Below are 57,005 nucleotides of genomic sequence, written 5' to 3'. Positions count from 1 at the left end.
CCAGGGGCGCAGGCAACGCCACGGGACTGCTGCAGATTACCCCCTCGGCTGCGCAACGGGTCGGCGTCGACAATATTCACAACGTCGATGGCAATGTGTTGGCCGGTGCGAAGTACCTGGCGATGATCAAACGCAAGTATTTCTCCAGCTCCAAGGTCAATGAGCGCGAACGCATGGCCTTTGTCATGGCCGCCTACAACTTGGGGCCTGAGCGTGTCGAGGCGATGCGCGTTGAGGCCAAGCGTCGTGGATTGAACCCGAATCAGTGGTTTTTTCAGGTTGAGCGCATTGCTATGGAGCAGGTGGGGATGGGGGTTGTGAGCTACGTTAACAGTGTGAACAAGTATTATTTGGCGTTTGATCGCGAGCGCGGGTCGTTGGAAGGGTCTCATTCCAAACCGCTGCAGCAAAAGATCGCCTTTCGAAGTAATCGATAATACTGATCGTTATGCCGCATATTGCGGGATTTTAATACCGATTAAACTGATTAATATAGCGGCCATCTCAACCCCCTCATACAAAGGAATGCACGCGATGAACACTCTGATGAACACAGTATTTTCGACACGTGCCGGCTACGGCGTGACAGTCTTGCGGATACTCGTCGGTATCATCTTCGTTGCTCACGGCGGGCAAAAGCTCTTCGGCCTGTTTGGCGGCTATGGCCTTTCCGGAACGGCTCAATACATGGAGAGCCTGGGTTTAACGCCGGGTTATCTCATGGCATCGCTGTCGGGAGGTGCTGAATTCTTCGGCGGCCTAGCGTTGATCATTGGGCTGTTGGCGCGCCCGGCGGCGGTCGCCTTATCGTTCATGACGATCGTTGCGATTCTTTCGGTGCACATTCACAACGGCCTGTTCATGGCCAACAACGGGTTTGAGTTCGCGTTGGCGTTGTTGGGGGCCTTGATCGCGATCCTGATCGAAGGTGCCGGCAGAGTGTCGCTGGACCGAGCCATTACTGGCTGAACATCGGCATCACCCACCTGGCCCGCTCAATGCGGGCCTTGTTGTTTTAGCCTAAGCGCTTATTGACAGTGGCTACGCCGCTTCTCTAGGATGCTGCCCATGCGCCGATTTAAACAGCTACTTGCGGGGCGCCAGGCAAGGATCGAATCCTCGTCTATCTGAAGTCTGAACCGACTTCTAAATACCGCTAAAGCGCTGGTTCGGTGTTGCCTCTCACCCGTGCCCAGCGGGATTTTTGAGGCTGAGACAAAACATCATGAGCTGTCCGCGTCCCCTTATTCGCTTATCGCCGTTCACATCACCGCTGACGCGCCGCAACCCCAGGATTTTGCTGGGTGGCTCGCATCAACCGACACTGCTGCGTTACCTCGAAGGCTGGCCCAAACGCAACGGCAAACCCGCTGCGTTCCTGATCCAGTTCATCGACCAGAACGAATCCCTCTCCGATTTTCCCAATGACCGTTTCGACATCGCGGTGGTGCAAGCACCCAGCGCTGACCAGGCTGAAGTCTTTATCAAGCACTTGGTGCGTGTTGCGCGGCAGGGGTTGATAACTCGGGGTTAGAGGCGGTAGACATAAGCGAGCAATCGATTGAGCACACAGATCATTACAAAGGAAGGTCATGAGGCCCTGAAGCAGGAGCTTGATTATCTTTGGCGAGTAAAACGCCCGGACACGACGCAAAAAGTCACGTGGGCAGCGTCGTTGGGTGATCGCAGTGAAAACGCCGATTACCAGTACAACAAGAAATTGCTGCGGGAAATCGACCGTCGTGTGCGTTATTTGCGCAAGCGGCTGGAAGACATGCGGGTGGTCGAGTATTCCCCCGAGCAGGAAGGCCGGGTCTATTTTGGCGCTTGGGTTGAAATCGAAAACGAAAGCGGTGAAACCAAACGCTTTCGTGTGGTGGGTTACGACGAAATCTATGGGCGGATGGATTACATCTCTATTGATTCACCCATGGCCCGCGCGCTGCTTAAAAAAGAAGTCGGCGACGATGTGATCGTGCCGACTCCGGGGGGTGACATGAGCTGGTGGATAAACGTTATCGAATACCCGAAATAGGTGGAACGCTCCGGTTACTCATCAGCCGTCTCGCAATACAGTCAACGGGCTGACGTTCAATGCGCGGCGGGTGCCGAACACACCGGCTCCGCCCACCAGTGCCGCCCCCATCACCGGTAACAGCAGCAGCCACGCATGCGGGTGCCATTGCAGGTTGAAAGCGTAACGGTACAGCGCAAAGCTCACCAGTTCGCACCCCAACGCGGCCAACACACCGCTTGCCGCACCCAACAAACCGAACTCGATGCGTCGCGCCTTGATCAGCAAGGCGCGTTCGGCACCCAGTGCGCGAAGCAGAGCACCTTGGCGAATGCGTTCGTCGAGGGTTGCTTGTAAGCCTGAGAACAGCACCGCAAGCCCGGCCGCGAGAACGAACAACAGCACGTATTCCACGGCTATCGTCACTTGGGCGAGGATGCTGCGCAGTTGCTCAAGCAGCGCTTCGACCTGAAGGATAGTGATCGCCGGGAAGGTCCGTGAAAGCTCGACAATTTGCTGGTCGTTACCCGGTGCTAAATAAAAGCTGGTGAGGTAGGTGGTGGGCAAATCCTGGAGCGTACCGGGTTGGAAAATCATGAAAAAGTTCGGCTGGAAGTTATCCCAACTGACGTCGCGCAGGCTGGTGACCTGAGCTTCGCGGGTCATGCCACCCACTACAAAATTCATGTGATCGCCGAGCTTGAGTTTGAGACTTTCGGCGAGTTTGGATTCCACTGACACACCGGGGATTTTGTCGGCCGCGACGTTGCCCTTGGTGTCCCACCAAGTGCCGGCACTTAAGCGATTTCCTTGGGGCAGGTCTGCGGCCCAGGTCAGGCTGAGGTCGCGTTCGGTGGCGTTTTCGCCTCGGGAATCTTTGCTGACGATGTTGCGCACCGGCTCGTCGTTGATGCTGATCAAGCGCCCAGGGATGATGGGGTACAGCGGCGACGCATGGGTGGAAAGGCCGGCCATGCGCTCGGTGAAGTGGTCTTTGTCCCCCGGCAGAATGTTGAGCACGAAGTAATTGGGTGCGTCTTTGGGTAACTGATTTTGCCAAGTGTCGAGCAGCTCTCCTCGCAGCAGGGCGATCAACGCCATGGACAGCAGAATCAGTCCGAACGCCAGGGTTTGCCCCGCGGCGGCCAACGGATGACGTAGCAGTTGCCCCAACCCCAAACGCCACGGCAGTGATGCACCGGCCAACAGGCGGCGCAAACTTTGCAGTGCCAACAGCAATAAACCGCCCAACACCACGGCGGCGATGATGCCGCCGCCGAGCAGGGCAAAGGTCAATACCAGGTCCAGGCTCAGGCGCCACATGATCAGGCCCAGCGCCAGCAGTGCGGCGCCGTACACCAGCCAAGAGCTGGCGGGGATGGGTAGCATGTCTCGACGCAATACCCGCAGCGGCGGCACCCGCCCCAGCGCGGCCAATGGCGGTAACGCGAAGCCGGCAAGGGCGACGAGGCCGGTGCCGATCCCGGCAATCGCGGGTAGCAAACCACCGGGTGGAACGTCGGCTGGCAGCAGGTCATGCAGCAGCGCGAACAGGCCCAATTGCGCCAACCAGCCTAATAAAGCGCCGGTGAGACTGGCCAGAAGACCGAGTATGGCTAGCTGAAGACTGAACAGTACCAAGGCTTCATTACGCGACAAACCCAGGCAACGCAGCAGCGCGCTGGCATCGAAACGTCGAGCGGCAAAACGCGCGGCGGAGAGTGCAACGGCGACGCCCGACAACAGCACCGCAACCAGACTGGCCATGTTCAGATAACGTTCAGCCTTGCCCAGTGCCCCACCAATCTGGCGATTGCCGTCGCGGGCATCCTGCAGCCGTTGATTGGCAGCCAGCCCTGAAGTGACCTGTTGACGGTAGGCTTCTAACGACGCATGGCTGCCACGCCATAATTCCTTGTAACTGACCCGACTGCCGGGCTGGACGACGCCGGTGGCGGCCAGGTCTGCCAGATTGATCATGACCCTAGGGGTCAGGCTGTAAAAATTCCCGGCGCGGTCGGGCTCATAGGTCAGCACCCGGCTCAGGCGCAAGGTTTTAGAGCCGACGTCAATGTTGTCGCCGACTTTTAGATTCAACGCGGCAAACATCCGTGACTCGGCCCAAGCTTCACCCGGTTGGGGTCTACCGCCCGGTTCTTCTGCTTGATAGGGCGCTGCGGCGCTTTTCAGTTCGCCGCGCAACGGGTAGCCAGCGTCGACGGCTTTCACGCTCGCCAACTGAATACCGGTGTCGGTGGCAATCACGCTGGAAAACTCGATGACCTGAGCGTGGTCCAGTTTCAGCGTGTTGCCGGCTTCGATCTGAGCGGGCAGCGCGGGGCTGGTGCCTTCGAGAATCAAATCGGCGCCGAGGAACTCGGTGGCGCGCAACAGCATGGCACCGTTCAGACGGGCACCGAAATAACCGATGGCAGTGCTGGCTGCCACGGCAACCAAGAGCGCGAAGAACAATACCCGCAATTCTCCGGCACGTGCGTCACGCAGCAGTTGTCGGGTCGCAAGGCTCAGCAAACGTTGAAACGGCAAGCGTGCCATCAAGGCTCCAGAGGGGCGACCAATCGGCCACCTTCGAGACGGATCAGGCGCCGGCAGCGGTGGGCCAGACGTTCGTCATGGGTGACCAACACCAGGGTCGTGCGCCGCTCCTTGTTCAGTTCGAACAACAGATCGCTGATCCGTTCACCGGTGTGGCTGTCGAGATTGCCGGTGGGCTCATCGGCAAACAACACGTCGGGGTCAGCGGCAAACGCGCGGGCGATGGCCACGCGTTGCTGCTCGCCGCCTGAGAGCTGACGGGGTGAGTGGGTCAGGCGTTGGCCCAGGCCGACGCGCTCCAGCAGCAGTCGCGCCTGTGCCCGTGCGTCTTTGCGGCCTTCCAGTTCCATAGGCAGCATGACGTTTTCCAGCGCATTAAGGCTGTCCAGCAACTGAAACGACTGGAACACAAAACCTACGTGTTCAGCACGGATCCGGGCGCGCTGGTCTTCATCCAGTTCGCCGAGGTTGCGTCCCGCCAGCGTGACCGTTCCTGCGCTGGGCAGGTCGAGACCGGCGAGCAAGCCGAGGAGGGTAGATTTGCCCGAACCCGAGGCGCCGACGATGGCCAGGCTGTCGCCCCTGTTCAGTTCCAGGGAGAGTTCGTGCAGGATAGTCAGGTCACCTTCCGTGCTGGGGACCACTTTGCTGAGGTTCCAGGCACTAAGAATACTTTCGCTCATGGAGAATCCGATGCGTGCGTGGCTTTTAAGTGCAGGCCTGGGCTTAATGCTGATCTCTCAAGGAGCGGCGGCGGGCACGGTGCTGATCGTTGGGGATAGTATCAGCGCGGCTTTCGGGCTGGATACCCGCCTGGGGTGGGTATCGCTGCTGGGGCAGCGTCTGCAAAAAGAAGGGATTGCCGACAAAGTGGTCAATGCGTCTATCAGCGGCGATACCAGTGCGGGAGGGCAAGCGCGGCTGCCTGCGCTGCTTGCAGAGTATAAACCGCAGTTGGTGATCCTCGAATTGGGTGGCAACGATGGCTTGCGCGGACAGCAGCCAGCTAATTTGCAACAAAATCTTGCGTCGATGATCGACAGCGCTCGGGCTGCGGGTGCCAAGGTCCTGCTGCTGGGGATGCGCATACCGCCTAATTACGGCGCGCGTTACACCGAGGCCTTCGCTGCGGTGTATGGCAATTTAGCAGAACAGAAAAAAGTTGCGCTGGTGCCGTTTTTTCTTGAAGGCGTGGGCGGTATCCCGGAGCTGATGCAGGCCGATGGTCTACACCCGGCCGTCGCGGCTCAAGGCAAGTTGCTGGACAATGTCTGGCCGACGCTAAAACCGCTGCTTTGACGCTGTTCTAACCGCAGGCTTTGGGCTAAGGTGTCGCCCCGATTTGGAGCCCCCGATGCCGCGTCCCGCCTGGTCTTTATTTGCATACCAACTCATCGAACCTGATGACCAGCTTGACCTGTTCGCCTGTCAGGAGGTGCGAGTGCACCTGGTCGCGCGACAGCTGGAATTAGGCGGCACTATCGACCGAACGTTGTGCGGCACCTTGCTGCCTGCTCAGCCGCGATGGTTGGGGGTTAATCGAGTGAGGTTGCGTGACGAGCGCTTGTGTTCTCTGTGTCGAGCGATTCTTGAAGCACAGAAACGTGGCACCCGGCCGATTTGGCCGGAGCTGCGTTTCAGCCAGTAAATCGGTCATCCCGAGTAAATCGTTAGGCAACTCCCGATTCCAAGGGCAGCGGTGTACAATTGCGCTACTTTTCCCGTCGCATACACCAAGGATTTTCCGGATGTTGTCGCGCATTCCCGTGGTCGCCCGCTGTTTTTCGCTTGCTGCGCTTTGTGCGGCGGGTCCTGTTGCCGCACTAGAATTCCCGCTGCCAACAGCTGGCGAAGACATCGTGGGTCAAGTACAAACCATCACCGCCAAATACGAAGACACGTTTGCCGACCTTGGAACTCAATACGATTTGGGTTATCTGGAAATGATCGCGGCCAACCCTGGCGTTGATCCATGGTTGCCCGGTGCGGGCACGCAGATCGTGTTGCCGACCCGCTTCGTTCTGCCACCCGGTCCTCGGGAAGGGATCGTGATCAACTTGGCGGAGTACCGGCTTTATTACTACCCGAAAGGCAAAAACGTCGTTGATACCTACCCGCTTGGTATCGGCCGCGAGGGCTGGGGTTCGCCGGTGGCGATCACCAAGATCACCGCTAAAACACCGAACCCGACATGGACCCCGCCGGCTTCAGTAAAAGCTGAACATTTGGCTGACGATGACCCGCTGCCTAACGTGGTACCGGCTGGTCCGGACAACCCATTAGGGCCGTTCAAGTTCGGCCTTGGTTTGCCCGGTTATCTGATCCACGGGTCGAACAAGAAATTTGGTATTGGCATGCGCACCAGCCACGGCTGCTTCCGCATGTACAACAACAACGTGTTGGAACTAGCCGGTATCGTGCCGATCGGGACGCCTGTGCGGATCATGAGCGAGCCCTACAAATTCGGTGTCAGCGCTGGCAAGGTGTACCTTGAGGCGCACGCTCCGCTCGACGGAAACGGCAATCCTTCAGCAGATGACAAACACACCGCAGTGATCAACGCGTTACTTAAGCGTGAAGACCTTGCGGCCAACCTGCAGATGAATTGGGATGTGGTTCGGGACGTGGTCGCTGCTGAAAACGGCATGCCTGTTCAAATTGCGGTGCCAGGAGGCGGCGCAACAATCTCAAGCGCCCCCACCACCGCGCAATAACGGACCCATTAAAAGCCTGCCCGCACGGCCTTGAATCTCAAGGTCGAGCGGGCGGGCTTTTTAGTGTCCGGCTTAAAGTCCAGGCATTAAAAAGCCGATCCAAAACTGGATCGGCTTATTAATAATCTCAGCGGAGATTATTACTTGCGGCTAGCCTTGTCCAACATACGCAGAGCGCGTTCGTTGGCTTCGTCAGCAGTTTGCTGAGCTTTTTGAGCAGCAGCCATAGCTTCGTCAGCCTTGCGATAGGCTTCATCAGCACGTGCTTGCGAACGAGCTGCTGCGTCTTCAGTAGCAGTCAGACGAGCTTCGGTTTCTTTGGATACGCTGCTGCAACCGGTGGCCAATACTGCTGCCAGAGCCAGAGCAGAGAATTTCAGAACGTTGTTCATCGTGTTCCCCTTAAGGACTTTCTAAAAATAGTCATCTCTCGAAAGTGAGAAAATGACCGGCGTACATACTACCCATTGTTTGTAGTAAGTAAACTGAGGAAGCGCAAGAAGCGGACAATTTTCTCAGGATTGAAACTATCGTCTAACTTCTCGCGTTTCTTGTGCGAAAATTATTCGCGCTCATCACGACAACTTTCGGCCCCTGTTCTTGCGCGGACCGAGGCTCAAACACGGCCTCTGTCGACGATTAAAAAGGATAGCTGGCTAATTGTCGAGTCTATTGAGACTAACGATTGTTGATTGTCTCGAGTCCGTCATACGTCTGCCTATTTGCGCACAATAAGAGGTGACTTTTTCAGGGCGGACTCGTCTCAAACTCAGCATCCGGCAATGGGCCGAAGGAGTGTCAGCATCGCCCGGTGTGATTGTGACAATTGCAGTGTGGATCCGGTCTTTTTGTCGGCCTTTTTGCAAGCTGCTTGAGCAAACACAGGAATGACGCCTACTATTTGGAGGTGCTCGTGTTGGTCAACAGCCAGTCTGATTTCGGTGTCCAAATTGGCACGGGTGGCGTAGAGGTTCCTTCGCCGGAAAAACATCGGTAAGGTAGAGGTCTAATTTCAAGACCCGCGAGGAGTAGTGATGAGCGAGGCGTTGTCCATCCACCATGACCAGGCCGGTCATCAATTCGAGACCAACGTGGACGGTCATCGTGCGTACCTGACCTACATGGACTTGGGTAAGCAGACCCTCGATATCTATCGAACCTTCGTGCCCAATGCGCTTAGAGGTCGGGGTATCGCTGCTGCGTTAACCGAGCAAGCGCTCGCGTACGCAGACAGCATGGGTTATACGGTGATTCCGTCGTGTTCCTATGTCGAGCGCTACATGGAACGCCATCAGCGCCACATGGCTAAGATCTGATCGGCTGTCGAGGCAAGTACTGACGCTACAACGAAAAACGCCGAGCATATGCTCGGCGTTCTTGTGTGGGCGGTCAGTACACGCGCAGGGATCAGCCGCGTTGACGCTTGGGCAGCACGTCCTTGAGTTTCGCGTGCATGCTGCGCAGGGTTTTCTCGGTGCTTTGCCAGTCAATGCAGGCATCGGTAATCGACACGCCGTATTGCAGTTCTGCCAGGTCCTTGGGGATCGACTGAGCGCCCCAATTGATGTGGCTCTCAACCATCAAGCCGATGATTGACTGATTGCCTTCGAGGATCTGGTTGGCGACGTTCTCAATGACCAGCGGTTGCAGCGCCGGGTCTTTGTTGGAGTTGGCGTGGCTGGCGTCGACCATGATGTTTGGACGAATACCCGCTTTGTTCAGCGCCTGCTCGCACAGCGCGACACTGACCGAGTCGTAATTCGGTTTGCCGTTGCCACCGCGCAACACCACGTGACCGTAGGCATTGCCTTTGGTGGTGACGATGGACACGCCACCTTCCTGGTTGATGCCGAGGAAACGATGGGGGCTGGAAACTGACTGCAAGGCGTTGATCGCAACGGTCAAGCCACCGTCAGTGCCGTTTTTGAAGCCAACAGCGGAAGACAGGCCGGAAGCCATTTCGCGGTGGGTTTGCGATTCAGTGGTGCGCGCACCAATGGCCGACCAACTGATCAGGTCCTGCAAATACTGGGGAGAGATCGGGTCGAGGGCTTCGGTGGCGGTTGGCAGGCCCATCTCCGCCAGATCAAGCAATAGCTGACGGCCGATGTGCAAGCCATCTTCGATCTTGAACGAGTCATCAAGGTAAGGGTCGTTGATCAAGCCTTTCCAGCCAACAGTCGTGCGCGGCTTCTCAAAGTACACACGCATCACCAGGTACAAGGTGTCGGAGACTTCGGCAGCCAAGGCTTTAAGGCGATTGGCGTAATCGTGAGCGGCTTTGATGTCATGGATCGAGCAGGGACCGATCACCACGAACAAGCGGTGATCCTTGCCGTCAAGGATGTTGCGGATCACTTCGCGGCCTTTGGTCACTGTGTGCAGGGCTGCGGCAGTGAACGGGATTTCGCGCTTGAGCTGATCCGGCGTGATCAGAGTCTCGTTGGAGGAAACGTTGAGGTCGTCAATCGGTAAATCAGCCATCGTGTTACTCATCAGGTCACGGGTGCTGGCCCCCAACGATTCCCGTGCGGCGGAGCCAAGCATGATTGAGTGCGACGGGGGAGGAACCTTAGCGCGTTACCCGGTTGTTCGACAATGGGTAAACGCGGGTTTTATGCCGTGTGCAGGCGGCCTTTCACCTGTAGGCGGCAACTTGTTGGCGAAGCTTTCTCAGCGGGGTGCCAGGTAAACCGCTTCGCCAACAAGACGGTATCTACAGAACTCGGGCAAGATTTTACAAATGAGGCAACGAAGACGGATAGTGTGCAACCCAACTTCAGGACCCGCTGTGTGAGCCCATTGGAACTGACAGATTTCGACATAGACCATCGTTTGCTTGAGCTGCCAGGCGTTTCGCTGCTGATTTTTACTGGGGCAGGCTGTGCAAGTTGCCGTTGGGCGCGGCGTGAGTTGCCGGCCTTCGAGCTGCCCGTAGACCGTTTATGCTGGATCGATGCAGGCGACAACGGTGGCGCGGTGCAGCGTTATCAGGTGTCTGGTTTGCCAGCGATGTTTGTGGTCCGTGACGGCGAATTTTATGGCGCGCTGCATTCACGACTCACCGTGACCGAGCTGAGCGCGGGTATTAAGCAGGCATTGAGCCTGAATTCCGATGAATTGCCCTAACAGGAGTGCGCATGACGACTGAAACGAAAAAACCCAGGATTGGCATCATTGGCACCGGAGCCATTGGTGGTTTCTACGGCGTGATGCTGGCTCGCGCCGGTTTTGATGTGCATTTTCTCCTACGCAGTGAGTTTGCCGTGGTGTCGGAAAAGGGTCTGACGATCAACAGCGCCGAGTACGGTGTTATGACGCTGAACCCGGTCCAGGCGTATTCGTCGGCTGCGGATATGCCACCTTGCGATTGGCTGCTGGTGAGCACTAAAACCACCGACAATGCCGGTCTAGCTCCTCTCATCGCCCAGGCAGCGGCGCCTGGGGCCAAGGTGTTACTGCTGCAAAATGGTCTGGATGTCGAGGACAGCTTGCGTGCGCTGCTGCCTGAGTCGCTGCATTTGCTTGGCGGCTTGTGTTTCATCTGCGTTCATCGCACGGCCCCAGGGGTTGTCACGCATCAGGCGTTCGGTGCGGTCACGTTGGGTTATCACAGCGGTTCGGCTTCGGATACGGCTGCCGGGCAAGCGATCGCCGAGGAGGGCGCCGAACTGTTTCGCCAGGCTGGGTTGGAATCACGGACGATGGCCAACGTGCATCAGGCGCGCTGGCAAAAGCTGGTCTGGAATATTCCGTATAACGGCTTGTCGGTGTTACTCAAGGCCAGTACCGCACCGCTGATGGACGACACAAACAGCCGCGATCTGGTTCAAGCATTGATGAAAGAGGTTATGCAAGGCGCTTCGGCGTGCGGGCACGTTATGCCTGAAGGTTATGCCGAGCAATTGTTCGCCGCGACTGAGAAAATGCCCGATTACTGGCCGAGCATGTACTTCGATTATCAGGAAAAACGACCACTGGAGCTGGCGTCAATTTACGCGAAGCCACTTCAGGCGGCGCTGACCGCTGGACACGATATGCCAAAAATTCGGGCGCTGTATCAGGCGCTGGCTTTTATTGACGCGCATAACGGCTGAATCAGCCAGGGGGCGACATGACGACCGGGCTAAGCAATAAATTGGTATTGGCCATTTCTTCACGGGCATTGTTTGACCTGCGCGAGAGCCATGCGGTGTATGTGGCCGACGGGGTGGAAGCCTATCGGCAATACCAGATCGAACACGAAGAAGAGATCCTTGAACAGGGTGACGCTTACCTGTTGGTGGAAAAACTGTTGAGCCTCAATGCGCAGTTGGATAAAGCCCGGGTCGAGGTGATCCTTGTATCGCGCAACAGCGCTGATACCGGCTTGCGGGTATTCAACTCGATTCAATATTACGGGCTGGATATCACCCGGGCAGCCTTCGTTGGCGGACGTAGCCCTTATCCCTATTTGGCCGCGTTCGGCTGTCACCTGTTCCTCTCGACCCACCCCGATGATGTGCGCAGCGCGCTGGAAGCGGGTTTTGCCGCCGCGACCATTTTGTCCGGGGGTTCAGGGCGTGCCGCGAGTGCTGAGTTGCGTATCGCATTTGACGGCGATGCCGTGTTGTTTTCCGACGAGTCTGAGCGGGTGTATCAATCAGGCGGACTGGAGGCGTTCCAGGCGAGCGAGCGTGAGTCCGCACGTGAGCCGCTAGGCGGTGGGCCATTCAAACCTTTCCTGGCGGCACTCAATCTGTTGCAGCGCGAATTCCCTGAGGACGCATGCCCCATCCGCACAGCGCTGGTGACAGCGCGCTCGGCGCCGGCCCATGAGCGGGTGATTCGCACCTTGCGCGAGTGGGACATTCGGCTGGATGAGTCGTTGTTCCTCGGTGGCCTGGAGAAGTCGGCGTTTCTGGAGGCATTCGCGGCGGACGTTTTTTTCGATGATCAACCAGGGCATTGTGAAAAAGCGCGGGAGGTTGTGGCGACCGGCCATGTACCCCACGGGATCAGTAACGAACTAAAAATTTGAACCTCGGCCGCCTCGTGTGGTGCCAGCCGTCGCAGTCGCCAACACGCTGCTAAGCTGAGTCAATCTCCGCCATATTGGCAGTCGAGGAGGTCATATGATTCGCTCCATGCTCTATGCCACTGACCTCGGTCTTTATGCCCCCTATGTGTTGCAGCATGCCCTGGCGCTGGCTAGAACATTTAACGCTGAGTTGTATGTTATTCACGTCGTCGAACCCATGGGATTGTTCGCGGAGTCGGTGTTGCAGAGCTATCTTGATGAAGCGGCCTTGAAGGAATTGCACAGCCAGGGCTTGAACACCGTGATGGAGGGTATCGAGCAGCGTGTGCTGGATGGTTTTCGGGACGAGTTGGGGGAGGGGCATCAGGATTTGGCGTTGATTCGTACGGTTCAGGTCATTCAGGGGGACCCATCGAACGTGATACTCGAACAGGCGCAGAAGCTGGCAGTGGATCTGTTGATTGTCGGCAGTCACAGTCACGGCACAGCAGGCGATACCCCTTTGGGGCGTACGGCCGCGAAGGTTCTGCAACTGTCAGAGGTGCCGGTGTACATGGTCCCCATGCTGCAGCACCGTTTACGTTGACCGCTAATCCTCTAGATGTGCTGTTTAAAAATGATGAAAAAGTTCTAGCTTTATTCCTCCGACCATTAATATAGTTATATACCGTCGCTGATGATCGTGGCGTCTACTGCTTTGAGGGATACATATGAAGCTTCAACAATTGCGCTACATCTGGGAAGTGGCGCACCACGACCTCAACGTTTCCGCCACGGCTCAGAGCTTGTACACCTCTCAGCCTGGCATCAGTAAACAGATCCGCCTCCTCGAAGACGAACTGGGTGTTGAGGTCTTTGCCCGCAGCGGCAAACATCTGACGCGGGTGACCCCGGCCGGCGAACGAATCATCACCACCGCAGGCGAGATACTGCGCAAGGTCGAGAGCATCAAGCAGATCGCTCAAGAATTTTCCAATGAGAAAAAAGGCACGTTGTCGATTGCCACCACCCACACCCAGGCGCGTTATGCCTTGCCCCCGGTGATCAGCAATTTCATTAAGCAATACCCTGACGTCGCATTACACATGCACCAAGGTTCGCCGATGCAGATTGCTGAAATGGCGGCTGACGGTACTGTGGATTTTGCGATTGCCACCGAGGCGCTGGAACTCTTCGGCGACCTGGTGATGATGCCGTGCTACCGCTGGAACCGGTGTGTCGTAGTGCCTCACGGCCACCCGCTGACCAAGGTTGCAAAGCTCACTCTGGAAATTCTCGCCGAATACCCGATCGTCACTTACGTGTTCGGCTTTACCGGCCGATCGAAACTGGACGAAGCGTTCAGCCATCGCGGTTTGACCCCAAAAGTGGTGTTTACGGCGGCCGATGCTGACGTGATTAAAACTTATGTGCGGTTGGGCCTTGGTGTAGGCATCGTGGCGAAAATGGCGGTAGACGCCAAACTCGACAGCGATCTGGTGGTGCTGGATGCCAGCGATCTGTTCGAGGCCAGCGTGACCAAGATTGGCTTCCGGCGCGGCACTTTCTTGCGCGGTTTCATGTGCGACTTCATCGAGAAATTCGCACCGCACCTGACTCGGGAAGTGATGGCAAAAGCGATCCAGTGCCATAACAAGCAAGAGCTCGAAGAGCTGTTCGCCGGGGTTGAATTACCGGTGCATTGATCAGGTCAGTGTGAGCCCTTCATAAACTTGTGGGAGTCGGCTTGCCGACGAAGGCGGTGGATCAGGCTCAACCGAGTCAAGCCCTTCGCAGGCAAGCCTGCTCCCACAGGTTATGCGTGTTACACCTTCGCGATCAAGTTCCCGGAATGCAGGCCGCATTCTTTTTGCGTAGCTTCTTCCCACCACCAGCGGCCTTCGCGCTCATGCTGGTTCGGTAGTACCGGGCGGGTGCAGGGTTCGCAGCCGATGCTGATAAAGCCGCGTTCATGCAGGGTGTTGTACGGCAGCTCCAGCATGCGGATGTAACCCCAAATCTCTTCACTGGTCATTTGCGCCAGCGGGTTGAATTTATACAGCGGGCGCTCCGGCGTCGAAAACGCACTGTCGATTTCCATGACCGCTACTTCACTGCGAGTGCTCGGGCTCTGATCCCGACGTTGGCCGGTGGCCCAGGCACTGACCCCGGACAGCTTGCGACGCAGCGGTTCGATCTTGCGGATACCGCAGCATTCGCCATGGCCATCTTTATAGAAGCTGAACAAGCCTTTCTCTTTGACAAATGGTTCCAGAACAGTCCGCTCCGGGGTCATCAGCTCGATGTCGATCTTGTAGTGCTCGCGGGTCTGCTCGATAAAACGGTAGGTTTCCGGGTGCAGGCGACCGGTGTCGAGGCTAAAAACTTTGACGTTCTTGTTCAGCTTCCAAGCCATGTCCACCAGCACCACATCTTCGGCACCGCTGAATGAGATCCAGACGTCGTCACCGAAATGCTCGAAGGCCAGTTTTAAAATATCCTGCGCGGACTTTTTAGCGTAAGTCGCGGCAAGGGCAGCGACGTCGAAGGGTTGGCTCATCAGGCGGCTTCCTGTAGTGGTGGCGCTTGGCGCGCTCGTATGGGCGCGATAGTAACAAAAACCTTCCACCAGTTCCCGGTTTGACGGGCTGGCGTCGCCGTGAATGAGCCGTTAGAGTGCCGCTAGTTTTGAAGTCGCCCCATTGAGGCGGCCTAATTGAAGTGCTAGGAGTGATCTGTGGAAATTGCCTGTCTCGACCTTGAAGGTGTATTGGTCCCGGAAATCTGGATCGCGTTCGCCGAAAAAACCGGTATCGAATCGCTGAGAGCCACCACGCGGGACATTCCCGATTACGACGTGCTGATGAAACAGCGTCTACGCATTCTGGATGAACACGGTTTGAAGCTTTCCGATATCCAAGCCGTGATTGCAACCTTGAAACCATTGGACGGCGCCATTGAGTTCGTCAACTGGCTGCGTGAGCGGTTTCAGGTAGTGATTCTGTCGGACACCTTCTACGAATTTTCGCAGCCGTTGATGCGTCAATTGGGTTTCCCGACCCTGCTGTGTCATCGCCTGATCACCGACGAGACGGATCGAGTGGTGAGCTACCAGCTGCGTCAGAAGGATCCGAAGCGCCAATCAGTACTGGCCTTCAAGAGCTTGTATTACCGGGTAGTAGCCGCAGGTGATTCGTACAACGACACCACGATGCTGGGCGAAGCGGACGCCGGGATTTTGTTCCATGCCCCGCAGAACGTGATTCGCGAATTCCCGCAATTTCCGGCGGTGCATACCTTTGAAGACCTGAAGCAGGAATTCATCAAGGCCTCGAATCGCGAGTTGAGCCTGTAAAACGCCTTCGCGAATGAATTCGGTCCCACAGGGGGTGTGTGATCCCGATGGGAGCGAATTCATTCGCGAAAGAACTAGCGAAATCACCCCGCATTCAAAGCCCCTGCAACGTCTCCAACAAGATCCGCACTTTGGTGATCGATTCCTGATATTCCGCCTCACAGTCTGAATCAGCAACAATCCCGCCACCGCCCCAGCAAGACACTTTCCCGTCTTTGGCCAGCAAGCTGCGAATGGCGATGGAGCTGTCCATCTCGCCGCGCACGTCCAGGTACAGCAACGACCCGCAATACAACCCACGGCGTGTGGGTTCCAGCTCGTCGATGATTTGCATCGCCCGGATTTTTGGTGCCCCGGTGATCGAGCCCCCAGGAAAGCTACCCGCGATCAGGTCCAAGGCGTCTTTGCCCTCCGCCAGTTCGCCGGTAACGCTGCTGACCAAGTGGTGTACGTTTGGATAGGTTTCCAGACTGAACAATTCCGGTACTTTTACCGAGCCAATGCGGCAGGTACGGCCCAAGTCGTTGCGTAACAGATCGACGATCATCAGATTTTCCGCCCGATCTTTATCGCTGACCAATAACTCAGCGGCAAATGCTGCGTCCTCAGCCGGATCGTTGCCGCGCGGGCGGGTCCCTTTAATCGGGCGTGTTTCAACGTGCTGGCCGGTGACGCGGGCGAATCGTTCTGGCGAGAGGCTGAGCACTGCGTTGTTGTCGGGTAGCGCCTGGAAACCGGCAAAGGGCGTGGGGCAGGCGCTGCGTAGCGCGCAATACGCCGCCCACGGATCGCCCTCATAGGCTGCTTGAAAGCGCTGGGCGAAATTCACCTGATAGCAATCACCGGCCTGAATATACGACTGAATGCGCGCAAACGCGCTGCGATAATCACTGGCGCTCAGGTTGGCCTCAAACGCGGTGGTCAGTGAGAAGGCTGGAGCTTCAACGGCGGACTTCTCGGCAAACAGCAGGCGTAAACGCTGACGTTCGCTGGCAGCCAGTGCGGGATGGAACACCAGTTGGCTGGTGCAGTGCAGGTGATCGCTGATCATGGCCCAAGCATAAACACCCAACCGCGCATCCGGCAGTTGCAGGTCATCATGGGCATGAACCGGTAAAGGTTCGAGGCGCCGGCCAAAGTCATAGGCGAGATAACCGATAATGCCGCCCGCGAATGGCAGTGGCGATGAGTGGGGTAACTCGGCGTGACCCAGTGTGGCGAGGCCGTCGCGCAGGCGCTGGAGAAAGGCGTCGCCGGTTTCATTGGGTCGCGCGAGCAATTCAATGGAAGGCCAGGCGCTGAGCAGATCGAAGCGTCCCCGATCGGCAGTTGGCCGTCCGCTGTCGAGCAGCACGGCACCGGGCGCATGACGCACCCGCGAGAAATACGCGGCCGGGTCAGGGCAGTAGGGCAGTGGATGTACGGCGCAAATGGGCATTCGAAGAGGATCAGCGGTGGGGGGCGGCGATTGTAATCCTCCCGAGGGCTGACTCCTAGAGGGCAGCGCTCGGCACATGGCCGAACAGTTCCTGCACAAAACGTACGCGCTCTTGGGCTGAATCCTGTTCGTCATTCAGTGCCAGTTGGGCAAGACGCTCTTCAACGGCGTGGGCGCGATGGGTCAAGCCACAGTCGTTGGCGATCTGAATGTTCAAGCCGGGGCGGGCGTTGATTTCGAGGATCAGCGGGCCTTTGTCTTGATCCAGCACCATGTCGACGCCGATGTAGCCGAGACCGCACAGTTCATAGCAGCCGGCGGCGAGCTTCATGAACCCATCCCAATTCGGCAACTGCACACCGTCCACGGCATTGGTGGTGTCGGGGTGCTTGTGGATGATGCTGTTGAGCCAGGTACCGTGTAGCGTTAAACCCGTCGCCAAATCGACACCCACCCCAATGGCGCCTTGATGCAAGTTGGCTTTGCCGTTGGACTGACGCGTCGGCAACCTCAGCATCGCCATGATGGGGTAACCCATCAGGACGATAACCCGAATATCGGGTACGCCTTCGAAGCTGATGCTCCTGAAAATCTGGTCCGGCTTGACCCGGTATTCGATCAGTGCGCGATCCCGATGGCCGCCCAAGGAATATAGGCCGGTAAGGATGCTGGAAATCTGATGCTCGATTTCTTCATGGCTGATTATCTTGCCGGAGACCGTGCGGAAACGCTCTTCGAAGCGGTCGGCGATTACCAGAATCCCATCGCCGCCTGCGCCTTTGGCCGGCTTGATCACAAAGTCGTCGCGCCCGCCGATGATCTCATCGAGGCGGGAGATTTCCTTTTCCGTGGAAATTACCCCGTACATCTCGGGTACGTGAATGCCGGCCTGAATGGCGCGTTCTTTGGTGACGATCTTGTCGTCGACAATGGGGTACAGGCTGCGTTTGTTGTACTTGAGCACGTAATCCGCATTGCGCCGGTTGATGCCCATGATCCCTCGGGCTTCAAGTGCCTTCCAGGTTTTCCAGAGGCCGATCATTTAACCTGTTCCTTCTCGTCCTTGAGCTCTTTATCGAGAAAGGCTTTGAAACGGATCAGCTCAGTCAGGCGATAGCCGCGGTAGCGACCCATGGCCAGCATGAAGCCCACCAGAATAAACAGCACGGCGGGGAAGGTGAAGACGAAGTAAATCAGCTCCGGCACGCTCATGATGATATGTGCCAGGGAGGCGGCAAACAGCGTGCCGATGGCGACTTTCATCGCATGGCCGCTGCCGCGCTCTTCCCAGGTGATCGACAGGCGTTCGATGGTCATGGTCAAAATCACCATGGGGAACAACGCCACTGATAAACCGCGCTCCAGGCCAAGTTTGTGGCTGAACAAACTGATGGCGGCGATCAGCACCACCACAAACGTCAGCACCACCGACAGTCGCGGCAGCATCTGCAACTTCAAGTGCTCAAGGTATGAGCGCAGCGACAGACCCAGCGCGGTGATGATCGTGAACAAGACGATGCCGAAACCCAGCTGCGTCTCTCGAAACGCCAGCGCGATCAGCACCGGGGTAAAGGTGCCGAGGGTTTCAAGGCCGACCAGATTGCGCAGGATCAGAATCACCAGCACGCCAATCGGGATCATCACCATGATCATGAACGTTTGCTGGGTTTGCAGCGGCAACCCGTACAGCGAATAACCCAGGAAATCTCCGTCGGTATTGGCGTCCGTGAGCTTGGCCAGGCGGATCGCGTTCATTTCGCTGTTGTTCAGCGTGAAGTTGACCGTGACTTTTTTGCCGCCCTCGACGCTGATCAGGTTTTCATCGCCAACCCACCACAGCAGGCGGTCGGTCGGCATGCCCTGTTCACCGGTGTCCGGGTTGAAATAAAGCCAGGCTTTGCCGTTAAAGCTGCGCAACCACAGTTCCGGGGTTTGCGGCTGATCGGCGACCAAACGCAAGGTGTGGACCTTTTCGATGGGCACGTGGGCAATCGACAGCAGCAATTCTGTGATTCGCGCTTTGTTTGAGGTGGCCGTGTCGCCGGCCAGCAGCAACTTCACGTTATCGTCGCTGAGGTTGTTGACCCGTTTGATGGCTTCGGTGATAAAGGTTTCGGTGTCCGCCGAGTGCTGGCGAATTGGTGCGAGCAGGGCTTCAGCGGCGATTTTTTCCGGGCCTTCGATGGCGATGCTGTCGCGAAACGTCGGGCCTTTGATCTTGGGTTTGTCGCCGCTGTAACGTTTAGTCAGTACCAGTCGGTAATACAGCGTCTGGTTACCGGTCGCACGCCGGGCCGACCACGTGACTTTGCGATTGCCGTCGACGCGGTTGACGCTGACCCCATAATTGTTGGAGATGAAGCTTTCATTCAGGCTGACGAAGTCGTGGCTCAGTGGCGGCACGAACATCTGGATCTTGACCGGGTCTTTGGGGTTAGCGACGAACTCGACCTTGGCGTCGATGTTCCACAAGTCGTCGGTCTCATCCTCGGTCACCGGAATGCCGAGCACAAGGATCTGATACGCCGTGACCGCGATCCCCAGTGTCACCAGGACAGCGATCAAGATTTTCAGATGGAGGGTGATGGAACGCATGGGTATTACTCTGCGGTATGAGCGTCGGTAGCGCAGGCAGGTTTGCCGGCTGCGTATTTAAGACTGGGATCGACCAGCGCATCAAAATTCATCAGTGCTTCTGAACCAATCAAAAGCGGGTATTGGAATGCGCTTCTGTCAGTCAAGTTCACTTCGATGTTTCTTAAAGTCTTTCCCATGCACACATCGAGACTGATGACCGGGCGCGCCGTGTATTTCTTGTCGTCGTCAGGGTCGTAATCACTGGCGCGCCGCTTGATTTTACTGACCCGCGCCAACGGCCGTTCAATCGGGTGGGCATGGGCGTCATCAATGGCCAGGTAGAAACGCACCCAGCGCTCGCCATTACGTTTGAAACGTTTGATGTCCCGAGCGCTCAAGGACGCAGTTTTGGCGCCGGTGTCGAGTTTCGCTGCCACTTCCAGGTCAATGTCGGACAGGGTCGCGTATTCGTTCAGGCCGTACACGGTCTTGTCAGCGCCGGCACTTAAGCCGGGCAAGGCCAATAAACAGAGGAAGGTAAGAAAGGGTTTGAGTCTCATAGGTCCTGGCGCAATAGATGATGAAACGGTGCAGCAGCGGGGCGCGGCATTCTAGCATGAAGGATTTAGCCTGCTCCCTAAGTAAAGGATCGCCAGAGTTTGTAGGAATATTCCCTGATTCTAAGGATCCACACATCCGATGAACCTGTAGGAGCCAACGTGTTGGCGAAGGTCCGGCGCGGTGTCTCAGGTCCAACGCTTCGCCAACAAGTTGGCTCCTGCAGGGGGTTCGCGATATTAGACGATTGTCGACAGTTTCTACATATTGGTTGACGAATTAGGGCTTATTGGCTAATTTTAGCGCCAGTCGCTACCAAGGTGTTGACAATATGTTGGATGCAGTCGAAATAGCAGGCACGACACAGGATGATTCCGAAACGTTGTCCGAGAACGTCTTTCGGCGCATCCAGGCGGCTATTGTTAAAGGTGATATCGCGCCGGGCAGCAAAATCTCTGAGCCTGAACTGGCGCGCACCTACGGCATCAGCCGCGGCCCCTTGCGTGAGGCGATCCATCGTCTTGAAGGTCAGCGGCTGCTGGTGCGCATTCCTCACGTTGGCGCTCGGGTGGTTTCCCTGAGCCATGCAGAACTGATCGAACTCTACGAAATACGTGAGTCGCTGGAAGGCATGGCCTGCCGCCTTGCCGCTGAGCGCATGACCACCGAAGAAATCGATGAGTTGCGCCGCGTGCTCGACACCCACGAACGTGACGCAGCGTTTCAAGCCGGTGTTGGTTACTACCAGCAAGAAGGCGATTTCGACTTTCACTACCGGATCATCCAGGGCAGCGGCAACCAGACTCTCGCCCAGATGCTCTGTGGTGACATGTACCAACTGGTTCGCATGTACCGCATCCAATTTTCTGCAACACCCAATCGTCCGCGCCAGGCGTTTGCCGAACACCACCGAATTCTTGATGCCATCGCCGAGCGTGACGGTGAACTGGCTGAACTGTTGATGCGCCGTCATATCGGCGCTTCGAAACGTAATATTGAGCGCCATTATCAGGCCGCTCCCCCATCGACCGCCCGAGGTGATAAATGAGCAATAAGACTACTCCCGGCCAGCGTTTCCGTGATGCTGTTATCAGTGAACATCCACTGCAAATCGTTGGCGCAATCAATGCCAACCATGCGCTGTTGGCCAAGCGCGCCGGTTTCAAAGCTATTTATCTGTCGGGTGGCGGTGTGGCAGCGGGTTCGCTGGGCTTGCCAGACTTGGGTATTACCGGTCTGGACGATGTGCTGACTGACGTGCGCCGCATCACTGACGTCTGCGACCTGCCGTTGCTGGTCGATGTCGACACGGGGTTTGGCTCTTCAGCGTTTAACGTGGCACGCACCGTTCGCTCGATGATCAAGTTCGGCGCTGCGGCGATTCATATCGAAGACCAGGTCGGCGCCAAGCGCTGCGGCCATCGTCCGGGTAAAGAAATCGTTTCACTGCAAGAAATGGTCGACCGCATCAAAGCGGCGGTTGATGCCCGTACCGATGACAGCTTTGTGATCATGGCGCGGACCGATGCACTGGCTGTTGAAGGCCTGGAATCGGCATTGGATCGGGCTGCGGCCTGTATCGAAGCCGGTGCTGACATGGTATTCCCGGAAGCGATCACCGAGCTGGACATGTACAAGCTGTTCGCCGCTCGGGTAAAGGCGCCAATTCTAGCCAACATCACTGAATTCGGCGCGACGCCGCTGTTCACTGTCGACGAATTACGCTCTGCCGATGTTTCGCTGGTTCTGTACCCGCTGTCTGCATTCCGCGCCATGAACAAAGCGGCTGAAAACGTTTACGGCGCAATCCGCCGTGATGGCAGCCAAAAGAACGTGGTGGACACCATGCAAACCCGCATGGAGTTGTATGACGCCATCGATTACCACACCTTCGAGCAAAAGCTCGATGCGTTGTTTGCCAACAAAAAGTGATCCTGATGTCGATCCAGACCTAACCTTGTCTGGACGGCAATTGCCATGCAGTTCGATGGTGCTCCCCAATAATTTCAAGAGTGGAGAAAGCAATGGCTGAAGCAAAAGTATTGAGCGGCGCTGGCCTGCGTGGTCAGGTTGCCGGCCAAACGGCCTTGTCGACGGTGGGCCAGGAAGGCGCTGGGCTGACGTATCGCGGCTATGACGTGCGTGAGTTGGCCGCCGAGGCGCGTTTCGAAGAAGTGGCTTATCTGCTGCTTTACGGCGAATTGCCGACCCAAGCCGAATTGGCTGCTTATATGAAGAAGCTGCAAGGCCTGCGTGATTTGCCGCAAGCCTTGAAAGAAGTGCTGGAACGCATTCCTGCCGACACCCACCCGATGGACGTCATGCGCACCGGCGCGTCAATGCTCGGTACGTTGGAGCCTGAAACCAGCTTCGACCAGCAGCTCGACAGCACCGACCGCTTGCTCGCCACCTTTCCGGCGATCATGTGCTACTGGTACCGCTTCAGCCACGACGGCGTGCGCCTCAATTGCGTAACGGATGAAGCCTCCATTGGCGGTCATTTCCTGCACCTGCTGCTGGATAAGAAACCCAGTGAACTGCACTGCAAAGTCATGGATGTATCACTGATTCTTTACGCCGAACATGAATTCAACGCCTCAACCTTTACCGCGCGGGTCTGCGCATCAACCCTGTCGGACCTGTTTTCCTGTGTGACTGCGGCCATTGGCACCTTGCGTGGTCCATTGCACGGCGGTGCCAACGAAGCAGCCATGGAAATGATCGAGCGCTTCAGCTCGGCTGACGACGCCGTGAAAGGCACGCTGGCCATGCTGGAACGCAAGGACAAGATCATGGGCTTTGGTCACGCGATCTATAAAGAGTCAGATCCGCGCAATGAGGTGATCAAGGGCTGGGCGAAGAAGCTCGCTGATGAGGCTGGTGACACCGTGCTGTACCCAGTCTCCGAAGCCATCGACAAGACCATGTGGGAACAGAAAAAGCTGTTTCCGAACGCCGACTTCTACCATGCCTCGGCGTACCACTTCATGGGCATTCCGACCAAGCTGTTCACGCCGATTTTTGTCTGCTCGCGCTTGACTGGCTGGGCAGCGCACGTGTTTGAACAGCGCGGCAATAACCGCATCATCCGTCCGAGCGCCGAGTACATCGGCGTCGAACAGCGCACGTTCGTGCCAATCGAACAACGCTGATCGGGAGCAGGGGAGTGGCTACCGGCTTTACCACTCCCAAGCCCTTTGCCCCCGACCCTTTGAATCGCCCGTGATCGAGTCCCCATCGCCATGAACAGTGAATACCGTAAGTCTCTGCCCGGCACCCGCCTGGATTTTTTCGACACCCGCGCTGCGGTTGAAGCCATCAAGCCTGGGTCCTACGACACGCTGCCGTACACTTCTCGCGTGTTTGCCGAAAACCTGGTGCGCCGTTGCGACCCGGCCACGTTGAACGCGTCGTTGGGTCAGTTGATTGATCGCAAGCGCGATCTCGACTTTCCGTGGTTCCCGGCGCGCGTGGTCTGCCACGACATTCTGGGTCAAACCGCGCTGGTCGACCTCGCCGGTTTGCGTGACGCGATTGCGGCCCAAGGTGGGGACCCGTCGCTGGTCAACCCGGTAGTGCCAACGCAGTTGGTGGTTGACCACTCGCTGGCCGTTGAACACGGTGGTTTCGAAAAAGACGCGTTCGAAAAGAATCGCCAGATCGAAGACCGTCGCAACGAGGACCGGTTTCACTTCATCAACTGGACCAAAAAAGCGTTCAAGAACATCGACGTGATTCCACCGGGCAACGGCATCCTGCACCAGATCAACCTGGAGCGGATGTCGCCGGTGATTCAGGTGCTTAATGGCGTGGCGTTCCCGGACACACTGGTCGGCACCGACAGCCACACACCCATGGTGGATGCCTTGGGCGTGATCGCCATCGGTGTTGGCGGCCTTGAAGCTGAAAGCGTCATGCTCGGCCGCGCCTCATGGATGCGCCTGCCGGACATCATCGGCGTGGAACTCAGCGGCAAGCCGCAAGAAGGCATTACTGCCACCGACATCGTTCTGGCCTTGACTGAATTCTTGCGCAACCAAAAAGTCGTGTCCTCCTACCTAGAATTCTATGGCGCCGGCGCCGCACACCTGACCTTGGGCGACCGTGCGACGATTTCCAACATGACCCCGGAGTTTGGTTCCACGGCGGCCATGTTTTACATCGACAAACAAACCATTGATTACCTGAAACTCACCGGTCGCGATGACGAACAAGTGCGTCTGGTTGAGTTGTACGCCAAAGAAACCGGACTCTGGGCTGACAGCCTGAAGAACGCCGAATACGAACGCGTGATTTCATTCGACCTGTCCAGCGTCGTGCGTAACATCGCCGGTCCGTCGAACCCGCACAACCGCGTGCCTACTTCGGAACTGGCTGCACGGGGTATCAGCGGCATCGTCGAAAATGAACCCGGCCTGATGCCGGATGGCGCCGTGATCATTGCCGCGATCACCAGCTGCACCAACACCAACAACCCGCGCAACATGATTGCTGCCGGGCTGCTGGCGCGTAACGCGAACCGCTTGGGCCTGACCCGTAAGCCGTGGGTGAAAACCTCCCTGGCGCCAGGTTCCAAAACCGTGACGTTGTACCTGCAAGAAGGCGGGTTGCTTTCGGAACTGGAACAGCTGGGCTTCGGTGTCGTGGCCTATGCCTGCACCTCGTGCAACGGCATGTCCGGCGCGTTGGACCCGGTCATTCAACAGGAAGTGGTGGAGCGCAAGCTCTACGCCACCGCCGTGTTGTCCGGTAACCGCAACTTCGACGGGCGGATTCACCCTTACGCGCAGCAGGCATTCCTTGCCTCGCCGCCGTTGGTCGTGGCCTATGCCATTGCCGGCACCATCCGTTTTGACATTGAAAAAGATGTACTGGGCATCGACCCACAGGGCAATCCAGTCACCCTGAAAGACATCTGGCCGGCCGACGAAGAAATCGACGCGGTATTCAAGGCCAGCGTCAAACCTGCGCAGTTCAATCAGGTGTACATCCCGATGTTCGCCATTCAGGAAGACGACGGCATCAAAGTCGGCCCGCTTTACGACTGGCGTCCACAGAGCACCTACATCCGTCGTCCGCCGTATTGGGAAGGCGCACTGGCTGGCGAGCGTACCCTCACAGGCATGCGTCCATTGGCGGTGCTACCAGACAACATCACCACCGATCACCTGTCGCCGTCCAACGCGATCATGCTCGACAGCGCAGCGGGTGAATACCTGGCGAAAATGGGCTTGCCGGAAGTCGATTTCAACTCCTACGCCACTCACCGGGGCGACCATTTGACCGCTCAGCGCGCAACCTTTGCTAACCCGCGCTTGCGTAACGAAATGGCGATGGTCGACGGCAAGCTGAAAGAAGGCTCGCTGACCCGTATCGAACCCGAAGGCCAAGTGACGCGGATGTGGGAAGCCATCGAAACCTACATGGAGCGTAAGCAGCCGCTGATTATTATTGCCGGCGCTGATTACGGTCAGGGCTCGTCCCGCGACTGGGCGGCCAAAGGTGTGCGGCTGGCCGGGGTTGAAGCCATCGCGGCGGAAGGTTTCGAGCGTATTCACCGGACCAACCTGGTGGGCATGGGTGTGTTACCGCTGGAGTTCAAGCCGGGTGTCAATCGCACCACGCTGGGCATCGACGGCAGCGAAACCTTCGACGTGATTGGCGAGCGCATTCCGCGCACCACCTTGACGTTGGTGATCAATCGCAAGAATGGCGAGCGAGTCGAGGTGCCCGTCACCTGCCGCCTCGACACTGCCGAAGAAGTGTCGATCTACGAAGCGGGCGGCGTGCTGCAACGTTTCGCACAAGACTTCTTAGAATCGGCCACGGCTTAAGCCAACAGGACACCACTTCATGGCTCACGCACCGCAAATCAAGATCGCCGCCACCTACATGCGTGGCGGCACCAGCAAGGGCGTGTTTTTCCGCCTGCAAGACCTGCCTGAAGCGGCGCAAACTCCAGGCGCGGCCCGGGATGCACTGCTGTTGCGGGTAATCGGCAGCCCCGATCCGTATGACAAACAAATCGACGGCATGGGCGCGGCGACGTCCAGTACCAGCAAGACGGTGATTTTGTCGAAAAGTATCAAGGCCGACCACGACGTTGATTACCTGTTTGGTCAGGTCTCCATCGACAAGCCGTTCGTGGACTGGAGCGGCAACTGCGGCAACCTGTCTGCGGCGGTGGGTCCGTTTGCCATTAGCAATGGCTTGGTGGACGCCAGCCGGATTCCGCAGAGCGGCGTGGCCATCGTGCGCATCTGGCAAGCCAACATCGGCAAGACGATCATTGCCCACGTGCCAGTGACCAACGGCGCGGTGCAGGAAACGGGTGACTTTGAGCTCGACGGCGTAACTTTTCCCGCCGCTGAGGTTCAGCTCGAATTTATCAACCCGGCGGCCGAGGAAGAAGGCGCGGGCGGTTCGATGTTTCCCACCGGCAACCTGATTGATGAGCTGGAAGTGCCCGGCGTTGGCACGTTGAAAGTAACGATGATCAATGCGGGCATTCCGACGATTTTCGTCAACGCCCAAGCCATTGGTTACACCGGCACTGAATTGCAGGGCGACATCAACGGCGACCCCAAGGCGCTGGCAATGTTCGAAACCATTCGGGCCCACGGCGCACTGCGTATGGGGTTGATCCAGCACCTCGACGAAGCCGCTAAACGCCAGCACACGCCCAAGGTCGCAATTGTCGCGGCGCCTGCCGATTACATCGCGTCCAGTGGCAAACCCGTGGCGGCCGGTGACGTCGATTTGTTGGTGCGAGCGATGTCCATGGGCAAGCTGCACCACGCAATGATGGGCACGGCGGCGGTGGCCATTGGCACAGCGGCGGCGATTTCCGGGACCTTGGTCAATCTCGCGGCGGGCGGCATCAAGCGCAGCGCGGTGCGTTTTGGGCACCCGTCCGGTACCTTGCGCGTCGGAGCCGAAGCCACACAGGAAAACGGCGAATGGAAAGTCACCAAAGCCATCATGAGCCGTAGCGCTCGGGTGTTGATGGAAGGGACGGTTCGAGTGCCACAGGTGTAAGGGGGCAAGCTTCAAGCGGTAAGAGGGCTCGGTGCTTTTGCTTGCCGTTTGTAGCTTGTAACTTAAACTTTGCTACTTCCAACGAAGCGGAGAATTTGCAATGAGCGCCAACGTTGACCTGAACAACCGCCCTGACTACGACAAGGTCCTGCAGGACATTGCCGATTACGTGCTGGATTACACGATCGATTCCATCGAAGCGCTGAACACCGCGCGCAATTGTTTGATGGACACTTTGGGGTGTGGTTTGTTGGCGCTGCGTTTTCCCGAGTGCACCAAACACCTGGGGCCGATCGTTGAGGGCACGGTTGTGCCGTTTGGCGCCCGGGTGCCAGGTACAAGCTTTCGCCTCGACCCGGTCAAGGCTGCGTGGGACATCGGCTGCATCGTGCGTTGGCTCGATTACAACGACACCTGGCTGGCAGCTGAGTGGGGCCATCCATCCGATAATCTCGGGGGAATTCTTGCTGTTGCTGATCACCTGTCGCAGAAGCGTGTCGCCAATGGCGACGCGCCGCTGACGATGCGTGCGGTGCTGGAGGCGATGATCATGGCCCATGAGATTCAGGGTGTGATTGCATTGGAGAACTCATTCAATCGGGTCGGCCTTGACCACGTATTGCTGGTGAAAGTGGCGTCCACGGCGGTGACCGCCAAATTGATGGGCGCTAATCGAGAACAACTGTTGGCCGCGCTGTCCCACGCGTTTGTCGACGGTCAGGCGTTGCGGACGTATCGACATGCGCCGAACGCGGGTTCCCGTAAATCCTGGGCGGCGGGCGACGCGTCGAGTCGAGGGGTCCGTCTGGCCGACATCGCAATGCGCGGCGAGATGGGCATTCCGGGCGTATTGAGCGCGCCGCAGTGGGGTTTTTACGACGTGCTGTTCAGTCACACCAACAAAGACTTGGCGCTCAAGGCCGAGGACAAACGGCAATTTAGCCTGTCCCAGGCCTACGGCAGCTATGTGATGGAGAATGTGCTGTTCAAAATCAGCTTCCCGGCGGAGTTTCACGCGCAAACCGCGTGTGAAGCGGCAGTGACCTTGCACCCGCAGGTAAAAAATCGTCTGCATGAGATCGACAAAATCGTCATCACCACCCATGAGTCGGCGATTCGAATTATTTCAAAACAGGGCAAGTTGGCCAATGCGGCGGACCGTGATCATTGCATTCAGTACATGACCGCTGTGCCCTTGGCGTTCGGTAATTTGGTTGCCGAGCAGTACGAAGATGATTTCCATGTGACCCATCCGATCATCGATGAGCTGCGCGAGAAGATGGTGATTGTCGAAGACCTGCGTTACACCCGTGAATACTTGGAGGCCGACAAGCGCTCCATCGCCAATGCGATTCAGGTGTTCTTCAAGGATGGATCGAGCACCGAGAAGGTGGTGGTGGAGTACCCGATTGGTCATCGCCGTCGCCGGGCGGACGGCATTCCGTTACTGGAGGACAAATTCAAATCCAACTTGGCGACTCGATTTGCCGCTCAGCGCAGCGCTGAAATTGTTGCGCTGTGTAAGGACCAGGCGAAGTTGGAGTCAACCCCGGTGAACACATTTGTAGATATGTGGGTCATTTAATCGGTAGGCGCTAACTTGTTGGCGAGGCGTCAGATCGGGCACGCCGCTTCAAGCCTCTCGCCAACAAGTTGGCACCTACAGACAGAACGTTATTTGAATCTGCGCTCCACGCCTTTTTCAACGAGGATTTTCGCTGAGATTTCTTCTACCGAAAAATGCGTGGAATTTATATGCGGGATATTCTCGCGACGGAACAAGCTTTCCACTTCCCTTACTTCGAACTCGCATTGCGCGTAGCTGGAATAACGGCTGTTGGGTTTGCGTTCGTGGCGAATGGCCGTGAGGCGGTCAGGGTCGATGGTCAGGCCGAACAATTTATTGCGATGCTGTTTGAGCGCGGCAGGCAATTGCAGGCGTTCCATGTCGTCTTCGGTCAGCGGATAATTGGCCGCACGAATGCCGAATTGCATGGCCATGTACAGACAGGTAGGGGTTTTACCGCAGCGTGAGACACCGACCAGGATCAGATCAGCCTTATCGTAATAATGCGTGCGAGCGCCGTCGTCGTTGTCGAGGGCGAAGTTTACGGCCTCGATACGCTCCATGTAGTTGGAGTTGTGACCGATGGAGTGGGATTTTCCCACTGAATAGGAGGAGTGTGAACTAAGCTCTATCTCCAGCGGAGAAAGGAACGTCGAGAAAATATCGATCATGAAGCCATTGGACGTCGCCAGTATTTCGCGAATTTCTTGGTTGACGATGGTGTCGAAAATGATCGGTCGAAGTTCATCTTTATCGGCGGCGGCGTTGATTTGTTGTACCATTGCGCGCGCCTTTTCGACGCTGTCGATGTAGGGGCGCGTGAACTTGCTGAACGTAATGTTTTCGAATTGCGCTAACAGGCTTTGACCGAGGGTCTCAGCGGTAATGCCTGTGCCGTCGGAGATGAAGAAGGCAGATCGTTTCATTTGCGCCGGGGCCTTAAGCTGATGACGATTGTTAGATATGATAGGCCCGCTGGCGGTCCTTGAGAGCCGGCATTTTCACTTATTTTGCAGGTCCAGGCCATACACGCTCGGAACCGCTCTTGTAGTTTCAGCGCCCTGAGCTTTTCCCAACACAGTTAGTGGAGAGATCACCTTGGTAGAGTACGTAGTTTCCCTCGATAAGCTCGGCGTCCATGATGTGGAGCACGTGGGGGGCAAGAACGCATCCCTCGGCGAGATGATAAGCAACCTCGCGGGCGCCGGTGTTTCGGTGCCCGGTGGCTTCGCCACTACGGCTCAAGCGTATCGTGATTTTCTTGAGTTAAGCGGCTTGAATGATCAGATCCATGCGGCCCTTGATGCGCTTGATGTCGATGACGTCAACGCATTGGCCAAGACCGGTGCGCAAATCCGCGCCTGGATCATGGACGCCGAGTTTCCCGAGAAACTCAACGCGGAAATCCGCACTGCTTTCGCTGAATTGTCGGCCGGCAATCCGAACCTCGCAGTCGCCGTGCGATCTTCAGCCACCGCCGAAGATTTGCCGGACGCCTCGTTTGCGGGCCAGCAAGAAACCTTCCTGAACATCCGCGGCGTTGAAAACGTCATCCGTGCGGCCAAGGAAGTGTTCGCGTCGTTGTTCAACGACCGTGCCATTTCTTATCGCGTGCACCAAGGCTTCGATCATAAGTTGGTCGCCTTGTCGGCAGGCGTGCAGCGCATGGTCCGTTCCGAAACCGGTACGGCCGGTGTGATGTTCACCCTGGACACCGAATCCGGTTTCCGTGACGTCGTGTTCATTACCGGTGCTTACGGCCTGGGCGAAACCGTTGTTCAGGGCGCGGTTAACCCGGACGAGTTCTACGTTCACAAAAACACCCTTGCAGCCGGTCGCCCGGCCATCTTGCGCCGTAACCTGGGCAGCAAGGCAATCATGATGATTTATGGCGACGAAGCCAAAGCCGGCAAGTCGGTCAAGGTTATCGATGTCGCGCCTGCCGATCGTGCGCGTTTTTGCTTGAGCGATGCGGAAGTCAGCGAGCTGGCCAAACAAGCGATGATCATCGAAAAGCACTACAAGTGCCCGATGGACATCGAGTGGGCCAAAGACGGTGACGACGGCAAGCTGTACATCGTTCAGGCCCGTCCCGAAACGGTGAAAAGCCGGACCTCGGCCAACGTCATGGAGCGCTATCTGCTCAAGGAAACCGGCACGGTGCTGGTGGAAGGTCGTGCCATTGGCCAGCGCATCGGCGCCGGTAAAGTGCGAATCATCAAAGATGTGTCCGAGATGGACAAGGTTCAGCCGGGTGACGTGCTCGTTTCCGACATGACCGACCCGGATTGGGAACCGGTCATGAAGCGCGCCAGCGCCATCGTGACCAACCGTGGCGGCCGTACGTGCCACGCGGCGATCATTGCGCGCGAGCTGGGCATTCCGGCAGTCGTTGGCTGCGGTAACGCGACTGAGCTGTTGAAAGACGGGCAGGGCGTTACTGTTTCTTGTGCAGAAGGCGACACCGGTTACATCTTCGAAGGTGAGCTGGGCTTTGACATCAAGAAAAACTCGGTTGATGCCATGCCTGACCTGCCGTTCAAAATCATGATGAACGTCGGCAACCCCGACCGTGCCTTCGATTTTGCCCAGCTGCCCAATGCCGGTGTCGGCCTGGCGCGTCTGGAGTTCATCATCAACCGCATGATCGGCGTCCATCCCAAGGCGCTGCTGAACTACGCCGGCTTGCCGCAGGACATCAAAGACAGCGTTGACAAGCGCATTGCTGGCTACGACGATCCGGTCGGTTTTTATGTAGAGAAACTCGTCGAGGGCATTAGCACCCTGGCCGCAGCGTTCACCCCGAAAAAAGTCATCGTGCGTTTGTCGGACTTCAAGTCCAACGAATACGCCAACTTGATCGGCGGCAAGCTGTACGAGCCGGAAGAAGAAAACCCGATGCTGGGTTTCCGTGGCGCATCGCGTTACATCAGCGAAAGCTTCCGCGACTGCTTCGAACTCGAATGCCGCGCCCTCAAGCGCGTGCGCAATGAGATGGGCCTGACCAACGTCGAAATCATGGTGCCGTTCGTGCGGACCTTGGGTGAAGCGAGCCAGGTCATCGACCTGTTGGCCGCCAATGGCCTGACACGGGGTGAAAACGGTCTGCGCATCATTATGATGTGCGAGCTGCCGTCCAACGCGATTCTGGCTGAAGAGTTCCTTGAATTCTTCGACGGTTTCTCGATTGGTTCCAACGACCTGACCCAACTGACGTTGGGCCTGGACCGTGACTCCGGGATCATTGCGCACCTGTTCGACGAGCGTAACCCTGCGGTTAAAAAGCTGCTGTCGAACGCGATTCAGGCGTGCAACAAAGCCGGCAAATACATCGGTATTTGCGGACAAGGGCCTTCCGATCACCCGGACCTGGCTCGTTGGCTTATGGACCAAGGCATTGAAAGCGTGTCGTTGAACCCGGATTCCGTCCTGGAAACCTGGTTCTTCCTGGCCGAAGCGCAAGCCCCGGTCTGATGTAAAACGCTAGAACGCCGACCCACTTCGGTGGGTCGGTCATTTTTCAGCAGGGCGGTTTCGTCGAAGCCGCCTTTTTTGTGCAAGAGCAATATGCAAAGCAGCAGTGACCTCTTTCCTGTGGCCTTGATCAGCGCCGAACGTCGTGGCGATCTGATCGAGGACGTTTACCGTTTAAAACCAGCCAATAGTCCGGACATCAGTGTCGAGCTGGCCGTGACCCGTCTCGGCCGAGCCGACAGCGCTGAGGTGCGCGGCGTGCCGGTCATTTTGTTACATGGCAGTTTTTCCAACAGACGTTTCTGGTATTCGCCCAAGGGCGTCGGTCTGGGGGCGTATTTGGCCCGAACGGGTTTCGACGTCTGGATACCCGAAATGCGCGGTCACGGTCTTTCGTCGCGCAATCAGCGCTACCGACACAATCGTGTGGCGGATTACGCACGCTACGACTTGCCAGCGATCGCGGCTTTTGTGTGCGAGCAAACCGGGCAGGTCCCGCACTGGATCGGCCATTCCCTGGGTGGCACCACGCTCGCCGCTGCGCTGGGTGGTCATTACCTCGAATCAGAACACGTGGCCTCGGTGGCGTTGTTCGGCAGTCAAATCAGTCGCGTTCATTGGCCGCTGAAAGTGCCGTTGGTGGAGTGGGGCGCTCGCTTTGTGCTGAAGCGGTTTGCGCATATTTCGGGTTCGCGCTTCAAGCGTGGACCTGAAGATGAGCCGATAGGCTTGGCGTTGGAAAGCATGCGCTGGTTCGGGTTGTTCAAGCGATTTGGCGATAAAGAGCGTAACTGGTGGTCGGGCTTGAGCGAGGTGCAGGTGCCGGTGCTGGCCGTTGCTGCCGCCGCAGACGAGCAAGATCCGCCGTGGGCCTGTCGCGTGCTGAGCGAACAATTCGGTTCGGTGCAACGACAGTTCGTCTGCCTCGGTCGGGCTCAAGGCTTTAGCGATGATTTTGGCCACGTTGAAATGCTGGTCAGCAAGAGCGCACAAACCCAGGTTTGGCCAATGGTCGTTAGCTGGTTACGCGACCAGACGGTCCTGTTAGCCAATCACGCAGCGCCACAATCGGAAGCCGTCGAGGTCAGCGTCAGCATTTGAGTCGTTTCATCGGCGCGGGGATGCGACTAAGCTATGGCGCATTAGGTTTTCTCAGTCATTTTTGAATCGCGGCCCCACTTATGTTCGTGCCACTTGAGCGCCTGATTAATCTGAATGACGGCTACCGGCAAACGTTTAAGGTTGCCGGGCGTGATCTGCTTTTATTAGTGGTCGGTAATCAGCCGTTGCTGCTTGAGGACAGCTGCCCGCATCAAGGCGCAGCCTTGCGCACCGGCACGCTGGTAGGGACGGTTCTGCGCTGCCAGCGTCATGGCATGGAGTTCCAGTTACCCAGCGGGAAAGCCTTGGGGGCCTTGTGCCCAGGCTTGAAAATGTATGCCCTAACTTACGACGGCGATCGGATCGGCGTCGATGTCTAATTCGTCATTCCATATCCTATGAAATGGTCGTTCTTTCACCGAAAGGAGTTCACCCATGCATTACATCACCCCTGATCTGTGCGATGCCTACCCGGAACTGGTGCACGTTGTAGAGCCGATGTTCAGCAACTTTGGCGGTCGCGATTCGTTTGGTGGCGAAATCGTCACCATCAAGTGCTTCGAGGACAACTCGCTGGTCAAGGACCAGGTTGAGCTCGACGGAAAGGGTAAAGTGTTGGTGGTCGACGGCGGCGGGTCGCTACGTCGGGCGTTGCTGGGTGACATGCTCGCCGAAAAAGCCGCAAAAAACGGCTGGGAAGGTTTGGTCATCTATGGCTGCATCCGCGACGTTGATGTGATTGCGCAAACCGATCTGGGTGTTCAGGCGTTGGCCAGCCACCCGATGAAAACCGACAAGCGGGGTATCGGTGATCTAAATGTAGCAGTGACCTTCGCGGGCGTGACCTTTCGCCCAGGTGAATACGTGTACGCGGACAACAATGGCGTGATTGTTTCGCCGTCTGCGCTAAAAATGCCGGAATAACAGGACAACGAATGTTCGATGAAACAAACGCGCAGTGGGGACTGGTACATGCCCTGGTGCTAGATGGTCAGGGCGGGGCGCGTTTCATTGCTCGAACCGAGTTGGAAGGTCTTCAATTGCAGCCACACGAAAGTGTGTGGCTGCATTGGGATCGCGGGCATCCCCAGACTCAAACCTGGTTGCGTACGGCCAGCGGCCTGAGTGAGTTCAGCTGCGACTTGTTGCTGGAAGAAAATACCCGGCCGCGTCTGGTGCCGTTACCCGACGCGGAATTGCTGCTGTTTTTGCGCGGGGTCAACCTCAATCCTGGCGCCGAGCCTGAAGACATGGTCTCCGTGCGGATCTTTGCGGCGCCGCAGCAGGTTATCTCGCTACGACTGCGTCAGTTGCGGGCCACCGATGAATTAATCGAGTGTCTCACTGCCGGTATTGGCCCAAAAACCGCCTCTGAATTGATTCTCTACCTCGCTCAATACCTCACCGACAAGGTTCAGGCGCTCGTCGGCGAGCTGTCGGAATTGGTCGATGTGGAGGAAGAAAAGATAGATGCTGACGAACGGTATGCCGCTGATCATGGCGACATGCTGCACATCCGTCGTCGCGCCGCTGGATTGCGCCGGTTTCTGGCGCCGCAGCGTGAAGTTTACGCGCAGCTGACCCGTAATAAAGTGCCGTGGTTTGTCGAAGAAGATGCCAATTACTGGAATGAGCTGAATAATAGCTTGACCCGCTACCTGGAAGAGCTTGAATTGACCCGCGAACGTGTGGGGTTGGTCCTGGAAACCGAGGACCGACGTCTCAGTGAGCGCATGAACCGCGTCATGTACCGATTCGGCATCATCACCGGAATTTTTCTGCCCATGAGCTTTCTGACAGGGTTGCTGGGGGTGAATGTCGGTGGAATTCCAGGCTCGACCAATCCATACGGGTTTCTCATCGCCTGTTCGATCATGGGTGCGGTGGGGATTGGGCAGTATTGGCTGTTCCGGCGCTTACGGTGGGTGTAAATGTTCGATTTTTTCGCTACCGAATGACTCATTTGTGACTCGAACAAATGTGGTTGCGTCTTTCAGTGACATTGCGTGAGGTTACCTATGCACGATCCGTTCGAAAAATCACTGCGCGACATGCTCAACGCCTCTTCCTCTACCAGGGATGACGATGCGTGCCTGGGCCGCGTGTTGAAAACCGCTAACCGTCAGGTCGGCGCGGGTGATTTGTTCAAACTGCTCGGTCGCTGGTCGCAAGCGATGATGATTGGCCTTAACAATGGCTCACCGCATGTGTCTCCGGTCTCACGTCGTACCCTTTCTTCTGCTCGCCCTGCTGATAAGGCTGATTGAACATGGAACTCAACCTCTGGACGCAGAGCCTGGTCACCGCAATGACGGTGTTGTGGACCAAAGTCGCTAATTTCATTCCTAACCTGTTTGGCGCCCTGATTTTGGTGCTGCTCGGGTTCGTGGTTGCAAAACTGCTCGACACATTGCTGTCGAAATTGCTCGCCAAGCTGGGCCTTGATCGCCTTATGGGCGGTACTGGCTTGACCAAGGTTATTGCCAGGGCCGGTATCCAAGTGCCGATTTCGACCTTGGTTGGCAAAATAATTTATTGGTTCGTGCTGCTTATATTTCTGGTGTCCGCCGCCGAATCGCTGGGTCTTGAGCAAGTGTCGAGCACATTGACCATGCTGACCCAGTATCTGCCAAAGGTATTTGGTGCTGCGCTGGTCTTGCTGGTTGGTGTGCTTCTGGCGCAGTTGGCCAATGGGCTGGTCCGCGGTGCTGCCGAGGGCGTTGGAATCGATTACGCCGCCGGCCTGGGGCGAATCGCCCAAGGGCTGGTCATTATTATCAGTATTTCGGTCGCAATCAGTCAGTTGGAGGTCAAAACAGACCTGCTCAACCATGTGATTGTGATCGGTTTGATTACCGTTGGTCTGGCAATTGCGCTGGCCATGGGCTTGGGCAGTCGAGAAATTGCCGGGCAAATACTGGCGGGAATATATGTGCGTGAGTTGTATCAGGTGGGGCAACAAGTGCGGGTGGGCGAGGTCGAAGGGCAGATTGAAGAAATTGGCACGGTGAAAACCACGTTGCTGACCGATGAGGGGGAGTTGGTATCTTTGTCCAACCGAATCCTACTCGAACAGCAAGTGTTTAGCCGCTAACCCGGCGAATCCTGCTAATGTATGCCGCCACAAATTGCTGGAAGTACGGCAGTGGCGGACATTGACCTGATTGACCTGACTGTCGGCATGAGTTTTTTTGAATAAGCCCCAATCGCTGTCCATGCGCTACGACCCCCGCGAACTCTCCGATGAGGAGTTGGTGGCGCGGGCGCACGTCGAGCTTTTTCATGTGACTCGCGCATACGAAGAGTTGATGCGTCGCTATCAAAGAACACTTTTTAACGTATGTGCACGTTATTTAGGGAACGATCGCGATGCTGATGATGTCTGTCAGGAAGTGATGCTTAAAGTGTTGTACGGATTGAAGAATTTCGAAGGAAAATCGAAGTTCAAAACCTGGCTCTACAGCATCACTTACAATGAATGTATTACGCAGTACAGGAAGGAACGGCGGAAGCGTCGCTTAATGGACGCGTTGAGTCTGGATCCTCTTGAGGAGGCGACGGAAGAGAAGTCGCCCAAACCTGAAGAGCAGGGCGGACTTGATCGCTGGCTTGTGTATGTAAATCCAATTGATCGAGAAATTCTGGTGCTACGGTTTGTCGCAGAACTAGAATTTCAAGAGATTGCGGACATCATGCACATGGGCCTGAGTGCCACAAAAATGCGCTACAAACGCGCGCTTGATAAATTACGTGAGAAATTTGCAGGCATTACCGAAACTTAACTCGGGGCAAATATCTCTAACGTGCAGGCAAGGTCTGATAGACTTGTCGTCGAGTTGTCCTTCAGTACGAGGGGCCGCTTAACAATCACCAGATGGGGATTTAACGGATGAAACTGAAAAACACCTTGGGCATTGCCATTGGTTCTGTTGTTGCCGTAGCTTCGTTCGGCGTTCTGGCGCAAGGCCAAGGCGCGGTCGAAGGTGAGGCCTTCTACCAGAAGAACTACAACGACAGCGTCAATCACGTAGAAGACGGCCGCACCGCAGGTGCTTCCATCGGCTACTTCTTGACCGACGACGTTGAAGTTATCCTGGGCTATGGCAAAACCAATTACACGCGTTCCAACGACGGTACTGGTAGCCAGAAAATTCATGGCGACACTAGCTCCCTGGCTGGTATGTACCACTTCGGTACCGTTGGTGATGCTATCCGTCCATACGTTTCCGGCGGCTTTGCTCACCAGAGCATGACTGGCGTTGAAGCTGACGGTTACAAGGGTCGTGACTCGTCCACCTTCGCAACCATCGGTGCAGGTGCCAAGTGGTACATCACTGACAACCTGTATGCACGTGCTGGTGTAGACGCTGACTACAAACTGGACAACGGCAAGTGGGACTACGCTCCTACCGTTGGCTTGGGCGTGAACTTCGGTGGCGGCTCCAAGCCAGCACCGGCTCCAGCACCGGCTCCAGAGCCAGTTGCTGAAGCGCCTGTAGAAGCTCCAGTGGAAGCTGCTCCACAAGTCGTACGTGTTCAGTTGGACGTCAAATTTGACTTCAACAAATCGGTCGTTAAGCCTAACAGCTACGCCGACATCAAGAACCTTGCTGACTTCATGAAGCAGTACCCACAAACCAGCACCACTGTTGAAGGTCACACTGACTCCGTCGGTCCTGACGCTTACAACCAAAAACTGTCTGAGCGCCGTGCAAACGCCGTCAAACAAGTTCTGGTTAGCCAGTACGGTGTTGGCGCTGGTCGTGTGAGCTCGGTTGGTTACGGCGAAAGCCGTCCAGTAGCAGACAACAAAACCGAAGCTGGCCGCGCGATCAACCGTCGCGTAGAAGCTGAAGTTGAAGCAAAAGCTGCTCAGTAATCTGTAGCTAAAGCCTCATAGAAAAGCCCGGCTCAGGCCGGGCTTTTCTTTGCGTGCGATTTGATAAATACAAAGGTACTGCGGACTTATCGCAGCCTTCGGCAGCTCCTACAGAATCTGTGCATCGCCATCATCTGTGGGACCGAACTTATTCGGGAAGCGGGTAAAGGGTCTCCAACCAAATTGCAATTTGTGGGCGATATAACAAACACCGCAGCGCTTCAAGCACGCCGTGCTGCTCGCCTCGCCATCAGGTTGGCTATAGAATCGTCTTGCAAGACGTTATGGACGCATCAACCAAACTGAGCCTGTTCGACCACTGCCGCCGCACTCGCCGCGACTTCGCCAATCACTAATATCGCCGGACTTTTGAGTTCGAAGGCGAGGGCGTCGGTTTGCATCTCGGCCAGGGTGCTGCGGCATTCGCGTTGATGGGGCAGAGAGGCGTTTTCGATCATTGCCACCGGAGTGTTCGCCGACAAACCACCCGCCAGTAGGTTGTCGCGAATTTCCGAGAGCTTGGCGACGCCCATGTACACCACCAGCGTGGTCCCGCTTTGCGCCAATGCTTGCCAGTTCAGGCTGCTGCCATCTTGAGTGTGGGCCGTGACCAGTGTCACGCCCCGGCTGACCCCTCTCAGCGTGAGGGAAATACCGCACTGAGTCGCCCCGGCCAGTCCGGCCGTTATACCGTTGACCAGTTCGACTTTAATGCCGTGCGCCCGCAGCCAATCGGCCTCTTCGCCACCACGCCCGAAAATACACGGATCACCACCTTTCAGTCGGACCACGCATTTACCTTGGCGGGCGTAACGCAGCATCAGCCGGTGGATGAACGCTTGCGGTGTCGAACGACAGCCGCCGCGTTTACCGACCGCAATGATTCGGGCCGACGCGCAGTGCTCAAGGACCGCCACGTTGACCAGGTCGTCGATCAGCACCACATCGGCTTCACGCAGTGCGCGCACGGCTTTTAGTGTCAACAACTCCGGGTCGCCGGGACCTGCACCTACCAGCCAGACTTTTGCGCTCATACCGTCACCCTCATTGATGGATCGCGACCGGCAGCGGCATGACCGCCAGCAGTCGTTTGATTTCCGGTACGCAGGAGCCGCATTGGCTACCGCATTTCAATTGTGTTTTCAGTTGAATCAGATCCAAGCCGCGACCGATACCCGCCACCACCGCGCTTTCGCTGACGTTCATGCAGTTGCACAGGATCTTGCTGCTGCGCGGCATGGCGGCGGCATTGCCGGGTGGGGTGCTGATGGGCGCCAATAGCCAGCGGCGTAATTGCTCGTCGGCGCGACCTTCGAGCCACAGGCTTTGCAGCCAATGCCGGGCGATGGTCTCTCCGGCGAGGCGAATCGCAATGATGCGACCGTGCTCGATGCGCACCCGCTTGCCGATGGAACGACGGGGATCGTCGTAAGACAGCACCGGCCCTTCATTCAGGCCGAGCAGTTGATCGATCTGCGTCAGCAAATGGTTGTCAGGCGCTTGGGCACTGGCAGCGCGGATCAGCAGCGCAGGGCGTTCACGGCCAGCCAAGCTGAGGCTGACATAAGCAAACGCCTCACACAGGGGTCTAAGCGCTTCTATCTTGGTTTGTACATCACCTTCCACCAGCGCAAACAGTTGCCACGGCAAACTTACGGCTTCGATGCGCACGCCGGTGTGTTTCAGTTCCGGTTGTTTCGACAGGGGGTCGAAGGCCGGTTGGGTCAGAATGTTCACGCCGCCCTTGAGGAAACGATCACCCCAGTGCATGGGCAAGAAGGCTTGACCGGGGCGGATGCTGTCATCGCTGCTGACGGGCACAATCAGGCTGCCGCGGCGGCTTTTCAGACTGACCAAATCCCCCACCTGCAGGCGATGGCGGCGCAATTCATCCGAGTGCAGGCTCAGCACGGCTTCGCTGACATGACCGAACAATTGCGCGGCGGTGCCAGTGCGGCTCATGCCATGCCATTGATCTCGCAGGCGACCGGTGTTCAGCGTGAGTGGAAAGCGCGCATCACGCAGCTCTTTGGCTGCACGGTAAGGTTCGGTAACGAACGTAGCGCGGCCGGAGTCAGTAGGGAAAACACTGTCCCCATACAATCGCGCGATACCCGTCTCGGCGCCCATTGGGAACGGCCATTGTTGCGGGCCTCGTTGCTCAAGCAGCCCGTAGCTAATGCCCGAGAGGTCCAGATCGCGTTCACGTGTCAGGTGCTTGAATTCATCGAACAGGGCTTGAGGCTCATCGAACGCAAACAAACTCGGTTCCCCCGGACGCAGGCGTTGTTCCAGTCGCTGAGCGAAATCGACCGTAATCGCCCAATCCGAACGGGCTTCACCAGGCGCGGCTATCGCTTTGCGTACGCGAGAAATGCGTCGTTCCGAATTGGTTACCGTGCCTTCTTTTTCACCCCAACTGGCGGCAGGTAATAACAGGTCGGCAAATTTGCAGGTTTCAGTGGTTCGATACGCTTCCTGTAACACCACAAACGGGCAGGTGGTCAGGGCTTCGCGGACTTTTTGCTGATCCGGCAATGATTGAGCGGGGTTGGTGCAGGCAATCCACAACGCTTTGATTTTGCCGCTTTGTAGTTCTTCAAACAGCTCGATGGCCGACAGACCCGGTGTTTCTGGCAAGGTATCGACGCCCCAGTAGGCCGCGACTTCTTCACGGTGCGTGGCGTTGCCCGCTTCGCGGTGGCCCGGCAACAGGTTCGACAGGCTGCCGGTTTCGCGTCCGCCCATGGCGTTGGGCTGGCCGGTCAATGAGAACGGTCCGGCGCCGGGTCGACCAATTTGGCCGGTGGCGAGGTGTAAATTGATCAGCGCGCTATTCTTCGCGCTGCCGGAGGTGGATTGGTTCAACCCCATGCACCACAGCGACAGAAAACTTGGCGCGGTGCCGATCCATTGCGCACAGGCGTGCAGTTGTTCCACCGGGATGCCGCAAATCTCCGAGACCATTTGCGGCGTGTAGTCGCGCACCAGGGTTTTCAGCTCGCCATAGCCTTGGGTGTGGGCATTGATGAAACTCCGATCGACCCAGTCTTCCCACAGCAGCAGGTGCAGGATGCCGTGAAACAGCGCGACGTCGGTGCCGGGTTGAATCGCCAGGTGCAAGTCGGCCAAGTCACAGGTGTCGGTGCGGCGCGGATCAACGACGATGATTTTCATCTCGGGCCGTAGGCTTTTTGCTTCTTCCAGTCGTCGAAACAGCACCGGGTGGGCGTAGGCCATATTGCTGCCGACGATCATCACGCAATCGCTGAGTTCGATGTCTTCGTAATTGCACGGGGGTGAGTCCGCGCCCAGGCTGCGCTTGTAGCCGACCACGGCGGAGGACATGCACAGCCGCGAATTACTGTCGATATTGTTGGTGCCAACCAGAGCCCGGGCCAACTTGTTGAACGCGTAATAGTCTTCGGTCAGGAGTTGCCCTGATACATAGAACGCAACGCTGTCTGGGCCGTGCTCTCGAATGGTCTCGGCGAAGACATTAGCCGCATGTTCCAGTGCGGTGTCCCAATCGGTTGGGCTGCGCGCGAGGGTTTTGCCCAAGCGTAATTCCGGGTACAGCGCTCGGGCAGTCACGTCACCGGTGAGGTGCAGGCTCGCGCCCTTGCTGCATAATTTGCCGAAGTTGGCCGGGTGTTGCGGGTCACCGCTGACACCGAGAATGCGCTCGCCGTCGTGTTCAATCAGCACGCCGCAACCGACCCCGCAGTAGCAGCAGGTCGAGGCCGTGATCTGCGTGGTGGATTCAGTCGCAGCGGGCGGGCGCATCAGGCCGCTTCCTTCAGGGATAGCAGCACCCGGCCATTTTCGACACGGGCCAAGTGCTTGTGCGCGCAGCCGATGTCGGGGGCTTGCGCATCGCCGGTTTCCAGGTCGATTTGCCAGTTATGCAACGGGCAAGACACCCGCTTGCCGTAAATCAAACCTTGGGACAGCGGGCCACCTTTGTGCGGGCAGCGGTCGTCGAGGGCAAACACTTCGTCGTCGCTGGTGCGGAAGATGGCGATGTCGCCCTTGGGCCCTTCAACGATGCGCGAGCCCAGCGGGTTGATGTCTTCTAGGGCGCAGATATCTAGCCAGTTCATGCCAGCACCTCCACGGGAATACGTTCAAATTCTTTCTTCAGCAGCGGCTGAGAAATGCGTTCCTTCCAAGGGTCCTGTTCGAACGACAGCGAGAACTGCAAGCACGCGTTCAGCGCCTGGCGTTTATCGGCGTCTTCCAACACGGCTTTCTTGATGTAGTCCATGCCGACGCGTTGCAGGAAATGCACGGTGCGTTCCAGGTAAAACGCTTCTTCGCGGTACAGCTGCAGGAACGCGCCGTTGTATTCACGGACTTCTTCGGCGGTCTTCAATTTGACAAAAAACTCCGCGACTTCGGTTTTGATCCCGCCGTTGCCGCCGATGTACATCTCCCAGCCAGAATCGACACCGATAATTCCGACGTCTTTGATGCCGGCTTCCGAACAGTTGCGTGGGCAACCGGACACAGCCAGCTTGACCTTGTGCGGCGACCACATGTTGAACAGGTCGTGCTCCAGCTCGATGCCCAGTTGCGTCGAATTTTGCGTACCGAAACGGCAGAACTCGCTGCCGACGCAGGTTTTCACTGTGCGGATCGACTTGCCATACGCATGGCCGGATGGCATGTCGAGGTCTTTCCAGACGCCCGGCAAGTCTTCTTTCTTGATTCCCAACAAGTCGATGCGTTGACCGCCAGTGACCTTGACCATGGGCACGTTGTACTTGTCGGCGACGTCAGCAATTCGCCGCAGTTCGGAGGGATTGGTCACGCCGCCCCACATCCGTGGCACTACCGAGTAGGTGCCGTCTTTCTGGATGTTGGCGTGGGCGCGTTCGTTGATCAGGCGTGACTGCGGATCGTCTTTCGCTTCCCCCGGCCAGGTGGAAATCAAGTAGTAGTTCAGCGCCGGGCGGCAGGTGGCGCAGCCGTTTGGGGTGCGCCAGTTCATGTAGCTCATGGCGCTGGCAATGGTCAGCAAATGCTGGTCGCGAATCGCGGCGCGGATTAGGCCGTGGTTTAGATCGCTGCAACCGCAAATGGCTTTTTCGCTTTTCGGTTTGACGTCCGCAGCGCCGCCGACGGTGTTGATCAGGATCTGTTCCACCAGACCGGCGCAGGAACCGCAGGAGCTGGCAGCTTTGGTGTGTTTTTTCACGTCGTCGACGCTGAACAGCCCGTGTTCCTGAATCGCTTTGACGATGGTGCCTTTGCACACGCCGTTGCAGCCGCAGACTTCAGCGGTATCTGCCATGCCCATGGCTTTGTCTTGGCCTTGGTGGCCAACGTCGCCCAAGGCGTTTTCACCAAACATCAAGTGATCGCGAATTTCATTGATCTGGGCGTTTTCGCGGATTTGCCGGAAATACCAACCGCCGTCTGCGGTGTCGCCGTACAAGCAGGCGCCGACCAGGACGTCATCCTTGATCACCAGCTTTTTATAGACCCGGCCAATGGGGTCAGAGAGGGTGATGGTTTCTGTGCCTTCGCCGCCCATGAAGTCGCCGGCGGAAAACAAGTCGACGCCAGTCACTTTTAATTTGGTTGATGTCACTGAGCCCTGATAACGAGCGAAGCCCAGTTGAGCCAAATGGTTCGCACAGACCTTGGCCTGTTCGAACAGTGGGGCGACCAGCCCGTAAGCGATGCCGCGATGGCTGGCGCATTCGCCAATGGCGTAGACCCGTGGGTCGTAGGTCTGCATCGTGTCACTGACCAGAATTCCTCGATTACACGGGATACCGGACTGTTCAGCGAGTTCGGTGGCGGGGCGGATGCCGGCTGCCATGACCACCAGGTCAGCCGGGATCACGTCGCCGTTCTTGAACTGCACGGACTTCACACGGCCGTTGCCATCATCGAGCAAAGCTTGGGTTGATTCTTTCAGACGGAACGACAAACCGCGTGTTTCCAATTCGGTTTGCAGCATTTGGCCAGAGATTTTGTCCAGCTGGCGCTCCATCAGCCATTCGCCGATGTGCACCACGGTCACGTCCATCCCGCGCAACCTCAGACCGTTGGCCGCTTCAAGCCCCAGCAGCCCGCCGCCGATCACCACTGCGTAGGTGTGGGTTTTGGCGGTGTTGATCATGGTTTGGGTGTCGGCGATGTCGCGGTAACCAATCACGCCCTGCAGGGTGTTGCCCGGAATCGGCAAAATGAACGGTACCGAGCCAGTGGCGATCAGCAGCCGGTCGTAATGCGCTTCGGTACCATCGTCGGCGATTACCAAGCGTTTGGTCCGGTCGATCTTCACGGCTTTGCGGTTGAGCAGCAGGTGGATGTTGTTGTCCAGGTACCAGCTCAGGTCGTTAAGCACGATGTCGTCGAAATTCTGCTCACCGGCCAAGACTGGCGACAGCAGGATACGGTTGTAATTAGGGTGTGGCTCGGCGCCGAATACCGTGATGTCGTACAGATCAGGGCTGAGTTTGATCAGCTCTTCAAGGGTGCGGACACCCGCCATACCGTTACCAATCATCACCAGCTTGAGTCGTTTCATGTGGCCTCCGAGAAACCGCTAAGGGTGAGCTCGACAAAATTCGCGCAAACAAAAAAAGGCGTCCCGCCATTACTGGCGAGGACACCTTTGTCCGGTCCCGTTCTCTCGGGAAGTGCAGCCTTCGACGTTGAAAGCTGCAACGATGTAATTACTTACTGGAACCTATGCAGCGGTTGTGCCAAGTCGGGTTGTCCCGTGTTTATTGGGCGGGGTGAAGGGTTTGTTGTCGGGTTTTGCACCCTTTTAAAGCCCGTTGCGCGTTACTGGTGCGGAGCGGGGGGATTTCTGTATCAAATGCCGCACACCCATTGAATTAGCCGCAATTAGATAGTAGGAGCGGGCTTGCTCGCGATGGAGCGCGAAGCGGTCCCGATGGCCAACCCGGCTCCAACTGAAAAAATAGAATGGCCGGTTTTACGACTGCTGCGCAGCCGATCGCGGGCAAGCGCGCTCCTACAGCCCGGTGTTTGCTGCGCGACAGCGCGGCTGTCGGAGACGTAATGGCCCCTCTTATCAAACAAAAATACCTCCAAAATCAATCAAGCCGACATAGAGGATATCCTCCTCGATATCTAAACTCATTTTCCAGCCTCCAAACCCATGACAAAAAGCGCTAGACAAGGCCAACTTTTATTACCAAAAAAAGCCCAAGCATTACTAATATCAGCGCCCAATTAACCCATAACATAACAATTAGTTTGCGCTTCAAGTCCGCAGGAAAATTCTTCAGATCCTCGGCACTAACGACTCCCTTCCGGAGAGCTATGCCAGGAATGACCATCAGCCCCATTATTAACCCGAAGACATGAAGCCGCCCCCAGAGACCCGTATGTATCAAAAACACGCGCATCATAACCATTTGACTATTCTTCATATGCCCCAGCATCAGGTCCATCTTGGCGTAGGCGAGATACGACGCTATTCCGAGCCAGATGAAAATACCTCCAAAATTTACTAGACCGACACAAAGGAAAATTTTGTCAGCGGTACTCATACTCATTTACTGACCTCGTAAATCACTTCGTTTAGCCGTGCCCACCCAATCACCATGATTTATGTACTTGAAGGCTTCGGACACTGCGGCTAAGTGAGTGGCATAGCCAGTGTTCATGTCGTGTGCACCGCCCCGGCCCCTGTTATCAAACAAAAACACCTCCAAAATCAATCAAGCTGACATAAAGAATAATCTCCTCCTCGATATCTAAACTTATTTTCCAGCCTCAAAATCCATGACAAAAAGCGCTAGACAATACCAATTTTTATTAACACAAAAAGCCCGAATATTACCGATAACAGCCCCCAGCCGACCCACAGCATTACCGCCAGTTTGTGTTTCAAGGGGACAGGGAAATTTTTTAAATCCTCGGTGCTAACAGCTCCTTTTCGGACAAAAACACCAGGCATCACCATAAGTCCCATTATTAACCCAAAGACATGCATCCGCCCCCAAGGACCAGAATGTATCAAAAATGCACGAATCATAACTGCGGAACTGTTTTTAAAGTGCCCTAGCATCAGGTCCATTTTGGTATAGGCGATATACAGCGCTATAGTGATCCAAATTAAAATACCTCCAAAATTTATTAGACCTACACAAAGGAAAATTTTGTCAGCGGTACTCACACTCATTTACTGACCCCCTAAATCACTTCGTTTATCGCTTTGACGTGGCCTCCCACAACGCTAGCCACGACCAAACTTGGCATACGCTCCAAATCCAAACATAACCAATAGCAGCCCCCAACCAGCCCACTGCATAACAATCAGCTGGCGCTTCAGATTGGGGGGGAAATTCTTCAGATCCTCGGCGCTAACCGCCCCCCTCCGAAGAGCCATACCAGGCGTGACCATCATTCCCATTATTAACCCAAAGACATAAAGCCGTCCCCAGAGACCTGTGTGTATCAAAAACACGCGAATCATAACTATTGAACTATTCCTCATATGACCCAGCATCAGGTCCATTTTGGTGTAGGCGAGATACGACGCTATCCCGAGCCAAATAAAAATACCTCCAAAATTTACTAGACCGACACAAAGGATAATTTTCTCCTCAATATTCAAACTCATTTTATAGCCTTGCAAATCGTTTCGCGTGCTATTTCTCCATCTTCCCCCCCAGAAACCCTCCGGCGAAAGATCCTCCCTCTCCCACAAAACCGCACACAAGCATTCCTATCCAGCGCTACAGCGCCACAGATACTAGACAAGGCCAACTTTTATTACCAAAAAAAGCCCAAGCATTACTAACAAAAGCCCGCCATTCGCCCAAAACAACATAGTCAACTTCCGTTTTATATCATCAGGAAAGTTATTTAAATCCTCAGCACTTGCTCCCCCGTCACGAAGAAAAATTTTGGGGGTAACCATCAGCCCCGTTATTACTGCCAGTACATGCATACGCCCCCAAGGACCTGTATTTATCAGAAAAGCGCGGATCTTAATAGCGGGGCAATTACTCAAATGGGCAAGCATCAAATCCATCTTGGTATAGGCCAGACGAAGACCAAAGCCATAACAAACGAAAATACCTGCAAAGTCGACCAGAGTGACACCGAGGAAAATTTTGTCAGCAGTACCCAGGCTCATCCTGACCTCGTAAATAACTTCGCTTATCGCTTAAATGCGGTTGACGAGGGCGAGTAACTACCCATTAAGCTAGCCACGGCCAAACTTGGCGTATATGGCAAGTCCATACATAACCAATAGCAGCCCCCAACCAACCCATTGCATAACAATCAGTTTGCGCCTCAGATCGGCAGGAAAAGTGTTCAGGTCCTCGGTACTAACGATTCCCTTCCGAAGAGCGATACCAGGCATGACCATCAGCCACATTATTAACCCAAAGACATGGAGCCGTCCCCACAGACCCGCGTGTATCAAAAACCTGCGTATCATCACTATGGGACTATTCTTCATGTGATCCAACATCAAATCCATTTTGGTATATGCGAGATACGACGCTATTCCGAGCCATATGAAAAGACCTCCAAAATCGATCAGGCCAACACAGAGGAAGATTTTGTCGGCGACACTCACGCTCATTTACTGACCTCGTAAATCACTTCGCCTATCGCTTCACCAGCCATCCCGCCACCATAACCGGAAGCGAAAGACACTCCTCCCGCTACAACAAGACCACATACAAGTGTTCCCACCCCAACCGTTGGTACCCAGAGAGCAGCGCATATAGCGCCAGCTCCCGCACTGCCTAAAAGCGCGCCGGCGGCAATACCGCCCGCAACCCCTCCTGCGAACCCTCCGGTTTCGGTATATTTCACCTTCTCACACGCCTCAACATCACCCGCCCGGCAAACATCCTGCACTTTCATATAAGAAGCCCCGCCGCTAATAGCAGTGCCCACCCAGCCACCATAATTTATGTACTTGGAGGCTTTGGACAATGCGGCTAAGTGGGTGGCGTATCCAGGGTTCATGTCGTGTGCACCGGCCCGGCCCCAGCGATGCACCAAGCTGCGGCTGGAAATGCCCAAGGCGGTTTTCAGTTTCGGGTGGTCGGGGTAGTCGATGGTATGTTTGGTCAGCGTGGTGAGGTGGGTGTCGAGTTGAGCAAACAGTTGTTTGCGTTCGGCAAAGAACTCGGGGGATCGCAGGTGCCCGTGTTGGTTGAAGGTGCGCTTGTGCAGGTCTTCAATGGCTTTCAGGATTTGTCCTACCGTGTCTATGTTGTCTTTGTAAACCGCCGCGGCCATGCTGGTCCCAATAGAGCCGTACTTGATGAAAGACTCAATTTCATCACGGTGGAGAACCATGAAGTCGGCTTCTTCCGGGCTAAGATCCTCCAATACCTTGTTCACCACGCGTGCCGTTGCCATCAGCCGCGCTTCTTCCTCGGTGCATCGCCCATTATCGGGATCGCTGAGCACAATCATTTGCCCGGCTTTTATCTGATCCAACCCAGGGTTCAGGATCCTGAACTTGGCAATGACCCTGGAACTGGCTGAGGTGAACAATTGCGCTTCCAGTCGTTCAACCGTAGTGCTTCTGGGAACGATGTAGAACCCTGGGTCATGCAGTTCGATGGGTTCCGGCTGCAGCTCTGGAGGAAAAAGCTGGTAACGCTCATATATTGACGTCGGAACCGGCAGGTGGAGGGTGGCCAGGGTCTTTTCATTGGTCACCTTAAGGTGTTGAGCAAAGACATAACGCAGTAAGCGCTCGGGATCAGGTCGCATAGCCGGTTGGGTGAGCCGTGGCACTGGAATGCGTTTGACGCTATTGCTTACGGCACGTTGGCGATCACGCGCCAACGCCTGCGATTGACTCGCAAGGCTGCGGTACTCTTTCAATATGGCGTCGATGCCCTGCGTGGGGGTTTTACGACCGAGTTCAACGTCATCAATAATACGTTTGGCGTAATAGGACACTTCCCGAATAAACAACACGCGCCCATGACCTTGATCAAGGTGTCGGGCGCTGACACTAAGGGCTTGTCCTTGAAGTTGACCTGCTGCTTGGTGGACATCCCAGATATCATCACTGCTGGCGCTCATCGTGGTTCACCCCAAAAGCCATAGCCACTGGTGGCCGCTCTGAGGTTCGTGTAATTAATCTCACGGAAACGAAAAGCGACGTGCTCTCGCATTTCACCGTCAGATTGAAAGATCACATCAGGCATGTCCTGTGTCAGGTCGACAATGAGTCCACCCTTGATCGATATCGAATAAAACTTCTCCTGCGTACCCGAGGGCGTTGTTTGATAAAAATCAAACGTGCAGTCCAACTCTTCTCTTCGGGTCAGTGCTTGCTCTAATAAGGGAGACGATTTATCGATGTATTTGGAGATAATAATGGGGCCGTGGGTCGAGCTATTGTTATTCTCAAAATTGGCCAGGTTTCGAGTATAAGAAAGCATCATTATTTCGTCGGTATGCGCTGACTGGTATTTGTTGCCGATCGACTCTTTACTGGAGCAGCCTGCCGAAATCAATCCTTGAGCCTTGCCGGTAATTGTTACGTATCCAGGGTTAGCCATAACTACCTCTCCTTTTTGATGGAGGGTAGTTTATTGGAAAGTTTCCCCAGTTGGCTGTAGGACGTTTCTGAAAATCGCACGATGAAAAAATAATAAAGAGTCACTTTAATTGTTTGCTCGAACCCTGTTGCGCAACTTTCGTTACTGCGTTGCGCAACTTCTTGCGCAAGTTTAATTCCTCAGGGGATCACCTATGCAACATCATCACAACCACCACCAAATTCACCAACAAAGACACCAACGCCACGGTCCGCCAGACCTTGAGCGGTTCTCGCTCCAGCAGCGGGCGGGGTCGGGTGTTGGCTGGGTTTAGCTCGGCCTTCTCCAGGTTTATTAACCATTCCTCGGCGGTTTCATAGCGCTGGGCGGGGTCAGGTTGCAGCGCTTTGCTCAGGCAGTGTTCCAGCCAGTCGGGCACGTCCGGGCGGTAGCGGCTGGCCGGCACGGCGTTGCCGAAGCGCGGGTGTTGGAACGCTTCGATTTCGCCGTAGGGGTAATGCCCGGTGAGCAAGAAGTACAAGGTCACGCCGACGCTGTACAAATCCTGTTGCGCGCTGGGAGGGGTGCCGGTAAACGCCTCGGGCGCAATAAAGCTCGGCGTGCCCGGCAGGTCGTTGGCAGTGTCCGCCGACAACCCCGGACAAAAAGCCAGGCCAAAATCCAGCACCCGCAGGTCGCCATTGTCATCAAGCAGCAGGTTCTCCAGCTTGATGTCACGGTGAAAGATGTTGCGCCGATGCAGCAAGCCCACGGCACGTAACAGGTGGGTCGCAACGTCTTGCCACTGAGCCAGCGGCAGCGGGCCACTTGCACTGAACAGCTCGGCCAAGGTCTGGCCAGAATATTCACGCATCAGGTAATACAGGTGCTGACGTTCGCTGGCGGGATGAATTTCCGGGAAATACCGCCCCGCGACCCGACGTAAAAACCATTCTTCCAGCAACAGGCTTTGCCCGGCATTGGCCTCGGCGTGACGGCTGGCGGGCAGGGTTTTCAGTAGCCAGGGTTGCTGCTGACGATCACGCACCCGATACAGCAACGACTGGCGCGATTGCGCGAGCAGCGTTTCCACCTGCCAACCTTCGAACGCTTGGCCCGATTTGAGCGCAGGGGGCAGCGGCCATTGTTGCAACTGGACCAAGGTGTCGCCGAGGTTGTCTTCTCCCAACCTATCGACCTGGATCAGCAGCGCGCTGGCGTTGTCCTGACTGCCCGCCAAGTGCGCTGCGGCGACCAAGGTATTGACCGCGTTCTGCGGGTCATCTTGCTCGCGGAGAATCGAGCTAATCGTCGCATCACCCAAGGTCGCCCACACACCGTCGCTCAGCAGCAACCAGCGTTCGCCCTCGCGCAATTCGCCGTCCAGGTAATCCATGACCAAATGCTGGTCGAGCCCCAGCGCGCGCTTGAGCACGTGCCGCATCTCTGGTTGTTCCCAAACGTGGTCTTCGCTGACCCGTTGCAGCTCGCCGGCGTGCCAGCGGTAGGCTCGGCAATCGCCGACGTGGGCGAGGGTGAAGCGGCGTCCGCGCAGTACAAGGGCGCTTAAGGTGGTGAGCAAGCCGTTGGCCTGCAGCCAGCGATTTTGCGCCAGCAGCAAGCGGTCCAGCGACTGCGCAACACCCCAGGTTTCCGGTGTTGCGTAGTAATCCAGCGCCAATGCCTGCAAGGTTGAGCGCGCCGCTAATCCACCGTCGACGCATTGACTGACGCCATCGGCCAGCGCGAACAAGTAGCCCTTGCTCGCGGCCAGCGCTGGCATGGGTGTCACCTGGCGACTCGCGTCTTGATTCTCGGCACGTGGCCCATTGGCGCTGAAATGGGCGAAGCTCAGTTGCAGGCTCATTGAGCGGGTTAAACCCGAGCAGCGGTCACAGCGGCCGAACCCCAAGTGGTTCTCCAGCGACGTTTGACGTTATGCAAGCCGAACCAGGCCAAGACGCCCAGGCTGGCAAACAACCACAAGCCCATTTGGTAGCCGCCGGTATTCTGTTTGATTGCACCCAGGCCGGCTGCCAGTAGAAAACCACCGACGCCGCCGGCCATGCCGATCAGGCCAGTCATGACACCGATCTCTTGACGAAAACGCTGAGGAACCAGTTGGAACACTGCACCGTTACCGGCACCGAGGCCGAGCATGGCGGACACGAACAGTGCCAGTGCTGCCCAGGAACTCGGCAGGTTGAAACCGACAGCGGCGATGCAGATTGCGGCTACGCCGTACATGCCCGATAAGGTCCGAATCCCGCCAAAGCGATCCGCCAGAGCACCACCGAGTGGACGCATCATGCTGCCACCGAACACACAGGCTGCTGTGTAATAACCCGCCGTTACAGGGCTCAGGTGGTATTGGTCGTTGAAGTAGCCGGGCAGGGCGCTGGCCAGGCCGATGAAACCGCCGAACGTCACGGCGTAAAAGAACATAAACCACCAGGTATCACGGTCACCCAAAGCTTTTGAGTAGTCAGCCATGGATTTGGGTTTTGCCCGCTGCGGTGAGTTGCGCGCCATCAAGCTGAAGGCGATCAGCACCAGTACCAGTGGTATCAATGCGAATCCAAACACGTTGGTCCAGCCGAACGCCATGGCCAATGCCGGAGCAATCAATGCGGCGAACACGGTGCCGGAGTTGCCCGCACCGGCGATGCCCATTGCCTTGCCTTGATGCTCTGGCGGATACCATTGCGAGGCCAGCGGCAGGGCGACGGAGAACGAAGCGCCGGCCATGCCGAGGAATACGCCGAGCAACAGCGCTTGCTCATAGCTGTGGATGCCAAGCTGCCAAGCCGTTAGCAAGGCGCCGATCACGATCACTTGACCCACAATCCCGGCGGTCTTTGGCGACAGTTTGTCAGCCAGCAGGCCCATCAATACACGCAGAAAAGCGCCGGCCAGAATCGGCGTTGCAACCATTAAGCCGCGTTGTTGAGTGGTCAAGTGCAGGTCAGCGGAGATTTGCACCGACATTGGGCCGAGCAGGTACCAGACCATGAAGCTCAGGTCGAAATACAGAAAGGCTGCGAACAGTGTCGGTCGGTGACCGGCTTTCCAGAAGCTTGCATTCATAGAACACCTCATCCGCATTTAAAGAATCGTGGCCGGTGGGCCAAAACGCAAAAAACGCCGCAACCCGATTCGCCTGAGCGAGAAGAGTATGCGACGTCTTTGTCGTGAAAGGGGTAACCGCCTTTGGCTACCGGTGCAAGAGTAGTAGCAAGTTGCGAGCCATAAGCTTCAAGCTTGACTCGCTTTGCAACCCTGTAGGAGCGAGCTTGCTCGCGATCGGCTGCGCAGCGGCCGTAAATCATGCAGTACATTTTTCACGATAAACACCGGGTTTCGCATTTTTTCGGACCGCTTCGCGCTTCATCGCGAGCAAGCCAGATCCTACAAAAAATGTACGGATTTCAAAAGGTTAAACAGAACTTACGCCTACCCCAACAACTCACTCATGGCGATGATCTGCTCGGCTACTTGAATCAGCTTTTGCTGGCGGCTCATGGCTTGGCGGCGCATCAGGGTGTAGGCCTCTTCTTCTTTGCAATTTTTCATTTTCATCAGCAGGCCTTTGGCCAATTCGATGCGTTTACGCTCGGCCAGTTGCTGATCGCGTGCCTGTAATTGGGCACGAAGCTCCTGGTCGCTCTCAAAACGGGCCATGGCCACGTCCAGAATCGGTTGCAGGCGCTGAGCGTGAATGCCTTCGACAATGTAGGCGCTGACCCCAGACTTGATCGCTTGGCGCATGACCAACGGGTCGTGCTCGTCGGTGAACATCACGATGGGCCTGGGCTGATCGCGGCTGACCAGCACCACTTGTTCCATTACGTCGCGGCCGGGGGATTCGGTGTCGATCAGAATCACGTCAGGGCGAACCGCTTCGACCCGTGCCGGCAGGTCGATAATCAGCCCGGACTCATCAATGACATCAAAACCGGCTTCTACGAGAGCGGCCTTGAGGCGACCGACCTTCTTGGATGTGTCGTTTATCAGCAGGATACGCAGCATATTCGCAGGTTCCTTCAACGACGAACGCGGGTGAGGGCAGTATCGACCAGAGCATGCAGTTTAAAACTGTGTGCATAGGCCTGCGGGTCGCTACCGTCCCAGATTTTGCCATCGATCAGTTGGCTGCTGCGCATGGCTGACGCAGGCACGGTAACGCCCACCGCTTTGGCGGCCTGGCCATAGAGTTCCAATTGATGCACCTGAGCGGCGATGGCCAGGTAATCCGGGTCGTCACGCAGAAGACCCCAGCGGCGCAATTGCGTCATGAACCACATGCCGTCCGACAAGTAAGGCATGTTCACTTCGCCCGCCCGGTGAAAGCGCACGGCGTGTTGATCGTGCCAATGGTGACCGAGGCCGTCGCCATAGTTGCCCATCAAGCGTGGTTCGATGCATTCCACCGGCGTATCGAGGTAGTCACTGCCGCTGAGCAATTGCGCGGTACTGCGGCGATTTTCGTCGTTTTGCTCAATGAACTTACTGGCTTCGAGCACCGCCATCACCAACGCGCGGGCGGTATTCGGATTTTGTTGGACGAACGCCCGGGTGCAACCGAGGACTTTTTCCGGGTGATCCGGCCAGATGGCCTGAGTGGTCGCCAAGGTAAATCCGACACCCTGATTAACCGCGCTGGCGCCCCACGGCTCACCGACGCAAAAGCCGTCAATACGCCCGGCTTGCAAATGCGCGACCATTTGCGACGGAGGAACGACCACGCTGTCGACGTCGTTCAACGGATGGATGCCCTGACTCGCTAGCCAGTAATACAGCCACATCGCGTGGTTGCCGGTGGGGAAGGTTTGGGCGAAGGTCAGTTTTGAGCGGCTTTGGTGCACGCGGTTGTCCAACGCGTCAGGACTGACCACGTGGGCGTCTTGCAACGCTTTCGACAGGTTGATGCTTTGCCCGTTTTGATTCAGGCCCATCAGTACCGCCATATCGACTTGGCCGGTGCCACTGATTCCGAGCTGCACGGCATAGATCAGTCCATACAGGCTGTGGGCCGCGTCCAGTTCACCGTTGACCAATTTGTCACGCAGATTGGACCACGATGATTGACGTTTAAGGTTCATCGTCAGCCCATAGGGCTGACCGAAACCTTGGGTGGCGGCGACCACCAGCGGGGCACAATCGGTCAAGGCCATGAAGCCTAGATCGATAACATTCTTTTCCGGTGCATCGCTGCCTGCGACCCAATCCAGAGCGTTGTTGGGTGATTTATTCATAGCGCGTCTCTTTATTCATACGCGTCCCATAGCAATGCGTATGCCACACCCGGCGCGAGCGTCTGCAAAGATTACAGCATGTCTCGCCTCCAATGCCGGGTCCGTCTATAATCGCGTCCCTGAATTCAGCCGCTCACGAGCCACGCCCGCCCATGTATAACCTGGCCCGCCAGTTATTGTTCAAACTTTCCCCGGAAACCTCCCATGACCTGTCGCTGGATCTCATCGGCGCGGGCGGGCGTTTGGGGCTCAATGGCTTGTTGAGCAAGGCGCCTGCGCAGTTGCCGGTCACAGTGATGGGCCTTAACTTCCCGAATCCGGTGGGGTTGGCGGCGGGGCTGGACAAAAATGGCGCGGCCATCGACGGCTTTGCGCAGTTGGGTTTCGGCTTTGTTGAAGTCGGTACCGTGACCCCACGTCCACAGCCGGGTAATCCGAAACCACGGATTTTTCGGTTGCCCCAAGCTGAGGCGATCATTAACCGCATGGGCTTTAACAACCTGGGCGTCGATCACCTGATCACTCGCGTCAAGGCGGCTCGGTACAGCGGCATCCTTGGAATCAACATCGGCAAGAACTTCGACACACCGGTTGAGCGCGCCGTGGACGATTACTTGATCTGCCTGGATAAGGTCTACGAGCACGCGAGTTATGTGACGGTTAATGTCAGCTCGCCTAATACCCCCGGTTTGCGCAGCTTGCAGTTCGGGGACTCGCTCAAGCAACTGCTCGAAGCGCTGCGCATGCGTCAAGAATACCTCACTGTGAAATACGGCCGTCGCGTGCCGTTGGCGATTAAGATCGCACCGGACATGACCGACGAAGAAACCGTGTTGGTGGCCGCTGCGTTGATTGACTCGGGCATGGACGCGGTGATCGCCACCAACACCACTCTTAGCCGCGAGGGTGTCCAAGGTTTGCCCCACGCCTACGAGGCCGGTGGTCTGTCGGGCGCGCCGGTTCGCGAAAAAAGTACCCATACGGTCAAGGTGCTGGCGGGAGAACTGGCGGGGCGCTTGCCAATCATTGCGGCGGGCGGAATCACTGAAGGCAGGCACGCGGCGGAAAAAATCGCGGCCGGTGCAAGTCTGGTGCAGATTTATTCGGGCTTCATCTATAAAGGGCCAGCGCTGATCGGACAGTCGGTTGACGCTATTGCTGCAATGAGTCGCCACTGATCCAGCGTCGCGACGTCAAAACCCGGATAAAAAAAGGGGCTCCTTGAGAAGGAACCCCTGGGCGCTAGCCCGCCGCCCGGATAGGGCGTGCATGTTTAGTCAGGTGTGCAACTTTTTAAAAAAGCCTGGTCGGAATATGCCTGGTTAGCCGACCGCGTGAAGTTCGTTGAGTCTGTGGATGCCCGCAGTGCCGGTCATACCGTCCCAGTTGTCGCCGCGTCCTTCTCGCCAGCCATTGATCCAGGCTTGGCGTACTGACGGTAGAGTAAAAGGGCAAAGCTCACGGGATTTGCCATGAACACCAAATTGATATCCGCGTAAAAATGCTCTTTCCAACGGATCACGCTTAAGTCTTCTCATAGGGTATTGCCCTCGTTTGTTGACTGTTATGTCCCTGGAGACCTCATGTCGAGGTCGGGCAGAATCTTCTGCCGTGAGTACCCGCTGCCGGCGTCGCGGGCTTAGTGTCGTTGCCATTGCGGCGACAACCTGAGTTGAGTTCTAACCAATGCGCCGGACGCTGTGAATGATCGTTTTGTCATAACAACGTAACGAAAAGGGTGTTAGAGCCATAAGCAACCCACGCGTTTGGCGCAATGTTTTTTCCACAGCCCCGCTGAACCGAGGCTTTGATTGAGAATGGAAGTCGTTTTCGGGGTTAAAAGATGGCGGATTGACGTCAACCTTTAATCGACGAAGGGTCACGGAATGTGACTTATTGTTGCAACGTTTGTGCTCGCGCCGAGTCTGCGGTCCGAATTTATTCGGGAAGCGGGCTAGGGG

55 protein-coding genes (1 of these 55 cut by a window edge) are annotated in these 57,005 nt (G+C 56.5%); 30 read left to right on the top strand and 25 right to left on the bottom strand.

Going from position 1 to position 57,005, the window contains the following annotated elements:
- The 4 genes from RHM59_RS05435 to greB form a co-directional block, all read left to right on the top strand.
- Positions 1–437 carry the 3' end of a transglycosylase SLT domain-containing protein gene (locus RHM59_RS05435; protein WP_322169837.1) on the top strand. 1,006 nt of this gene lie to the left of the window's left edge, so 437 of the gene's 1,443 nt are visible here — the last part of the coding sequence; the start codon falls outside the window, past its left edge; it ends in the stop codon at positions 435–437.
- A gap of 97 nt (positions 438–534) precedes the next feature.
- A complete protein-coding gene (locus RHM59_RS05430; RefSeq protein ID WP_322286114.1) occupies positions 535–969 on the top strand; it encodes a DoxX family protein in 435 nt (144 codons plus the stop codon).
- Between the two features lie 256 nt (positions 970–1,225).
- Complete coding sequence (locus tag RHM59_RS05425; RefSeq protein ID WP_322169841.1) at positions 1,226–1,534, top strand: class I SAM-dependent methyltransferase; 309 nt, start codon at positions 1,226–1,228, stop codon at positions 1,532–1,534.
- Positions 1,535–1,561: 27 nt separating this feature from the next.
- Positions 1,562–2,035 carry a transcription elongation factor GreB gene (gene greB / locus RHM59_RS05420; protein WP_322169848.1) on the top strand — a complete coding sequence of 158 codons (474 nt, stop codon included), beginning with the start codon at positions 1,562–1,564 and terminating at the stop codon, positions 2,033–2,035.
- A gap of 21 nt (positions 2,036–2,056) precedes the next feature.
- On the opposite strand, the gene RHM59_RS05415 is transcribed toward greB, so the two are convergent.
- Entirely contained in the window at positions 2,057–4,570 is a 2,514-nt protein-coding gene (locus RHM59_RS05415; RefSeq protein ID WP_322169851.1) for an ABC transporter permease, read from the bottom strand.
- Positions 4,570–5,253 (bottom strand): ABC transporter ATP-binding protein, encoded by a 684-nt coding sequence (locus RHM59_RS05410; RefSeq protein ID WP_322169855.1) that lies wholly within the window; start codon positions 5,251–5,253, stop codon positions 4,570–4,572. The genes RHM59_RS05415 and RHM59_RS05410 overlap by 1 nt, the downstream gene beginning before the upstream one ends.
- Positions 5,254–5,263: 10 nt before the next feature.
- Between RHM59_RS05410 and RHM59_RS05405 the strand changes: the two genes are divergently transcribed.
- The 3 genes from RHM59_RS05405 to RHM59_RS05395 all read left to right on the top strand — a co-directional run bounded on the left by RHM59_RS05405 (position 5,264) and on the right by RHM59_RS05395 (position 7,284).
- A complete protein-coding gene (locus RHM59_RS05405; protein WP_322286113.1) occupies positions 5,264–5,869 on the top strand; it encodes an arylesterase in 606 nt (201 codons plus the stop codon).
- Positions 5,870–5,924: 55 nt separating this feature from the next.
- On the top strand, positions 5,925–6,218 hold the full coding sequence (locus tag RHM59_RS05400; RefSeq protein WP_297839358.1) for a hypothetical protein: 294 nt from the start codon (positions 5,925–5,927) through the stop codon (positions 6,216–6,218).
- A 100-nt stretch (positions 6,219–6,318) separates the two neighbouring features.
- A complete protein-coding gene (locus RHM59_RS05395; RefSeq protein WP_322169862.1) occupies positions 6,319–7,284 on the top strand; it encodes a L,D-transpeptidase family protein in 966 nt (321 codons plus the stop codon).
- Between the two features lie 140 nt (positions 7,285–7,424).
- On the opposite strand, the gene RHM59_RS05390 is transcribed toward RHM59_RS05395, so the two are convergent.
- Positions 7,425–7,676 (bottom strand): Lpp/OprI family alanine-zipper lipoprotein, encoded by a 252-nt coding sequence (locus RHM59_RS05390; RefSeq protein ID WP_003347084.1) that lies wholly within the window; start codon positions 7,674–7,676, stop codon positions 7,425–7,427.
- Positions 7,677–8,318: 642 nt separating this feature from the next.
- Here RHM59_RS05390 and RHM59_RS05385 point away from each other — a divergent pair.
- Positions 8,319–8,600 (top strand): GNAT family N-acetyltransferase, encoded by a 282-nt coding sequence (locus RHM59_RS05385; RefSeq protein WP_322169876.1) that lies wholly within the window; start codon positions 8,319–8,321, stop codon positions 8,598–8,600.
- Positions 8,601–8,691: 91 nt separating this feature from the next.
- Here RHM59_RS05385 and RHM59_RS05380 read toward each other — a convergent pair whose 3' ends face one another.
- The gene (locus RHM59_RS05380; protein ID WP_322170911.1) at positions 8,692–9,768 is read right to left on the bottom strand and encodes a 3-deoxy-7-phosphoheptulonate synthase; all 1,077 of its coding nucleotides are present in this window, start codon (positions 9,766–9,768) and stop codon (positions 8,692–8,694) included.
- 309 nt (positions 9,769–10,077) lie between these two features.
- Between RHM59_RS05380 and RHM59_RS05375 the strand changes: the two genes are divergently transcribed.
- The 5 genes from RHM59_RS05375 (at position 10,078) to cysB (ending at position 13,989) form a co-directional block, all read left to right on the top strand.
- Positions 10,078–10,413, top strand: coding sequence for a thioredoxin family protein (locus RHM59_RS05375; protein WP_322169880.1), 336 nt, complete (start codon positions 10,078–10,080; stop codon positions 10,411–10,413).
- An 11-nt stretch (positions 10,414–10,424) separates the two neighbouring features.
- Positions 10,425–11,381 carry a putative 2-dehydropantoate 2-reductase gene (locus RHM59_RS05370; protein WP_322169883.1) on the top strand — a complete coding sequence of 319 codons (957 nt, stop codon included), beginning with the start codon at positions 10,425–10,427 and terminating at the stop codon, positions 11,379–11,381.
- A gap of 17 nt (positions 11,382–11,398) precedes the next feature.
- Complete coding sequence (locus RHM59_RS05365) at positions 11,399–12,304, top strand: 5'-nucleotidase (protein ID WP_322169886.1); 906 nt, start codon at positions 11,399–11,401, stop codon at positions 12,302–12,304.
- 94 nt (positions 12,305–12,398) lie between these two features.
- Positions 12,399–12,890, top strand: a complete 492-nt coding sequence (locus RHM59_RS05360; protein ID WP_322169889.1) for a universal stress protein — start codon at positions 12,399–12,401, stop codon at positions 12,888–12,890.
- A gap of 124 nt (positions 12,891–13,014) precedes the next feature.
- Positions 13,015–13,989, top strand: coding sequence for an HTH-type transcriptional regulator CysB (gene cysB, locus RHM59_RS05355; RefSeq protein WP_322169892.1), 975 nt, complete (start codon positions 13,015–13,017; stop codon positions 13,987–13,989).
- 119 nt (positions 13,990–14,108) lie between these two features.
- On the opposite strand, the gene RHM59_RS05350 is transcribed toward cysB, so the two are convergent.
- Positions 14,109–14,843 (bottom strand): phosphoadenylyl-sulfate reductase, encoded by a 735-nt coding sequence (locus RHM59_RS05350; RefSeq protein ID WP_322169896.1) that lies wholly within the window; start codon positions 14,841–14,843, stop codon positions 14,109–14,111.
- A gap of 177 nt (positions 14,844–15,020) precedes the next feature.
- Here RHM59_RS05350 and thrH point away from each other — a divergent pair, with 177 nt between their 5' ends.
- A complete protein-coding gene (gene thrH, locus RHM59_RS05345; RefSeq protein WP_322169898.1) occupies positions 15,021–15,638 on the top strand; it encodes a bifunctional phosphoserine phosphatase/homoserine phosphotransferase ThrH in 618 nt (205 codons plus the stop codon).
- Positions 15,639–15,732: 94 nt separating this feature from the next.
- Here thrH and pabB read toward each other — a convergent pair whose 3' ends face one another.
- Genes pabB through RHM59_RS05325 form a run of 4 tightly spaced genes read right to left on the bottom strand, consistent with a single transcriptional unit; the run spans position 15,733 to position 20,213 of the window.
- Entirely contained in the window at positions 15,733–17,076 is a 1,344-nt protein-coding gene (gene pabB / locus RHM59_RS05340) for an aminodeoxychorismate synthase component I (RefSeq protein WP_322286112.1), read from the bottom strand.
- A 55-nt stretch (positions 17,077–17,131) separates the two neighbouring features.
- Positions 17,132–18,115 carry an alpha-L-glutamate ligase-like protein gene (locus tag RHM59_RS05335; RefSeq protein ID WP_322170914.1) on the bottom strand — a complete coding sequence of 328 codons (984 nt, stop codon included), beginning with the start codon at positions 18,113–18,115 and terminating at the stop codon, positions 17,132–17,134.
- Complete coding sequence (locus RHM59_RS05330; protein ID WP_322169906.1) at positions 18,115–19,671, bottom strand: inactive transglutaminase family protein; 1,557 nt, start codon at positions 19,669–19,671, stop codon at positions 18,115–18,117. The genes RHM59_RS05335 and RHM59_RS05330 overlap by 1 nt, the downstream gene beginning before the upstream one ends.
- A gap of 5 nt (positions 19,672–19,676) precedes the next feature.
- On the bottom strand, positions 19,677–20,213 hold the full coding sequence (locus tag RHM59_RS05325; protein WP_322169909.1) for an ATP-dependent zinc protease: 537 nt from the start codon (positions 20,211–20,213) through the stop codon (positions 19,677–19,679).
- A gap of 329 nt (positions 20,214–20,542) precedes the next feature.
- Here RHM59_RS05325 and RHM59_RS05320 point away from each other — a divergent pair, with 329 nt between their 5' ends.
- From RHM59_RS05320 to prpD, 6 genes are all read left to right on the top strand, one after another.
- Positions 20,543–21,259, top strand: coding sequence for a GntR family transcriptional regulator (locus RHM59_RS05320; RefSeq protein ID WP_322169913.1), 717 nt, complete (start codon positions 20,543–20,545; stop codon positions 21,257–21,259).
- Positions 21,256–22,143 carry a methylisocitrate lyase gene (prpB, locus tag RHM59_RS05315; RefSeq protein WP_322169916.1) on the top strand — a complete coding sequence of 296 codons (888 nt, stop codon included), beginning with the start codon at positions 21,256–21,258 and terminating at the stop codon, positions 22,141–22,143. Before RHM59_RS05320 ends, prpB begins: the two co-directional genes overlap by 4 nt.
- A gap of 92 nt (positions 22,144–22,235) precedes the next feature.
- Positions 22,236–23,363 carry a 2-methylcitrate synthase gene (gene prpC / locus RHM59_RS05310; protein ID WP_322169919.1) on the top strand — a complete coding sequence of 376 codons (1,128 nt, stop codon included), beginning with the start codon at positions 22,236–22,238 and terminating at the stop codon, positions 23,361–23,363.
- Between the two features lie 90 nt (positions 23,364–23,453).
- Positions 23,454–26,045 (top strand): Fe/S-dependent 2-methylisocitrate dehydratase AcnD, encoded by a 2,592-nt coding sequence (gene acnD / locus RHM59_RS05305; RefSeq protein ID WP_322169922.1) that lies wholly within the window; start codon positions 23,454–23,456, stop codon positions 26,043–26,045.
- A gap of 19 nt (positions 26,046–26,064) precedes the next feature.
- The gene (gene prpF / locus RHM59_RS05300) at positions 26,065–27,249 is read left to right on the top strand and encodes a 2-methylaconitate cis-trans isomerase PrpF (RefSeq protein WP_322169925.1); all 1,185 of its coding nucleotides are present in this window, start codon (positions 26,065–26,067) and stop codon (positions 27,247–27,249) included.
- Positions 27,250–27,349: 100 nt separating this feature from the next.
- Positions 27,350–28,834 (top strand): 2-methylcitrate dehydratase, encoded by a 1,485-nt coding sequence (gene prpD / locus RHM59_RS05295; RefSeq protein ID WP_322169928.1) that lies wholly within the window; start codon positions 27,350–27,352, stop codon positions 28,832–28,834.
- An 89-nt stretch (positions 28,835–28,923) separates the two neighbouring features.
- Here prpD and RHM59_RS05290 read toward each other — a convergent pair whose 3' ends face one another.
- Positions 28,924–29,742 carry a pyruvate, water dikinase regulatory protein gene (locus tag RHM59_RS05290; protein ID WP_322169931.1) on the bottom strand — a complete coding sequence of 273 codons (819 nt, stop codon included), beginning with the start codon at positions 29,740–29,742 and terminating at the stop codon, positions 28,924–28,926.
- A 172-nt stretch (positions 29,743–29,914) separates the two neighbouring features.
- Here RHM59_RS05290 and ppsA point away from each other — a divergent pair, with 172 nt between their 5' ends.
- From ppsA to RHM59_RS05245, 9 genes are all read left to right on the top strand, one after another.
- A complete protein-coding gene (ppsA, locus tag RHM59_RS05285; RefSeq protein WP_322169935.1) occupies positions 29,915–32,290 on the top strand; it encodes a phosphoenolpyruvate synthase in 2,376 nt (791 codons plus the stop codon).
- 93 nt (positions 32,291–32,383) lie between these two features.
- Entirely contained in the window at positions 32,384–33,391 is a 1,008-nt protein-coding gene (locus tag RHM59_RS05280; protein WP_322169938.1) for an alpha/beta fold hydrolase, read from the top strand.
- Positions 33,392–33,471: 80 nt separating this feature from the next.
- Positions 33,472–33,771: a Rieske (2Fe-2S) protein gene (locus tag RHM59_RS05275; RefSeq protein ID WP_322169942.1), complete on the top strand. Its 300-nt coding sequence runs from the start codon at positions 33,472–33,474 to the stop codon at positions 33,769–33,771.
- 55 nt (positions 33,772–33,826) lie between these two features.
- The gene (rraA, locus tag RHM59_RS05270) at positions 33,827–34,315 is read left to right on the top strand and encodes a ribonuclease E activity regulator RraA (RefSeq protein WP_322169945.1); all 489 of its coding nucleotides are present in this window, start codon (positions 33,827–33,829) and stop codon (positions 34,313–34,315) included.
- Positions 34,316–34,326: 11 nt separating this feature from the next.
- Positions 34,327–35,322, top strand: a complete 996-nt coding sequence (locus RHM59_RS05265; RefSeq protein ID WP_322169949.1) for a zinc transporter ZntB — start codon at positions 34,327–34,329, stop codon at positions 35,320–35,322.
- Between the two features lie 87 nt (positions 35,323–35,409).
- Complete coding sequence (locus RHM59_RS05260) at positions 35,410–35,658, top strand: CrfX protein (protein WP_322169951.1); 249 nt, start codon at positions 35,410–35,412, stop codon at positions 35,656–35,658.
- A 2-nt stretch (positions 35,659–35,660) separates the two neighbouring features.
- On the top strand, positions 35,661–36,485 hold the full coding sequence (locus tag RHM59_RS05255) for a mechanosensitive ion channel family protein (protein WP_322169955.1): 825 nt from the start codon (positions 35,661–35,663) through the stop codon (positions 36,483–36,485).
- 97 nt (positions 36,486–36,582) lie between these two features.
- Positions 36,583–37,173: an RNA polymerase sigma factor SigX gene (gene sigX / locus RHM59_RS05250; RefSeq protein WP_322169958.1), complete on the top strand. Its 591-nt coding sequence runs from the start codon at positions 36,583–36,585 to the stop codon at positions 37,171–37,173.
- A gap of 107 nt (positions 37,174–37,280) precedes the next feature.
- Positions 37,281–38,270 (top strand): OmpA family protein, encoded by a 990-nt coding sequence (locus tag RHM59_RS05245; protein ID WP_322169962.1) that lies wholly within the window; start codon positions 37,281–37,283, stop codon positions 38,268–38,270.
- Between the two features lie 293 nt (positions 38,271–38,563).
- Here RHM59_RS05245 and cobA read toward each other — a convergent pair whose 3' ends face one another.
- The 14 genes from cobA to RHM59_RS05175 all read right to left on the bottom strand — a co-directional run bounded on the left by cobA (position 38,564) and on the right by RHM59_RS05175 (position 55,044).
- Positions 38,564–39,304 (bottom strand): uroporphyrinogen-III C-methyltransferase, encoded by a 741-nt coding sequence (cobA, locus tag RHM59_RS05240; protein ID WP_322169965.1) that lies wholly within the window; start codon positions 39,302–39,304, stop codon positions 38,564–38,566.
- 10 nt (positions 39,305–39,314) lie between these two features.
- Complete coding sequence (locus RHM59_RS05235) at positions 39,315–42,056, bottom strand: molybdopterin-dependent oxidoreductase (RefSeq protein ID WP_322286111.1); 2,742 nt, start codon at positions 42,054–42,056, stop codon at positions 39,315–39,317.
- The gene (gene nirD / locus RHM59_RS05230; RefSeq protein ID WP_322169971.1) at positions 42,056–42,373 is read right to left on the bottom strand and encodes a nitrite reductase small subunit NirD; all 318 of its coding nucleotides are present in this window, start codon (positions 42,371–42,373) and stop codon (positions 42,056–42,058) included. Before nirD ends, RHM59_RS05235 begins: the two co-directional genes overlap by 1 nt.
- Positions 42,370–44,814, bottom strand: a complete 2,445-nt coding sequence (nirB, locus tag RHM59_RS05225) for a nitrite reductase large subunit NirB (RefSeq protein ID WP_322286110.1) — start codon at positions 44,812–44,814, stop codon at positions 42,370–42,372. Before nirB ends, nirD begins: the two co-directional genes overlap by 4 nt.
- Positions 44,815–45,427: 613 nt before the next feature.
- Positions 45,428–45,814, bottom strand: a complete 387-nt coding sequence (locus RHM59_RS05220; RefSeq protein ID WP_322169976.1) for a hypothetical protein — start codon at positions 45,812–45,814, stop codon at positions 45,428–45,430.
- 242 nt (positions 45,815–46,056) lie between these two features.
- The gene (locus RHM59_RS05215) at positions 46,057–46,443 is read right to left on the bottom strand and encodes a hypothetical protein (RefSeq protein ID WP_322169978.1); all 387 of its coding nucleotides are present in this window, start codon (positions 46,441–46,443) and stop codon (positions 46,057–46,059) included.
- 54 nt (positions 46,444–46,497) lie between these two features.
- Positions 46,498–46,884 carry a hypothetical protein gene (locus tag RHM59_RS05210; protein ID WP_322169980.1) on the bottom strand — a complete coding sequence of 129 codons (387 nt, stop codon included), beginning with the start codon at positions 46,882–46,884 and terminating at the stop codon, positions 46,498–46,500.
- A gap of 132 nt (positions 46,885–47,016) precedes the next feature.
- Positions 47,017–47,403, bottom strand: coding sequence for a hypothetical protein (locus tag RHM59_RS05205; RefSeq protein WP_322169983.1), 387 nt, complete (start codon positions 47,401–47,403; stop codon positions 47,017–47,019).
- A gap of 452 nt (positions 47,404–47,855) precedes the next feature.
- A complete protein-coding gene (locus RHM59_RS05200; RefSeq protein WP_322286109.1) occupies positions 47,856–49,202 on the bottom strand; it encodes a hypothetical protein in 1,347 nt (448 codons plus the stop codon).
- A gap of 122 nt (positions 49,203–49,324) precedes the next feature.
- The gene (locus RHM59_RS05195) at positions 49,325–49,810 is read right to left on the bottom strand and encodes an Hcp family type VI secretion system effector (protein ID WP_322167352.1); all 486 of its coding nucleotides are present in this window, start codon (positions 49,808–49,810) and stop codon (positions 49,325–49,327) included.
- A gap of 187 nt (positions 49,811–49,997) precedes the next feature.
- On the bottom strand, positions 49,998–51,656 hold the full coding sequence (locus tag RHM59_RS05190; protein WP_322286108.1) for a bifunctional protein-serine/threonine kinase/phosphatase: 1,659 nt from the start codon (positions 51,654–51,656) through the stop codon (positions 49,998–50,000).
- Positions 51,657–51,664: 8 nt separating this feature from the next.
- Positions 51,665–52,876: a nitrate/nitrite transporter gene (locus RHM59_RS05185; protein WP_322169994.1), complete on the bottom strand. Its 1,212-nt coding sequence runs from the start codon at positions 52,874–52,876 to the stop codon at positions 51,665–51,667.
- A 366-nt stretch (positions 52,877–53,242) separates the two neighbouring features.
- Positions 53,243–53,818, bottom strand: coding sequence for an ANTAR domain-containing response regulator (locus RHM59_RS05180; protein WP_322286107.1), 576 nt, complete (start codon positions 53,816–53,818; stop codon positions 53,243–53,245).
- Positions 53,819–53,832: 14 nt separating this feature from the next.
- The gene (locus RHM59_RS05175; protein WP_322286106.1) at positions 53,833–55,044 is read right to left on the bottom strand and encodes a CmpA/NrtA family ABC transporter substrate-binding protein; all 1,212 of its coding nucleotides are present in this window, start codon (positions 55,042–55,044) and stop codon (positions 53,833–53,835) included.
- A gap of 152 nt (positions 55,045–55,196) precedes the next feature.
- On the opposite strand from RHM59_RS05175, the gene RHM59_RS05170 reads away from it, so the two are divergent.
- Positions 55,197–56,222, top strand: a complete 1,026-nt coding sequence (locus RHM59_RS05170) for a quinone-dependent dihydroorotate dehydrogenase (protein ID WP_322286105.1) — start codon at positions 55,197–55,199, stop codon at positions 56,220–56,222.
- 144 nt (positions 56,223–56,366) lie between these two features.
- On the opposite strand, the gene rmf is transcribed toward RHM59_RS05170, so the two are convergent.
- Positions 56,367–56,582 carry a ribosome modulation factor gene (gene rmf, locus RHM59_RS05165; protein WP_080290409.1) on the bottom strand — a complete coding sequence of 72 codons (216 nt, stop codon included), beginning with the start codon at positions 56,580–56,582 and terminating at the stop codon, positions 56,367–56,369.
- Between the last annotated feature and the right edge of the window lie 423 nt (positions 56,583–57,005).

This window comes from Pseudomonas sp. MH10 (assembly GCF_034353045.1).
Lineage (GTDB): Bacteria > Pseudomonadota > Gammaproteobacteria > Pseudomonadales > Pseudomonadaceae > Aquipseudomonas.
The sequence above is the reverse complement of the archived record's forward strand: the minus strand, read 5'-3'. Positions and strand labels throughout refer to the sequence as shown.

Excerpts from the sequence above, each read along its gene's own strand:
- RHM59_RS05430 (WP_322286114.1), top strand. The coding sequence starts at position 535 with ATGAACACTCTGATGAACACAGTATTTTCGACACGTGCCGGCTACGGC.
- RHM59_RS05425 (WP_322169841.1), top strand. The coding sequence starts at position 1,226 with ATGAGCTGTCCGCGTCCCCTTATTCGCTTATCGCCGTTCACATCACCG.
- RHM59_RS05415 (WP_322169851.1), bottom strand. The coding sequence starts at position 4,570 with ATGGCACGCTTGCCGTTTCAACGTTTGCTGAGCCTTGCGACCCGACAA.
- RHM59_RS05410 (WP_322169855.1), bottom strand. The coding sequence starts at position 5,253 with ATGAGCGAAAGTATTCTTAGTGCCTGGAACCTCAGCAAAGTGGTCCCC.
- RHM59_RS05405 (WP_322286113.1), top strand. The coding sequence starts at position 5,264 with ATGCGTGCGTGGCTTTTAAGTGCAGGCCTGGGCTTAATGCTGATCTCT.
- RHM59_RS05400 (WP_297839358.1), top strand. The coding sequence starts at position 5,925 with ATGCCGCGTCCCGCCTGGTCTTTATTTGCATACCAACTCATCGAACCT.
- RHM59_RS05395 (WP_322169862.1), top strand. The coding sequence starts at position 6,319 with ATGTTGTCGCGCATTCCCGTGGTCGCCCGCTGTTTTTCGCTTGCTGCG.
- RHM59_RS05390 (WP_003347084.1), bottom strand. The coding sequence starts at position 7,676 with ATGAACAACGTTCTGAAATTCTCTGCTCTGGCTCTGGCAGCAGTATTG.
- RHM59_RS05385 (WP_322169876.1), top strand. The coding sequence starts at position 8,319 with ATGAGCGAGGCGTTGTCCATCCACCATGACCAGGCCGGTCATCAATTC.
- RHM59_RS05380 (WP_322170911.1), bottom strand. The coding sequence starts at position 9,768 with ATGGCTGATTTACCGATTGACGACCTCAACGTTTCCTCCAACGAGACT.
- RHM59_RS05370 (WP_322169883.1), top strand. The coding sequence starts at position 10,425 with ATGACGACTGAAACGAAAAAACCCAGGATTGGCATCATTGGCACCGGA.
- RHM59_RS05365 (WP_322169886.1), top strand. The coding sequence starts at position 11,399 with ATGACGACCGGGCTAAGCAATAAATTGGTATTGGCCATTTCTTCACGG.
- RHM59_RS05360 (WP_322169889.1), top strand. The coding sequence starts at position 12,399 with ATGATTCGCTCCATGCTCTATGCCACTGACCTCGGTCTTTATGCCCCC.
- cysB (WP_322169892.1), top strand. The coding sequence starts at position 13,015 with ATGAAGCTTCAACAATTGCGCTACATCTGGGAAGTGGCGCACCACGAC.
- RHM59_RS05350 (WP_322169896.1), bottom strand. The coding sequence starts at position 14,843 with ATGAGCCAACCCTTCGACGTCGCTGCCCTTGCCGCGACTTACGCTAAA.
- pabB (WP_322286112.1), bottom strand. The coding sequence starts at position 17,076 with ATGCCCATTTGCGCCGTACATCCACTGCCCTACTGCCCTGACCCGGCC.
- RHM59_RS05330 (WP_322169906.1), bottom strand. The coding sequence starts at position 19,671 with ATGCGTTCCATCACCCTCCATCTGAAAATCTTGATCGCTGTCCTGGTG.
- RHM59_RS05325 (WP_322169909.1), bottom strand. The coding sequence starts at position 20,213 with ATGAGACTCAAACCCTTTCTTACCTTCCTCTGTTTATTGGCCTTGCCC.
- RHM59_RS05320 (WP_322169913.1), top strand. The coding sequence starts at position 20,543 with ATGTTGGATGCAGTCGAAATAGCAGGCACGACACAGGATGATTCCGAA.
- prpB (WP_322169916.1), top strand. The coding sequence starts at position 21,256 with ATGAGCAATAAGACTACTCCCGGCCAGCGTTTCCGTGATGCTGTTATC.
- prpC (WP_322169919.1), top strand. The coding sequence starts at position 22,236 with ATGGCTGAAGCAAAAGTATTGAGCGGCGCTGGCCTGCGTGGTCAGGTT.
- acnD (WP_322169922.1), top strand. The coding sequence starts at position 23,454 with ATGAACAGTGAATACCGTAAGTCTCTGCCCGGCACCCGCCTGGATTTT.
- prpF (WP_322169925.1), top strand. The coding sequence starts at position 26,065 with ATGGCTCACGCACCGCAAATCAAGATCGCCGCCACCTACATGCGTGGC.
- prpD (WP_322169928.1), top strand. The coding sequence starts at position 27,350 with ATGAGCGCCAACGTTGACCTGAACAACCGCCCTGACTACGACAAGGTC.
- RHM59_RS05290 (WP_322169931.1), bottom strand. The coding sequence starts at position 29,742 with ATGAAACGATCTGCCTTCTTCATCTCCGACGGCACAGGCATTACCGCT.
- RHM59_RS05280 (WP_322169938.1), top strand. The coding sequence starts at position 32,384 with ATGCAAAGCAGCAGTGACCTCTTTCCTGTGGCCTTGATCAGCGCCGAA.
- RHM59_RS05275 (WP_322169942.1), top strand. The coding sequence starts at position 33,472 with ATGTTCGTGCCACTTGAGCGCCTGATTAATCTGAATGACGGCTACCGG.
- rraA (WP_322169945.1), top strand. The coding sequence starts at position 33,827 with ATGCATTACATCACCCCTGATCTGTGCGATGCCTACCCGGAACTGGTG.
- RHM59_RS05265 (WP_322169949.1), top strand. The coding sequence starts at position 34,327 with ATGTTCGATGAAACAAACGCGCAGTGGGGACTGGTACATGCCCTGGTG.
- RHM59_RS05260 (WP_322169951.1), top strand. The coding sequence starts at position 35,410 with ATGCACGATCCGTTCGAAAAATCACTGCGCGACATGCTCAACGCCTCT.
- RHM59_RS05255 (WP_322169955.1), top strand. The coding sequence starts at position 35,661 with ATGGAACTCAACCTCTGGACGCAGAGCCTGGTCACCGCAATGACGGTG.
- RHM59_RS05245 (WP_322169962.1), top strand. The coding sequence starts at position 37,281 with ATGAAACTGAAAAACACCTTGGGCATTGCCATTGGTTCTGTTGTTGCC.
- cobA (WP_322169965.1), bottom strand. The coding sequence starts at position 39,304 with ATGAGCGCAAAAGTCTGGCTGGTAGGTGCAGGTCCCGGCGACCCGGAG.
- RHM59_RS05235 (WP_322286111.1), bottom strand. The coding sequence starts at position 42,056 with ATGCGCCCGCCCGCTGCGACTGAATCCACCACGCAGATCACGGCCTCG.
- nirD (WP_322169971.1), bottom strand. The coding sequence starts at position 42,373 with ATGAACTGGCTAGATATCTGCGCCCTAGAAGACATCAACCCGCTGGGC.
- nirB (WP_322286110.1), bottom strand. The coding sequence starts at position 44,814 with ATGAAACGACTCAAGCTGGTGATGATTGGTAACGGTATGGCGGGTGTC.
- RHM59_RS05220 (WP_322169976.1), bottom strand. The coding sequence starts at position 45,814 with ATGAGTATGAGTACCGCTGACAAAATTTTCCTTTGTGTCGGTCTAGTA.
- RHM59_RS05215 (WP_322169978.1), bottom strand. The coding sequence starts at position 46,443 with ATGAGTGTGAGTACCGCTGACAAAATTTTCCTTTGTGTAGGTCTAATA.
- RHM59_RS05210 (WP_322169980.1), bottom strand. The coding sequence starts at position 46,884 with ATGAGTTTGAATATTGAGGAGAAAATTATCCTTTGTGTCGGTCTAGTA.
- RHM59_RS05205 (WP_322169983.1), bottom strand. The coding sequence starts at position 47,403 with ATGAGCCTGGGTACTGCTGACAAAATTTTCCTCGGTGTCACTCTGGTC.
- RHM59_RS05195 (WP_322167352.1), bottom strand. The coding sequence starts at position 49,810 with ATGGCTAACCCTGGATACGTAACAATTACCGGCAAGGCTCAAGGATTG.
- RHM59_RS05190 (WP_322286108.1), bottom strand. The coding sequence starts at position 51,656 with ATGAGCCTGCAACTGAGCTTCGCCCATTTCAGCGCCAATGGGCCACGT.
- RHM59_RS05185 (WP_322169994.1), bottom strand. The coding sequence starts at position 52,876 with ATGAATGCAAGCTTCTGGAAAGCCGGTCACCGACCGACACTGTTCGCA.
- RHM59_RS05180 (WP_322286107.1), bottom strand. The coding sequence starts at position 53,818 with ATGCTGCGTATCCTGCTGATAAACGACACATCCAAGAAGGTCGGTCGC.
- RHM59_RS05175 (WP_322286106.1), bottom strand. The coding sequence starts at position 55,044 with ATGAATAAATCACCCAACAACGCTCTGGATTGGGTCGCAGGCAGCGAT.
- RHM59_RS05170 (WP_322286105.1), top strand. The coding sequence starts at position 55,197 with ATGTATAACCTGGCCCGCCAGTTATTGTTCAAACTTTCCCCGGAAACC.
- rmf (WP_080290409.1), bottom strand. The coding sequence starts at position 56,582 with ATGAGAAGACTTAAGCGTGATCCGTTGGAAAGAGCATTTTTACGCGGA.